This window comes from Legionella erythra, assembly GCF_001467615.1.
Classification (GTDB): domain Bacteria; phylum Pseudomonadota; class Gammaproteobacteria; order Legionellales; family Legionellaceae; genus Legionella_C; species Legionella_C erythra.
In genome coordinates this window covers 367,572-411,807 of the sequence record NZ_LNYA01000023.1, presented here as the reverse complement: position 1 = coordinate 411,807, position 44,236 = coordinate 367,572, and the positions used below count along the sequence as shown (strand labels likewise).

The window sequence follows — 44,236 nt, the reverse complement described above, 5'->3', positions numbered from 1 at the left end:
AAGGCAGAAGCTGGCTTTAGTAGCTGCTTAAACCTCTATTTTTGATGTCAGTTAAATATGGGGGGATTACCAGAGTACTATGCTGTTAGTTTGAAGTGCCCCCGTAAGTGGGAAAGACCCCATTTTGATTCCTCTGTATTATCAAAGACTAATATCTTTCATATATATGTAAACTATAGCAGTTTTGATTATTAATAATAGAGAGGATTTCGTTGTCATTGATTGTTGTTTGTTATTTCTAAGTGCCCCATCAGTGCCCCTCAGAGGTCTTTAATTTTTTCGAACTACTCGTAACTACTTGATTTTATTGGTGGGCCCACTAGGACTTGAACCTAGGACCAACGGATTATGAGTCCGCTGCTCTAACCAACTGAGCTATGGGCCCGGGGAGTTTGAAATTGTAATCGCTTCGGGGAAAATACGCTAGAACAATTTCAATTTTTACGTGTTTTGCCCCCGCGCGGGTTAGGCGCAGGGGCTATTTTCTAGGTGTCATCGCCTTCTAAGAAGCTGCGGAGTTTTTCCGAGCGGGAGGGGTGGCGAAGTTTGCGCAGGGCTTTGGCTTCGATCTGGCGGATACGCTCGCGGGTAACGTCGAATTGTTTGCCGACTTCCTCTAAAGTGTGATCCGTGTTCATTTCGATACCGAAACGCATGCGTAAGACCTTGGCTTCACGCGGGGTTAAGGTTTCCAAAATTTCCAGCGTGGCTTCGCGTAGGCCGTCGGCGGTCGCTTTTTCAAGCGGCGAGACGATGTTGTTGTCTTCAATGAAATCGCCTAAGTGCGAATCTTCATCATCGCCCACTGGCGTTTCCATGGAGATGGGTTCCTTGGCAATTTTAAGAACCTTTCTCACCTTGTCTTCGCTTAAGTCCATTTTTACAGCCAATTCTTCTGGCGTGGCTTCGCGGCCGGTTTCCTGCAGAATCTGGCGGGAAATGCGGTTTAACTTGTTAATGGTCTCAATCATGTGCACCGGGATACGAATGGTGCGGGCCTGATCGGCAATCGAGCGGGTAATCGCCTGACGAATCCACCAGGTGGCATAAGTAGAGAACTTGTAACCGCGGCGGTATTCAAATTTATCCACGGCTTTCATCAAACCAATGTTCCCTTCCTGAATTAAATCGAGGAATTGCAAACCGCGGTTGGTGTATTTTTTGGCAATGGAAATAACCAGACGCAGGTTGGCTTCGACCATTTCTTTCTTGGCGCGGCGAGCTTTGGCTTCGCCAATGGACATCTTCTTGTTAATGTCTTTAATTTCACTGATGCCCAAGCCATATTCTTCTTCAAACGAGGCAAGTTTAGCCTGCAAGCGTTTAATTTCTTCGGCATTTTCCTCAATACGGGTCATATCGAGTTTTTTGCCCTGCTTGCTGATTAAATCATCCAGCCAGTTCATGTCGGTTTCCTGGCCGGGGAAGGTATCAATAAACAGCTTGCGGGGAATGCGCGCTTTCTCAATGCAAAGACGCATAATCGTGCGCTCAAACTCACGGATATGATTGCGCAATTGCCGGAAATGGCGTGTTAATTTGTCGACCTGACGGGACGTCAATTTCAGTTTCAGGAAGGAGTCGGACATGGCTTCCAGGTGCTCAAGCGTTTTGGCATTGGTTCGCCCTTTGCTGCGCAGGCTGGTCATGGCGGTCTCGTAGCAGGCACGCAAGTCATCAAAATAAATCTTCGCCTGTTCCGGATTTGGGCCATCGTCCGCTTCGCCAAGGCCGCCTTCGCCGTCTTCGCTTTCTTCGTCAAGGTCAACATCCACCGCTTCTTCAAGGATGGCTTCTTGCTGGGATTCATCCAGCATAGAGCCGATGCTCGAAGCAGGCGCTTCTTCTTCCAGATCGGCGAAACCGCTGATGATTTCGCTCAAGCGCATTTCTTCTACTTGAACACGATCGTAATCTTCAAGAACCAGTTGCACGGTCTCGGGGTAATGAGCCAGGGATTTAAGAACCTGGTAAATGCCTTCCTCAATGCGTTTGGCAATGCGGATTTCACCTTCACGGGTTAACAGTTCAACGGTTCCCATTTCCCGCATGTACATGCGTACAGGGTCGGTTGTACGGCCCGTTTCCTGGTCGACAGAGGCAAGCACCGCAGCGGCCTCTTCTACGTCCTCCGGCGCTTCTTCGGTATTGCCAAGCAGCGCGAGCTCATCTTCACTGGGAGGCAGTTCAAAGACCTTAATATTCATCCCTTCCAGCATGCTGATGATGACATCAAAGTGCTCGGTATCGACAATGTTGGGTAACAAGTCGTTAATCTGGGCATAGGTCAGATAATTCTGCTCCTTACCCAGGCTGATCACTCTGGTAATTTGCGAGCGCTGTTGTTCTTGATCGTTCATAGGCCTACTTATATCGCTTGATTTAAGATCTGCAAAAAAGGGTTAGATTATAAACCCGCCATCCTAATTAGGCTAGTCAATCATGTGTTATTTTTTATCACGCACTGGCTGATGGCGTTCCTTTAACATGGTTTGCAAGACTAGCTTTTCAGAAACAGTTAAGCCCTCTTTTCGTGATTTTGCAATGTATTGGGCAATTTTATTTTCGAAATTTTGTTTCTGTAAAAATTGTAGTATATCAATAAATTCACGTGAGAGGGCTTCCTGCGGGACCTGATGATCCCATCCCGCCAGCCGATTCAGTGAATCAAAAAAATCCGTTCCCCGCCAAAGCTCGATGAGGGCGGCGGTATTCATTGACGGCGACTGAGCCACCTGGTTTAACAATTGCTGCAGAATGTCCTGTCCCTCCCCATCCAGAACCACAGGGGGCATCTGGGATTTGACCTGCTGATAAATCTCGGGATTTTGCACCAGCAAGGCGATGGCGAGACGGATAGGGGAGCGGCTGATGGTTTTTTGACTAAGCGGCGCCTGCTCTTTCTTGTCTTCAAGCATTTGCATCAGGCGATGGTTTTCAATGTGAGTCAGCCGGGCCAGTTCATCAATGAGGATTTGTTTGTAAGGCCCATCCGTCATGGTCTGCAGATAGGGTTTAACTTTTTGAATTAACTGACTTTTGCCGGCACTGCGCCGCAAATCAATGCCAGCCATCAAGGTATCAAAGAAAAACTGACTCAAAGGCAGGGCTTGCTTAAGCCGCGCCTTGAACTGTTCAGGGCCTTCTTCACGAACCAGGCTGTCTGGATCATGGCCTTCCGGCAGAAAAATAAAGCTCGCATCAAGGCCTGAGTTAAGTTGCGACAAAGTGTTTTCCAGGGCGCGCCATGCAGCCTGGCGGCCGGCGTCATCGCCGTCAAAGCAAAAAACCAGTTGGCGTGCATGCTTGCTCAGTAATTGAATGTGGTAGGTGCTGGTGGCGGTGCCCAAGGCAGCGACGGCATTGTCAATCCCGTGCTGTGCCAGAACAATCACATCCATATATCCCTCGACAATGAGGATGATGTCCGGCGGGGTTTGGTTTTGCAAAATCTGATGCAACCCATAAAGTTCACGATTTTTTTGAAAAATAATGGTTTCAGGCGAATTTAAATATTTCGGTTTCTGCCCCGCTTCAATGGCACGGCCGCCAAAGCCGATGATGCGGCCATTTCGATCATGGATGGGAAACATGATGCGCTGCCGGTAGCGATCATAGGTACTGCCGTCATCTTTTTTGATTAACATCCCGGTTGTAATAAGATCCGCGCGGTGGCTTTTGAATTGGTATTCAAGCGCATGCCAGCCTGCCTGGGCAAACCCAAGCTGGTATTTTTTGGCAACTTCACCGGTTAAGCCTCGCTGGCGCAGGTATTGTATGGCCTCGGCGCTGCCTTTTAAATTGTGCTGATAGTAGTGGCTGACTTGAGAGAGAAGCTGATAAAGGCTTAATGATTGTTGCGTCTTGTCATGGTGATTGTCGCGCGGAACCTGCATGCCGACCCTGGCCGCCAGTGTCTCGACCGCTTCAATGAAATTCTGGTTTAAGTAATTCATGACAAAACTGATGGAATTGCCGCTGGCTCCGCAACCAAAGCAATGATAAAACTGCTTTTTGGCCACGACATTGAAGGAGGGGGTCTTTTCGTTATGGAACGGACAACAGGCAAGGTAGCTATTGCCTCGCTTTTTTAGAGGCACATAGCCATCGATAAGCTCGACAAGATCAGTGCGGCTTAGCAATTCATCAATGAATGGCTGTGGTATTAAGCCAGTCATGTCGAAGGGGCTAGCTTAGTTTCGTCTTGATTAAGGCGCTCACTTTACTCATATCGGCACGACCCTGCAATTGGGGTTTCAAGTGTGCCATAACCTTGCCCATGTCGCTCATCTTTTCGGCGTTAACTTCAGCGATGGCTGCGGAAACCAATTGATTCACTTCGTCTTCCGACAGGGGTTCAGGCAGGTATTGACCGATGAGATCAAGTTCGAACTGCTCTTGGGCGACTAAATCATGACGTCCGGCGGTGTTGAACTGGGCGATGGATTCTTTACGCTGCTTGGCCATTTTATCCAGAATAACCAGCATGCGCTCATCATCCACGATGATACGTTCGTCAACTTCCACCTGCTTGACAGCAGCAGTAATCAGGCGAAGCGCATCCAGTTTCATTTTATCTCTGGCACGCATCGCGTCTTTTAAATCATTACTTATGCGGTCTTTAATGCTCATCATTACTTACGTCTGTGTTTAAGACTGCGACGAGAACTGGTATCACGAGAAATTTTTTTCAGGTGACGTTTTACAGCAGCGGCTTGCTTGCGTTTACGCTCAGCCGTGGGCTTTTCGTAAAATTCACGACGGCGCAATTCGGTTAAAATTCCTGCTTTTTCACAGGAGCGCTTGAAACGACGCAGTGCGTATTCAGGATTTTCGCCTTCTTTCACACGAACGGTAGGCATTAATTAGTCCTCTGGTATAATTAAAAACAATAGGTTGGCAATTCTAGTGCCAGTTGTGGTGTTCGTCAAGTTAATTGAACTTATTTTGTCAAAGTTTAGGTATAATAGTGTTTTTTGGCGTGCAACAGGCTTTTGGGTATACTGCCGGGCCTGATTCACTGATTGTTTTGAGGTTTAAATGCTGGTTTTGGGAATAGAATCATCCTGTGATGAAACAGGCGTGGCCTTGTATGATGCCGACCGCGGTCTGGTTGCCCAGGCCCTGCATTCACAAATTGCCCTTCACCAGCAATACGGCGGGGTTGTGCCCGAATTAGCCTCTCGCGATCATATCAATCATTTAATTCCTCTCACTAACGAAGTGCTGCGCCAGGCCCAGGTTGATGCAGCGGCCATTGATGCAGTGGCTTACACGGCAGGACCCGGTTTGGTTGGCGCGCTGCTAACCGGGGCCTGTTTTGCCAAAAGTTTAGCCTTTAGTTTAAACCGCCCGGCTTTGGCCATTCATCATCTCGAGGCCCACCTGTTGGCGGCAATGCTCGATAGCCCCGAGTTGCAGTTCCCTTTCCTGGCTCTGCTCGTTTCAGGCGGACATACCCAATTGATTGAGGCGCGGGGACTGGGCGACTATTGTTTGTTAGGCGACACGCTGGACGATGCAGTCGGGGAGGCCTTTGATAAAACCGCCAAACTCATGGGGCTGCCTTACCCTGGCGGGGCGCAGTTGGCTAGTCTGGCTGATAAGGCCAATGTAGCCGAACAAACGCTTTTTGCACCGTTTCCCCGCCCGATGACAGACAGGCCGGGGCTTGATTTCAGTTTCAGCGGCCTTAAAACCCATGCCCTGATTTCCTGGCAGAACAGTTTAAAAAATTATGCGGCCCGGCAAGGCATTGCCCATGCCTTTCAGCAGGCGGTGATTGACACGCTGGTCATTAAATGCCGGCGCGCTGTCGAAAAAACGGCCGCGAGCCGGTTGGTCGTGGCCGGAGGCGTTGGGGCAAACAGGGCACTTCGTGCTGCGCTGGGGCATTTGATGCAGGGTGTGCAGGGAACGGTGCATTTTCCAAGACCTGAATATTGCACGGATAACGGGGCGATGGTGGCTTTTGCCGGGTTCCTGCATTGGCAAAAGCAGCACGCAGACAGCAGCCAGTCCATTGCAGTGAAAGCCCGCTGGCCGCTGACAGGGGAATAAGCCGTCTTATTTTTTGGTCTCTTTGTTTGGTTGTTTCTTGGGGGCTTTAGCACTTGTGGTCTTAGCCGTTGTTGCGTTGGCCGGTTTTTTCGCTTTGCTGACCCGGGTTGTTTTTTTAGGGTTACGGGTGTTTTTCTTTTCCGTTCCGTCTTTCGCTTTGGGCAGAGGCTTTTCTTGCTCCTCGATAAGTTCAACCGCTGTGACTTCCCCCTCAATTTCATCTTCACGGATAACGCGGGGTTGAGGGGGAGATAAAATTTCTTCTGTGACTGTCGGGTGTGCCTTGTCTTTAAACCGTATTTTTGGTTCTTCGCCGTCGATAAGGCGGGTGATATTATCGCGGTGCTGGTAAAGAACAAAAATAGTAATAAAAAACAGCGGCGGGATAATCTCGATATTGCCCATGGTCATGGCGGAATACAGCGGTGCCAGAATGATGGAAACAATAGACGCCAGGGAGGAATAGCGGGTGTAATGGGCGATGGCAAGCCAGGTAACGATCACCAGGACTCCGAGGATTAGATTTAAGCTCAGCAGGGCGCCCAAGGCTGTCGCCACGCCCTTGCCGCCACGAAACTGAAAAAAGATGGGATACATATGGCCCATGACGGCGGCAAAGGCGGCAAAGCCCATGGTCACCGGGCCTGCGTCAAGGAGGCGGGCCAGTAAAACGGGCAGTACGCCTTTTAACATATCGCCGACCAGCACAATGACAGCGTATTTTTTACCCGATAATCGCAAGACATTGGTGGCGCCCGGGTTTTTAGACCCTTCCATGCGGGGATCCGGGAGTGAGAACAGACGGCTGACAATCACGGCCGAGCAGAGCGAGCCGCATAAATAGGCGACAATGACAACAAACAGGAATAAAAAGAAACTGAGCATGTAACCTCCTGGCTGAGGAAAGACCTCATTATCAGCCAAAGCCAGGCAATTGTGAAGGGTTGCAAAACAGCGGTGGTGATTAGTCTTCGGGGAGAAACAAGGCTTGCAGGTTATCAGTATAGCGACGTCCCCGTTCAGTCACCTGCCAGTGTTCTGACTGTAAACAGATTAACCCCTTTGCCTCCGCTTGAAGTAATTTGGCTGTCAGGCCGTCGTCAGGCAAACCGGTTCTCTCTTTAAACAAAGTTCGGGGTATGGTTTGCTCAAGGCGGGTGGTATTGAGCATGAATTCAAATAACAGGGAGGCCGCATCGGTTGTTTCGGCGGCTGCCAAAAAAGCGTTGTCGGGATTAAGGTAGTCTTTGGGTTGACGGTACTTTCGGGTACGCACCACCTTGTAATCCGGCGATGTGAGTTTGCCGTGCGCACCGGCGCCAATGCCGAAATAATCGCCAAAAAGCCAGTAATTCAGATTATGGTGCGATGTTTTACCGGGTTGGCTGAACGCCGAAATTTCATAACGCTGAAACCAGTGTTGAGCCAGGAGCTCAAAGCCCTGTTCTTCCAAATCAGCGGTAATCTCCTCGTGGGGGAGAGGCGGCTGTTGTTTGTAAAATACTGTATTGGGTTCCAGGGTGAGTTGATACCAGGATAGGTGCTGCGGCTGATGGCTTAAGGCCGTTCGTAAATCGTCCAGTCCTTCGTTCAGGGTTTGCTCAGGCAGGCTGTGCATGATATCGAGATTAATGTTGTCAAAACCCGCGGCCCGTGCGCTGTCAATGGCGCGATGAGCCTGCGCGTCATCGTGGATGCGGCCCAAGCGTTTCAGGTGATGAGGATTAAAACTCTGAATGCCCAGTGACAACCGGTTAATGCCTGCCTGTCGGTAATCCTTGAAGCGTTGTTGTTCCACCGTGCCTGGATTGGCCTCCAGGGTAATTTCAATGCCGGGGCTAAAGTCGAGTAAATTCTGCACGTTCGTCAACAGGCGGTCGTAGGCTTTGCCGGATAACAGGCTGGGAGTGCCGCCGCCGATAAAAATGCTGTGGATTTGAGTGCGCTGGTGTCTGGCGATGTCGGCCTTTAAATCCGCAATCAGGGCGCTGACGTACTCGTCCTCAGGCAGGGTGGTTGGGCTCTTGTGCGAATTAAAATCACAATAGGGGCATTTGCGGATACACCAGGGAACGTGAATATACAACGACGTCGGTAACATGAACTAAAATCAGGCTGGCTTGTTGGAATGGGCAATAGTATCATGATAACGGTTTTGTCACAAAAAGACGCGGTACTCATTGAGGATAGTCAGGTAGACGGGATGCGAGAAAAACCGGTTTGCAAGAAAAAAACGGTCATTGCCAAATCCAACTTGTTCACGGTTGAGCAATTGCAGTTGCATTTTTCCAATGGTGCCCAACGCGTCTATGAGCGTATCCGCAGCCATGGACATGGTGCAGTGCTGGTGGTTGCATTGACGGCCAGTGAGTCTATACTGCTCGTTCGTGAATACGCAGCCGGTATCGATAGTTACGAACTGGCTTTTCCCAAAGGATTGATTGAACAGGGTGAATCAGTAACCGAGGCTGCAAATCGTGAACTGCAGGAAGAGGTGGGTTTTGCGGCCAGGCAAATCGACTGGATCCGGTCAATGACCTTGGCGCCCGGTTATTTTGGTGCTCGACTTGATTTGGTTTTAGCCAGAGGCTTGTACCCTTCCCGATTAAAAGGGGATGAGCCAGAACCGCTTGATGTCATCGAATGGCCGTTAAGCGCGAGCGACGACCTGTTATTGAGGCCCGATTTTTCTGAAGCACGGAGCATTGCCGCGCTTTTATTGGTTAAAAAATGGTTAAATGAGGAAAAAAATAATGAATAAAGTTACCGTCGCTGTTACAGGCGCTGCCGGCCAGATTGGCTATGCCTTACTGTTTCGCATTGCCTCCGGGCAAATGTTTGGCCCAAACACCAAAGTCAAATTGCATTTGCTCGAGTTAGAGCAGGCCCTGCCTGCATTGGAAGGGGTCGCCATGGAACTGGATGACTGTGCTTTTCCTTTATTGGACAGCATCGTCTGCACCTCCGATTTGAATAAGGCCATGAGCGGGGTGAACTGGGCTTTGTTAGTGGGCTCTGTACCGCGTAAACAGGGCATGGAGCGTTCGGATTTGTTAAAAATTAACGGCGGTATCTTTACGCAGCAAGGTCAGGCCATTAACAATAATGCAGCCGATGATGTCCGGGTCTTTGTCGTGGGTAATCCCTGCAACACCAATTGCCTGATTGCCAAAAACAGCGCCAAAGACATTCCTGCCGACCGATTCTTCGCCATGACGACGCTCGATGAATTGCGTGCCCGTACCCAGTTGGCCAAAAAAGCGGGTGTGGATATTACCGCCGTGACAGAGATGACTATCTGGGGAAATCATTCATCCACGCAGTATCCTGATTTTTACAATGCCAAGATCAATGGTCAATCCGCAGCCAGTGTGATTCACGACGAAACCTGGTTAAAAGAAACATTCGTGAGCACTGTCCAGCAACGCGGCGCAGCGATTTTAAAAGCGCGCGGCCTGTCTTCTGCCGCCTCGGCAGCCAATGCGGTCATTCGCGGGGTTAACAACCTGCTCAATGACACGCCGGCCAATGAATCGTTCTCCATGTGCCTAAGCTCCAATGGCGAATACGGTGTCGATAAGGGCTTGATTTTCTCCTACCCCTGCCGCCGCACCAATGGCCGTCTGGAAGTCATTGAAGGTTTGCCCATGAATGACTTCAGCCAGGGTAAATTCCATGCCACGCTGGACGAGTTGCGTCAGGAACGCGATGCGGTCATCGAGTTGGGTTTACTGGATTAACCGCTATTCATCCAGGGCTGGGCTTACCCAGCCCGCCCTTATTCGACCTGAATGCCAAAGGGCACATACAATTCTCGTCCGTTAATTTTTACCTGGGCGAACAATTTAATAAATCCCGCTTTTTCAGCCTCAAGATGAAACTCAAGCAGCGGCCCGCCACGATCGGTAGGCTTGGTTGGTTCTTTACCCATGGGGTGAATATGAATCACTGTCTTGAAATCATCATCAAAGCCAACGAGATGAGCAAAGGCGCCCATAACCGGCTCAAGGGCAGTGACGGGCTTGCCCTGGCTGTTGGTGATCATGATTTTTCCCATGGCAGCTTCGCCGGCATGCACCGATGTTGGGTTAAAGGATAAGGCAAAATGAAACCCGTCGACGGTGGATTCAGCAAAGGCTTTGCGATGGATAACGGCCGGTTTATCGCTTGTCCTCATGAGCGGGGTGAGCAGGTAGGCATGCTGGTTGTCTTTGTTTAAGGTGATGTCCGCCCACAGGTTGTAATTGCCCGGGTTGTTTTGAGGTTGCCAATGGAACTCATAAACGCCGGGCTCCTGAGTCGGGTGGCTGTGCACATGGCTGTAATCGTTGAGGTTCTGGTCAATGATAAGCAAATGAATGCGGCGGGTATGGACGGTCTTTAATTCATCCAATAAGACAGGTTTTCCCGTTTTCTGGTTAACGAGCTTAAAGAATACGTTTTGATGATTACCCTGGGCTACGGTTTTTACAAGGGTCAATTTGATGTGGTCAGACAAGGTATCCGAGGCTGGTGAGGCGGAAAAGGTGTTGGACCACGTGAGGCAGGCCACGAAAAAGAGCATCAGACGGTTCATTATGCATCCTTGGGTGTAAAGGTGGCTCAATTATAGGGGGTTGCTTCTCAAAAGCCAGGATAATGTATTGCGGGCTATATTTTCTGCCAACGCAGGCGCAAGGCATTGGCGATGACCGACACGGAACTTAATGACATGGCTGCCGCAGCAATCATGAGGTTTAGCAATACCCCGTAAAAGGGGTAAAGAATACCGGCCGCAACAGGCACACCCGCCAGGTTGTAAACAAAAGCAAAAAACAGATTTTGACGGATATTCCTCATGGTCAGGGTGGACAGGCGGCGGGCTTTGACGATGCCTTGCAAATCGCCATGAAGCAGGGTCATGCCCGCGCTTTCAATGGCAATGTCGCTGCCGGTGCCCATGGCGATACCAATGTCAGCCTCCGCCAGGGCCGGGGCGTCATTGATGCCATCGCCGGCCATGGCGACCCGATACCCCTTCGCCTTCAAGGCCATGATATGGCGGTGTTTTTCTTCAGGGAGCACATCGGCGATGATGTCATCAATGCCAAGTTGCTGACCTACATACTGGGCGGTCGCCTGATTATCACCGGTCAGCATGACCACATGGAGTTTTGAGGCCTTTAATTGCTGAATGGCGGCTGCGGTTGTCTCTTTGATTGTATCCTGAATGACGAAAAGGCTTGCCAATTGCTGATCAATGGCCATGAACAGCACCGATGCGCCCTGGCTTTGCCATGCAGTGGCCTGAGACGCCAGTTTTTTCACATCAATAGACAGGTTTTCCATGAGTTTTTGATTGCCAAGCGCAATTAAGTTGTTGTCAATAAGACCGGTGATGCCGCACCCGGGATGGGCCTGAAAATGACTGCCGGATGGCAGGGCCAGATGATGACGCGCCGCAGCCGCGGTAAAGGCTTTGGCCAGTGGGTGTTCGCTGTGGGTTTCAAGCGCCGCAGCATAGCTTAATAATTCTTTATCCGGTCGATTTAAACTGATAACCTGGGTTAAGGATGGTTTCCCTTCGGTTAATGTGCCGGTTTTATCGACGACGAGTGCCGTGATTTTTTCCATGGTTTCGAGCGCTTCGGCGTTTTTAATTAAAATTCCCTGCCCGGCGCCTTGGCCTATCCCCACCATAATCGACATGGGTGTGGCCAAGCCCAGGGCGCAGGGGCAGGCGATAATCAACACGGCAATACCGACTGTCAGGGCATAGCTTAAGCTGGGTTCAGGTCCTAAAAATAACCAGATATCAAAGGACAGGATGGCAATCGTCATGACGATGGGTACAAACCAGGATGACACGCTATCGGCTAAACGCTGCACCGGTGCGCGGCTGCGCTGCGCTTCGGCGACCAGTTTTATCATGCGCGACAGCAAGGTGTTATTCCCTACCTGCCGGGCTTTCATCAGGAAACTACCGGTTTGATTGAGTGTGGCGCCAATGACCTCGTCACCGCTTGCCTTACTCACAGGCAAGGGCTCACCGGTCAGCATGGATTCATCCACGTCGCTTTGGCCTTCAACAATGATTCCGTCGACCGGGATTTTTTCCCCGGGTTTAACGCGCAGCAAATCATCCGCTTCAACCGCGTCCAGGGTAAGATCCTCTTCATGCCCCGAGGCATCAATGCGGTGGGCGATGGTTGGCGATAAGTCCAGAAGCGCTTTGATGGCGCCGCCTGTTTTTTCGCGGGCTTTCAATTCAAGAATCTGACCTAGCAACACCAGCGTGACAATGACTGCCGCTGCTTCAAAATACACCGGAGGAAAGCCTGTAGTGCTTTTAAGCTCGCCTGGAAACAGGCCAGGCAAAAGAGTAGCGATGAGGCTGTAGAACCAGGCGGTACCGGTTCCAATCGCTATCAGCGTGAACATGTTCATATGGCCGGTTCGCAACGATTGCCAACCCCGGTAAAAAAAAGGCCAGCCGCTCCACAGGACTACGGGTGTGCTGAATAGCAGTTGCAGACCGATGGTTATCGGTATGGCAATGAGGTGATAAAAAAAGTGCTCTCCCATGGCCAGCACAAAGACCGGCAGGGTAAGGATGAGTGCCACGATGAATCGGCGGCGCATGTCCAGGTATTCAGGATTTTCCGGAGCCTCGTGGGTGATGACATCCGCTTCCAGGGCCATGCCGCATAAGGGGCAGACGCCGGGAGTCTCCTGCCTGACCTCAGGATGCATGGGGCAAATGTATATGATTTGGCCATGTAAAGGCTGTTTTGAAGCTGTTGCGGCTGGGTGGGCATGATGGCAACAGGATGCCGGGCCCGTTTCTGGCTTGGCTTGGTGTGACGGTTGCTGGTCGTTCTCCATAGGCTTATCCCTTTTGCCAAATCATAGTGCAGGTTCATTCTCAGTTTAGCGATGATTAAGTCATGAAATCAATCAGGAGAATTAACCGTATCAATTCGAAAGGGCATGGATTTTAGCCGCAGCAGCTAACGCCTCGGGTGATTTCTGCGGCAGGAATGCTTCAGATTTGACAATGGCTTGCAGGGATTCAGCATCGACTGCTTCACTGAAATAAAAGCCCTGACCATACTTGCAACCCATGGATTTAAGTATGGTGTAATGCTGCATTGTCTCAATGCCTTCCGCAACCACGTTAAGGTTCAAGGCGCCGGCGAGCTTAATCATGGCATCGACAATGCTGCGTTTTTTGCTGTCTTCATTCAGGCTTAAAATAAAGGATTTGTCTATTTTTACCTCATTGATGGGTAATTCCGTCAGATAAATAAAGGAGGAGTACCCAGTGCCGAAATCATCAATGGATATTTTAATCCCCAGGGCCGCCAGGCGGTTAATCACTTCAATGGCGCGGGTTCGGTCGGTCAGATAAAAACTTTCAATCAATTCCACTTTCAAGAGGTTGGCAGGAAACTCATAAATACTGAGTAGGCTCTCCAGCGTGTAGGGCAGCTCAATATCAATGACGTCAATGGCGGAGAGGTTAATGGATAACTCGATGTCTACGCCGTTTTTGCGCCATTTGCTGGCACTGTCTATGGCTTGTTTTAAAACATAATGACTTAACGATTTAATGAGGCCCGTTCGCTCGGCCACAGGAATAAATTTCTCCGCGTTCATCATGCCAAAGGTGGGGTGCGACCAACGCAGCAGGGCTTCACAGCCTTTAATTTTACCAGTGGCGAGTTCCACTTTCGGTTGGAAATAGATTAATAATTGCTCGCTTTCAATAGCCTTTTTTAATTCACTCATCAAAATCAGCTTATTGGGACATTCCCGCTCCATGAAGGATTCGTAAACCACAAATTCCTTGTTGTTCTGCTTGGCGTGATAAATGGCGATATTGGCGCGTTGCATGAGGGTATCTTCATCCTTGCCGTGATCAGGATAAAAGGTCACGCCGACGGTGGCCGTGACATCGATGGCCACGCTGTCTAAGACAAAATTAATGGCTAAGGCTTTCTGCAATTTCTTAACGATGGCGTAAATGTCTTTTTCGGCTTCAATGTGGGGGTGGAGGATGGCAAATTCGTCGCCGCCCAAGCGCGCCAAGGTCATGGGGTCGTCGGTGGTGCATTTTAGGCGCTGTGAAAATTGTTTAAGTAATCTATCCGCATTATAACTGCCGAAACCGGCATTCAATTCTTTAAAATTATTGATATTAATCAGAATTACCGCAAGCTTGCCCTCACGGCCGCGCATCGCGCTTAACGCTTGATTGAGCCGGTCAACAAAGAGGACGCGGTTTGGTAAGTCGGTCAGGGAGTCGTGGCTTGACTCATGTTGGGCCCTTAACGCCAGTTCGGACGTCTGCATGCGCAGTTCGTTGGTCTGATCCACCACCATTGCCCCGGCGGTGTAGGACATTACCGAGCTTAGGGATTGGCCCCAGAACATAAACACAAGGGGGGTCAAGTCGAGAATAATCAAGGCGATGTTGCTTTTCTGAGCAAGAATGATGCCTTCCAGTGAAATGCCGCCGGTCATTTGATAGGAGACCGCGAGGGTTGCTGAGAAAATAGCGATAACAGAAATGCAAAGCCCCAAAATTGCATACCCGCTCACTTTGCTTTTTAACAGACGAGCATTGTTCTCGAGGCTAAACTTAATGTTATCCATTGAATTGCTCTTGATTCACTTATGTTAATATTTAGTTGATGAATAAGTAAACTGCAATGAAAAGTGTAATAAAATTTACCGTTTTGAACGGTATGTTACCTAAAGTCAGGCGTGATGACTCATCCCTGAGCAAGGAATCTCAAGCGGAAAAAGAGGGGGTGGGGTTATCGGAGTCGTCGAAATGCACATTGAGATAACAGGGATTATCGGGAAAGATTTGCCCGCTGCTGAGCTGTTCTTCCAATGTAGGAAGCGGTAGAAAATGACCTTTTCTATGGCTGGATTCGATTTTCTTAAGCTCTAAAATATCTGCCGTGCGGGTTTCATGGCATTCGTTCATGTAGTTAACAAGGCGGGTTTGCTGCTGTTTATTCAAGTGGTGCCGGCTAAAAACGGCTTTCATTTCAGCGACGAATTGATTAATTAAATTGGCATACTGGGTGAAACAATTTGATAAACCATTGTAAGCTTGAGGAGTATAACCCTGCATCAAATACGATTTGATTTGGATATAGCTCGTGACGATGGTTTCGTTCCAAAATGAGTCAAATGCCGAAATCAATTGTTCAAATTCTTCATCAATCATACAAATTGCCTTTTATAAAAGCAGGCCATTATAACGATAGAAAAAAATAAATCAATTGAGTAATTATTAGAACAGTGCTCTCCCGGCTTTTAGCAGGAGAGCGTCAGAGATTAACTTAAGGTGGCTTTTGTTTCTACTTCATAGCCTTTTAACGCCGTATCAATGGCCAGTCTGACATCGCGGTAATTCTCGTTAATCCAATCGTCACTGGTTGTTTTATTGATGATATCAATCAAATGCTCCAGGCTTTCGATGCACTGAATGATTTGTTCCTGGGGTATTTCGCTGAATTTTTTAATGCTGAATTGCTCGAGTAAAATTTCACCCAGGGCACTATCGGTTTTATTTTCGCCGTGAGGGCCATAAATTTTAATCAACTCGATCATGAGCATGCCGGACAAGGCTTTTTTTAAGTAAGTGACGATTTGTTGATAGTCCACATTGTAGTAGTCATAATCGAGTTTGTAGTAATTGCTTTTATTAGCCTCTACCCAGGAAGCCAGATTTTCAATGAATTCCGCGTCCTGTTCCCTATCCGGGTTTTTGGTTGCCGAGCGAAACATGCTGAAATAACGCTCGCTGTCTTTGCTTTGGCGTCTTTTTTTGTAATCTTCAGCCAAGTTATTGAGTTGCTTCAATAAATCCTTCAGGTGTTTAGGTAATGTAAAGCCCATCTTAATCTCCATTTAATGAGGGTTTTTGCCATATCAATTAATAACAAAAAAAAATGGAGGACGCAGCAAATTTTTTACGACGGATGCTGTTGTTAATGCCTGAAATGACGACTTCCTGTAAAAATCATAGCCAGGTTGGCGGTATTGGCCGCATCAATCACCCCTTGATCACGCAGCGAGCCGCCAGGCTGGATAATGGCGGAAATGCCGGCTTTAGCGGCAATCTCGATGTTGTCGGCAAAGGGAATGAAGGCATCTGACGCCATGACTGCACCTTTTAGGGAAAAACCCGCTTGTTCGGCCTGCCATGCGGCAATGCGCGTACTCATGACCCGGCTGGTTTGACCAGCGCCAATGCCGACGGTGGCTTGTTCTTTGGCAAAAACAATGGCATTGGATTTCACGTATTTAACGGCTCGCCAGGCGAACAGTAAATCCCTGATTTGATCAGGCGCAGGCTGCTTGTGCGTCACCACCTGCAATTCATCCGGGTTAATGATGCGTTGATCACTGTCTTGCACGAGCAAACCGCCGCTGATGCTGCGCAAGCTGAGCTCTGGGGCAGGATGATGGCTAAACAGGCCGGTGGCGAGTACCCTTAAATTGGGTTTCGCAAGCAAGACGCTCTGAGCCTGTTCACTAAAAGCCGGAGCGATAAGGACTTCGGCGAATTGATTGTCAATAACACCGCGAGCCGTTTCCTCATCCACGCATTGATTAAACGCCAAAATACCGCCAAAGCTTGAGGTGGGATCGGTTTCAAACGCGCGTTGATAGGCTTTGATTAAAGTCTCTCTGACCGCAATGCCGCAGGGGTTGCCATGTTTGACTATCACACAGGCGGGGATAGTCACATCCATTGCTTTGACACAGTCCAAAGCCGCATCAGCATCAAGAAGATTATTATAGGACAGCGGCTTGCCCTGCAGAAGCATTGCTTTCGCCAACGAATCGCTGGCGGCTTGCCTGTTGGCATAAAAAGCAGCTTGCTGGTGCGGGTTTTCACCGTAGCGCAAATCATAACATTGCTGAAACTGGGTACTGAAAACCGCAGGGAAGGGCGTGGTCTTTTTCGCATCATCCAGACTGTTCAGATAGTTGCTGACGGCCCCATCATAGGCTGCCGTGTGAGCAAAAGCCTTTTTAGCCAGGGTCAGGCGCCAATCGGCAGGCATTTTTTTAAGGGTTAGATACTGTTCAAGCGCGGTGTAATCCTCAGGCGACACGAGGACTGCGACATGATCATGGTTTTTGGCGGCGGCACGAATCATGGTTGGTCCGCCAATGTCGATATGGGCAATGGCGTCATCAAACGTACAATACGATTGGCTGACTGTCTGTTCAAAGGGATAGAGATTAACGATCACCAAATCAATGGGGGTAATACCCTGGGCATTCAACACGGCCTTATCCTGCTCGCCCCGTGCGAGCAGGGCGGCGTGAATGGCTGGATGCAGGGTTTTGACGCGGCCGTCCATAATTTCCGGAAAACCGGTGCGTTCACTGACTTCGGTGACGGCAAGGCCCGCAGACTTTAAGCCGGCGGCGGTGTTGCCGGTGGCGATGATTTCGATGCCATGTGCGATTAAAAGCTGCCCCAGTTCAATGATGCCCCGCTTGTCAGAAACGCTTAACAAGGCCCGGCGGGGAGAAAAAGTCAATTCAGTCATGGCATCCTCCAGGAAAATCAACGGCGTTTAAAAATCAATAAAGACCACCCATCCAGCGTATGACTGCCGTCGTGTGCAAAGTTATCGTCATAATGTTGCAGTAATTGAGGCACCTGCTCGGTCAGAAGACCGGAAACAACCAATTGCCCCCCCGGCTTTAACAGCGTTTTAAAGCGTTCGTTTAACGCCATTAACGGAGCGAGTAAAATATTGGCAATGAGCAGATCAGCTCCGGGCTTTAAGGCATCCGGAAAACCGACCGACAATCGCTTGCAAGTCATTTGATTGGTGTCGGCATTGTTGCGGGTCGCGATCAGGGCCTGTTCATCAATATCAACCGCCTGAACGGAATCGGCGCCCAATTTGAGAGCCGCTAAAGCCAGAATGCCTGACCCGCAGCCGTAATCAATCACCGACTGCCCGGTTAAATCAGCCGCGTCAAGCCAGCTTAAACAAAGCGAGGTGGTTGGGTGAGTGCCGGTGCCAAAGGCAAGGCCTGGATCAAGAATCAGATTAACGGCATCAGGTTGTGGCGGTTCAATCCAGGAGGGGCAAATCCACAGACGCTCACCAAACCGCTGCGGTTTGAAGTCATCCATCCATACCCGTTCCCAATCTTTTTCCGGCAAGGTGTCAAGGGTAAACCGCAGGTGCGGATAATGAGGAGCAAGGGTTTGGCGGGCTTCGGCAGCAGTTTCTTCTTCGGTATACAAGGCTTGAATCACAATATCCGGCCAGAGCGGGGTGGTCCCGGGTTCGGGTTCGAGGACCGGGCTGTCGTGCTTATCGGTGAATGTAACCGATACGGCGCCTAAGCCCTCCAGCGCGTCACTTAAGGCTTCGGCTTCGTCAGGTCGACAGATTTCAATTTGTAATTGATACCACACAGCCTTATTCCTTCAGCATTTTTTCAAGGTAATGGATATTGGTCCCGCCTTCCATAAAGGCCTTGTCGCGCATAATACGCTGGTGCAATTCAATGTTGGTTTTAATCCCTTCAATGATGATTTCATCGAGGGCATTGCGCATTCTGGCAAAGGCGACTTCGCGAGTCTCACCGTAACTGATCAATTTGCCAATCATGGAATCGTAATTGGGCGGAACGGTATAGCTGCTGTAAAGGTGCGAATCAAAGCGAATGCCGGGACCGCCAGGTTGATGCAGCAGACGGATAGTACCTGGACTGGGCATGAAATTTTTGGGATCTTCGGCATTAATACGGCATTCGATGGCGTGGCCGCGCAATTGAATGTCTTCCTGCTTTAAAGTAAAGGGCAGATCGCTTGCAATTTTGATTTGTTCTTTAATCAAGTCAATGCCGGTGATCATTTCTGTAACCGGATGTTCCACCTGAATACGGGTGTTCATTTCGATGAAATAGAAACAACCGTCCTGGTATAAAAATTCAAAGGTACCCGCACCGCGGTATTCCAAATCGCGGCAAGCCTTGACCACGCACTCACCGATTTCACGGCGTAATTCAGGCGTAATGCCGGGTGCCGGTGCTTCTTCCACGACTTTTTGATGGCGCCGCTGCATGGAACAATCGCGTTCGCCCAAATAAATGGCGTTGCCCTTGCCGTCGCCTAAGACCTGAAACTCCACATGGCGTGGGTTTTCCAGGAATTTTTCCATGTAAACCACCGGGTTATTGAAGGCAGCTTTTGCTTCACTACGGGTTAAGGCAATGGCATTGAGCAGGTTGGATTCGCTGTGAACCACGCGCATGCCACGACCGCCACCGCCTCCGGCGGCTTTAATAATGACGGGGTAGCCAATTTGACGGCCGAGCGCCAGGTTGTGCTCATCGTCATCTCCCAACGGGCCATCGGAACCGGGAACGCAGGGCACGCCGGCTTTTTTCATGGCGGCAATGGCGGACACTTTATCCCCCATCAGGCGGATGGTGTCGCCGCGCGGGCCGATAAAACGAAAGCCGCTTTGCTCGACAATATCGGCAAAATCGGCATTTTCGGAAAGAAAGCCATAGCCTGGGTGGATGGCCACCGCGTCGGTGATTTCTGCGGCGGAAATAATGGCTGGGATATTCAGATAGCTTTTCTGCGAATTGGCAGGGCCGATACAAACGGTTTCATCGGCCAGACGCACATGCAGCAGATCTTTATCGACATCGGAATGCACGGCGACGGTCTGAATCCCCAATTCCTTACAGGCCCGCAAAATGCGAAGCGCAATTTCACCGCGGTTGGCGATTACAATTTTACTGAGCATCACACCCCCCTCATTCAATAACAAACAGGGGTTGATCGTATTCAATCGGATCGCCGTTCCCCGCGAGAATGGCGGTAATAGTACCCGCCTTGTCTGCTTCAATTTCATTAAACATTTTCATGGCCTCGATGATGCACAGCGTATCGCCGGCTTTGACTTTCTGGCCCACTTTTACGAAAGGCTGGGCGTCAGGCGAGGGGGAGGTGTACAGGGTGCCAACCATCGGTGAACGGACCTTGTGACCGTTGACTGTCCCGGCTTCAGGCTCACTTGCAGCCGAAGCTTCGCGCGCTGCCGGTGCGGCAGCAGGGGCCTGCATGGGCACGGGCTGGGGCGCGTAGCGTACGGGCTGTGCGGTTTCCACCACATGGCTGTGTCGGCTTAGGCGAACAGATTCCTCGCCTTCTTTAATCTCAATTTCTGAAATACCGGTTTCGTCGAGTAATTCGATTAATTTCTTGATTTTACGGATATCCATGGATAACTCTCTAAATTAATTAAGACCATTCTTCGATGATTGCTTGAAGCGCCAGGTTATACCCTTTGGTTCCCAGCCCGCTGATGACCCCCCGGGCAATATCCGACAGGTAGGAATGGTGTCGAAACGATTCCCGGGCATAGATATTGCTGATGTGGACTTCGATAAACGGGATGGGCACGGAACTCAAGGCATCGCGAATGGCAATGCTTGTGTGGGTAAAGGCTGCCGCATTGACAATCAAATAATCAATTCCATCCTCGGCGGCTTTATGGATGAGGTCGATAAACTGACCTTCCGCGTTGGTCTGCCTGCAGGTTAAATGAATATTGGCTGCCTGAGCCTGGTCTTCCAGCGACTCATCCAATTCGGACAAGGTGGATACCCCATAAATGGAGGGTTCACGGGAACCAAGCCGATTTAAATTAGGTCCGTGCAGCACAAGAATTTTTTTCATAGTCACCCGGATGGATAAAAAGATCAGGGATTCTGCCTGATCTTTGCAATAATGTCTATATTTAAGATGATATCGGCATGATGTCGGCAAGTTCTCCTCCAGTTTTTTAGTCGATGAAGAAAGAACCCGGGGAATTTCCAGGCCAAACTTCTGTCGGGGTTTTCTCTATGCTATGGTTGATAAAGCGATGTTATAAACGAGGGAATGTTGTATGGCCACCACCCATATTACCGATGTGACGCTGCGTGACGCCCATCAGTGTTTAATTGCTACGCGCCTGCGCACCGAAGACATGCTGCCTGTTTGTAAAAAAATGGATGAGGTCGGTTTTTGGGCCATGGAAGTCTGGGGCGGCGCGACTTTTGATGCCTGTCTGCGTTTTTTAAAGGAAGATCCCTGGCAGCGCCTGCGCCTGTTGCGCAAAGCCTTACCCAATACCCCCTTGTCCATGTTGTTGCGCGGCCAGAATTTATTAGGCTATCGCCATTATGCCGATGACGTGGTGAGCGCGTTCATTGGTCTTGCGGCTAATAACGGCATCGATGTTTTCCGCGTTTTCGATGCCTTAAACGACGTTCGTAATCTTCGCGTGCCGATAGCCTGCGTGAAAATGCATAAAAAACATGCCCAGGGTGCGATTTGTTATACAACCAGTCCGGTGCATACGCTGACCAGTTTTGTGGATATGGGCAAGGCCTTAGCCGATTTAGGTTGTGATAGTCTGGCCATTAAGGACATGGCCGGTTTGTTGACGCCTCAGGCGACCGTTGAATTGTTCACGGCACTTCGTAAAGCCACCGATCTGCCGGTCCATTTGCATACTCATGCTACGTCCGGATTAGCCGCCATTTGCCATTATCAAGCCGTTTTGGCTGGCTGTGAGCACATTGACACGGCGATTTCTTCATTTTCCGGGGGCGCTTCCCATCCGGCGGCTGAACCCCTGGTGGCGGCATTGGCGGGAACGGCATTTGATACAGGTCTGGATTTAAATTTACTATTGGAGATTGGAGATTATTTCCACGACGTTCGCAAAAAATACCAGCAATTTGAAAGCGAGGCGCGGGATATAGACCCCCGTGTTCAGCTGTATCAGGTCCCTGGCGGGATGATTTCCAATCTTTACAGCCAACTTAAGGAGCAACAGGCCTTAGACAGAATGGCCGACGTTCACCAGGAAATTCCACGGGTAAGAAAAGATTTGGGTTACCCGCCGCTGGTGACGCCAACGTCCCAGATTGTCGGTACCCAGGCTGTCCTGAATGTGTTGACTGGGGAACGCTATAAAACCATCACCAACGAAGTAAAATTATACTGTCAGGGCAAATACGGTGCACCTCCCGGCAAAATCAACGCCAAGTTACGTAAAAAGGCCATCGGCCAGACGGAGGTAATCGATGTGCGCCCGGCGGATTTAATTCCCAATGAATTGGCAAGACTTCGCCGTGAAATCGGCGATTTGGCCCTGACTGAGGAAGATGTTTTATCCTTTGCCATGTTCCCTGAAATTGGCCGCCAATTTCTTAAAGAAAGGCAAGACAACGCCCTGACGCCTGAACGTTTGCTTGGTTCGGATGCATCCCAAAACAATGAATTGTCCGAATTCGATATTATTCTCCATGGCGAAAATTACCATGTCAAAGTAGCGGGTTACGGCACACCGGCGCGTGGTCAGCAATCCTGTTTTCTCTGGGTGGATGGTGTCCCTGAAGAGGTGATTATTCAACACGACGACAGGGAAGAAAAAGAGCCGGCCGCTATTAAAAGAGCAGCCGCTCCAGGCGACATCAAAGTGGCGATGCCGGGTACAATTGTCAGTATTCAGGTGGCAGTCGGCGATAAAGTGAAAGCCGGCCAGGCCCTGTTTGTATTGGAAGCGATGAAAATGGAAACCGAAATTCAGGCGCCGTTTGCCGGCACAGTGGCGGCGGTGTGGTGCGCCAAAGGCGACAAGGTGACCCCGGCAGATACGTTAATGGAGCTTCATCAACAGGCTTAACCGGTCTGCTTCGTCCCGGCTTTAAGGGCTCGTTCGCGCACCCCTTGCCAGACAGGGGTGTCCGGTGGAAGTTCCATGACAAGAATGGGTTCATGGGCTTCATCGGCTTGCCGAAGCTGAAAATAAAGCTCATAAGCCAGCACATGCGGGTCGGCAGGCAATTGATAGCCGGTTTGCTCCGAGAACAGGGTATCCTTATGAAACGAAAGGACATACACCTCATCCCTGTGTTCGTTTAAAAATCTGGTCATGATCGATAAATCGTCAAAACAATACAGCGGCTTTTGCGGTTGATAATGATGCGCCAGCCGTCCCGGGGCGCGCAGCGTGCTGTCCTCTTTCAATTCTTTTCCGGGCAGCAGGGCAGCCAGCATGGCTTCATCGACCATGCCGTGGCGTAAAATCTGGTAACCCTGAGGGTGAGTTGCCGCAACAATGGTGGATTCAATGCCCACCGTGCAGCGGCCGCCATCGAGAATGAGTAACGAAGCATCGGGAAAACTTTGCTGCACGTGCTCAGCCGTCGTCGGGCTAATCTTGCCGAATGGATTGGCTGAAGGCGCGACCAGGGGCTCGCCCAAGGCTGTTAATACTTGCTGGATAACCGGATGCCTGGGGCAACGGATGGCGATCGTGGTTTGGCCGCCATTAACCAGTGGATGAACGTTGTGCGGATGGCTGGGTAAAACCAGCGTCAAGGGGCCTGGCCAGAAATGGTCAATCAGAATTTTGGCATAATTCGGGAGACGGGATGTCCAGGTCGACAAATCCCAGTGCTCGGCCACGTGCATGATGAGCGGATGATTGAGCGGACGATTTTTCAAACTAAATATCCGGCGTATAGCCTGTTCATTCTCCGCACTTGCGGCCAGCCCGTAGACGGTTTCAGTTGGAACAGCAACAAGCTCTCCCTGGCGAAGGCGTGTAACAGCTAATTCAATATCGCGAGTAATCGTGCTCATAATCTCATGTTCAATTGGCGTATGCCCAGTTTCCTCTCTGGTAGCCGCATAGTAGCACAATCGAGGCATGGACTCCAAAAAATAATGAAAAACATTCTTACCATTAGTATAAAAAATTGGCGTTTTGTGGCCTGAGCAGGCGGACAAGGCCGGGTAAGTAAGAATTACCTGATCAAAAAATGAAGATTTTAAAAATAAAAAAATTATGGTAGCTTGACCGATACCAATTGGGATTTAATGTCGAGTTTTTAGTAATAGTCGGATTCAAAGAAACAGGCTGCTCAAAAATCGAATATTAAATTTTAAAAGGACCATGCTGGACAACAGGGGATGTGTGTTGTTTGGCGGGATGATCGAGATGGGCGCATGCTGCAACAGGATTGCCTCATATTTATTAATCTTAAAGGAGTTATGATTAATGCATAAATTATACTTAACACCGCTTGCGGCTGCGCTCATTATGAGTGGCTCAGTCCAGGCTTCTCAGGCTGTCAATCTTAATCAAACCTCACTGAAAAGCTTGCAACAACAATTTCACCTGGCTCTGCCTGGCGCAAAACAAGCTTCAGCGGTTTCCAGGGATTCGCTACAGTTTTTAAAAGAACATACCGATAGAAACCATGTTTCTCATATCAGAATGCAACAGCATTATGCCGGGTTCGTGGTGCATGGCGGTTATGCCATCCTGCATAGCAGCAAAGCGGCCAAAGGCTTGTTGGCCAGCCAGGCTGATGTCAACATGAATGGCGTGGTTTATACCAACCTGCAAAGCGAGTTGGGTCAACCAGCGGCTGATTTCGCCAATGGCGGCCAGATGGCTCTGAACCATTTTGCTGAAGCGTATCAGGGCAAAGATGTCAGCGAACAACAAGTCACCCCCATGGTCTTTATCGATGAACAACACAACGCGCATTGGGCCTACAAAGTCAGCGTATTTGTCCGTTACGACGATAAAATCCCCGCGCGTCCTACCGCGATTGTGGATGCGAAAACCTTCAAACCCTTTGTCGAGTGGAACGATGTCAAAACGATCCGCACGGCAGCCAAGGGACGAGGCTTCGGCGGTAATCATAAAATCGGTGAATACGAATTCGGCGCTGGCAGCTATCCTTACCTGGAGGTAACCCGTGATACGGATGTTGGGATGTGCTACATGGAAAACACCGATGTCAAAGTGGTCGACATGGAACACCAGTATTACTCCAATAACAAACCCATGCGCTTCACCTGCACAGGCGACCAGGATACGTTCTGGACGGGTTACAAGGCGGATGGCTACGATCGCGATAACGGGGCTTACTCGCCCACTAACGATGCGTTGTATGCCGGTTATGTCATCAAGCACATGTACCATGACTGGTATGGTGTTGAAGCCCTGGTGAAAAAAGACGGCACACCCATGCAGTTGGTGATGCGCGTCCACTACGGCAGCGGCTATGAGAATGCCTACTGGGATGGTAAGCAAATGACCTTCGGTGACGGTGAGTCCATGATGTATCCTTTGGTCTCCTTAGGCGTTGGCGGTCATGAAATCAGCCATGGTTTTACCGAGCAGCATTCCGACCTGGAATACTATGGTCAATCCGGTGGTATGAACGAAGCCTTCTCTGATATGGCGGCTCAGGCTGCGGAATACTATTCCACGGGCCATAACAGCTGGCAGATTGGTCCTGAAATCATGAAAGAAGACAGCGGTTGGGATGCCTTACGTTACATGGATAAGCCAAGCCGTGACGGCATGTCCATTGACACAGCGGATGAATACCGCAGCGGACTGGATGTGCATTACTCCAGCGGTGTGTACAATCACTTGTATTACTTGCTGGCGAACATGCCGGGCTGGGATGCACGTAAAGCCTTTGACGTCATGGTCAAAGCCAACATGGATTACTGGACGCCCTATGTTAACTTTGAGGAAGGCGGTTGCGGTGTTCTGAATGCAACCATCGATCTGGGTTATTCAGTGGATGATGTCAGGAAATCCCTGTCAGATGTCGCTATTCACACGGATGCCTGCCTGTTGAATACCCATCCCAAAGATTAAGCTGTTTTGAAGAAATCAACCAGATACTGCCCGACAGTATCTGGTTTTTCCATGTGTAAATGATGCCCCCCACCCAAACGGGTGACTTCCAGGTTATTCACTGCCTTAACGCGTCCCTCGATGTCATTTTCGTCAAAATTAAATCCCTGCTCAGCCAGAATAAGGCAGCTTTTAGCGGCTATTTTTTTCAGACAGGAGAGGATCTGCCCCTCGGTCAGGCGCAGGGGAGTCGGAGCAATCAAGCGTCGATCATGGCGCCAGTAATAAGAACCTTCGTGTTTGCGTACGCCGCGTTCACAGAGAATGGCCGCGTGTTCAAACGACAGGTAACCGCGTTTTGCCCGTGCGTGAGCGGCAGCCTCCAAAGAGGGATAAGGTCGCTCGGCTTTGCTGTTGTCGTTTAAATGGCGGGCATAATGAGCTAATTGCTCGCAACAACGCGCCTCGGGGCTGGAAAAAGGTCCAATGGCTTCAATTAAGGCCATCGAACGGATCCGTTCAGGTACCACGCCCGCCATCAGACTGGCAAGGCAAGCGCCCATCGAGTGCCCAAGTAAATGAATGGTGTCGAGATGAAAAGCATTAATCAAATTGACCAGGGTAAAAATACCATCAGAAAAATGATAATGACATCCGGGGGGTAAATGGGACGATAAGCCATGGCCGGGTAAATCAACCGCAATCAAATGAAAGTCGCGAGCAAGGAAGGGCGCCAACAAATTAAAACTGCCGGCATTATCCAACCAGCCATGCAATGCAAGAATGGCTGGATTGTCCGGATTTCCCCACTGTTTATAGGCAATGGTGAAGCCTGGAATCTTGATTTTACCATGAGTTGCTTTCATATCAGGTCAAGGTCGCATGAAATAAACTCTAGTTCATCACGGTTATTCGTGTAACCGCAAGATTTATATTAAAATTAAACAGACAACCGGTTAAGGCAACCTATAAAGAGTGAGTGTTATTTGGGCATACAAGGCTTTTTTTTGGTGATATGCTCTAGGTAGGCGCTCTCTGGAGGTGTATTTTGATGCAGGACAAAAAAGCGACTCTGTCCATTATAACCTACAACATCCATAAAGGATTTGGTGTGGGACGCCTGCGTTTTTTGTTGCCTGAAATGCGGGACGCTTTAGCTGAGCTTAATCCGGATTTTGTCTTTCTTCAGGAAGTGCAGGGTTTGCATTTGCGTCGCGAAAAACGCATCAATGAGTGGCCAGAGGCGCCACAGTTTGAATACATGGCCGAAAAAATATGGCCGCATTACCTTTATGCCAAAAATGCAGTTTATCAAGCAGGCCATCATGGCAACGCCATCATCAGCAAATACCCCTTTACTGCCTTTGAAAACATCAATCTTTCCAGCATGAACCGTGCTTCGCGCAGCATCCTGCACGGGCAAATCCAGCTTGATGGCGAATCGCAAAAGACCGTGCATTTGCTGTGTGTGCACCTTGGCTTGTTTAAAGCGGAGCGGGCATCGCAATGTGACGCCTTGATGCAGCGCATTGCCGATGTCATTCCTGAAAACGAACCCTTGCTGATGGCGGGTGATTTTAATGACTGGCGCCGGCATCTATCCAAACCGTTGGCTGATGAACTGGGTATCCATGAAGCCTTTTACCGTACGGAGGGGAAGCATGCCCGCTCATTTCCGGCCATCAAGCCGGCTTTGTGTATCGACAGAATTTATTTTCGCGGCATGGATGTTTTGGAAGTACAGTGTTTGCAGGGTAAGCCCTGGCGTATGCTATCGGATCATGTGCCCTTGTTTGCCCGATTTGAGATTCGTTAAACACCAAGGTAAAGGTCGGGCCAAAAGGCCCGACCCCTTTGATTATTCCATATCGGGACGGTATTCACCGAAACAGGCGGCGCTGTTTAATCGGGCACGCTTCAGCAGGGCTTCCTGCGCGGCTTCGACATTGTGGGCTTTGCCGCCCCAGATTTTAAGGCAATCTTCCTGCAGGGCTCGGCCGTAAGAGAAACTCAGCGTCCAGGGCTGGTAACCCGTGCTGTTAATGGCATTCAGATTAACCGTGGCTTGTTGGGGCGTTTGGCCGCCAGAAAGGAAATTAATGGTGGGGACCGCCGCGGGAACATTGCTGCGGAACACGTTAATAGTGTAATCCGCCACTTCTTCCGGCGAGCTGAAGGGAACGGCTTCTTTCCCGGAGGTGACCATACTGGGTTTCAATACGATTTGTTCCAAATCCACCTGATGCACGAACAGGGAATGGAACAATTCGTGCAGTACCATTTCATACGCCTCAGCGCAGTGGTCAATGTCGTGGTTGCCATCCATTAATAATTCCGGTTCAACAATCGGCACAATGCCGACAGACTGGCAAACGGCAGCATAACGGGCTAATACTTCAGCGCCGGCTTTAATGGCAGTTAAACTCGGTGTGTATTCGCTGATGGAGTAAACATTGCGCCATTTGGCAAATTTTGCGCCTAACTCTTTGTAGTACACCAACCGGTCTTTCAAGCCGTCTAGGCCCTGGGTAATCTTTTCATTGTCCGTATTGGCTAAATCAACCAGGCCTTTATCCACTTTAATGCCGGGTATAATCCCCTTGTTGGCAAATAATTGAGCAATTGGTGTGCCATGCTGGTCTTTATGCTGGAAGGTTTCTTCAAACAGGATAACACCATTGATGTATTGCTCAAGGCCTGCCGTATTGGCCAGCAACAAGCGATAATCACGACGATTGTCTTCGGTGTTTTCAACACCAATGCTTTCAAAGCGCTTGCCGATGGTGCCATTGCTTTCATCAGCCGCTAAAATACCTTTCCCATCCTGAAGAAGATGGTCCATGATGGCGGATAATTCATCGTAAAACATTGTAGCCTCTCTCCTCGTCATTAAAACGGTTTTATTTTATTGTCATTGCTGCTTTTATGCGAGCAGCGCATGGATTGTTTCGTGGCAATTTTAACGGGAAATGTATTTCTCACGAATAATTTGTTGCATAGCAAACCCTCTTTCTCTGAGATCATTGAAGGCGTCGTCGATCATACCGGGATTTCCGCACAGATAAATCAGGTCTTCCTGCGGGTTGAGATTTAACTCCGGGAAAGCAAGCTGCACATAGCCTTTATGTTCATGAGGCAGGAGATTTTCCTGGTTTTCCCGACTTAAATGTGCCCTGAACGTCACTTGCGGGAACTCCTGCGCCAGCATCAGAAATTCATCGGTATATAATAAATCTTCACGCCGCTGGACACCCTGGAGAATAACAACCTTTAATTCAGGCTGTTGACGCAGACGGGTTTTCAGTTCATTAATCATCGCTCGATAAGGGGTAACACCAGTACTCGTGGCTGCCAAAATCAGCCGCTTGGGCATATCTTCTTTAAGGATAAGACGGCCAAAGGGGCCGTTGATGTGAATTGTATCACCCGGCGCTAAATTAAAAAGAAGCTGCGTACCCGGGCCACCCTCGACATAGCCTGCGGCAAATTCAATGCGGTTGTTTTGCGTAGGAACATTGGCGATACTGTAGCTTCGCTTCAGCATTTTGCCTTCATGCTCAAAATGGATGGTGATAAATTGTCCAGCCAGGTAATCAAATGCAGGAGATAGATTGGCGCGGAAAATAAAATGCTTTACATTGGGAGAAATCATAAAGGCTTCTTCCAATGTAACCGGAAAGGTATTAACTTGCATGATGTTCAACAGTTCGATAAGAAAGACACTAATATAGGGGAAAAATTACGCATTGCAAGTGTCCCCTAATTATTTAGGTATATAATTAACCTATGGATCAGAATGATTTAATTGTCATGATCGGCAATGTCAGCCGGTCACTTTTTCCAGTCCAGCATTTAATATCCGGGTTGGCGTATCTTGTCGGCATCAGTTTTTTTATGGTGGCTATAGCTAAACTTCGCCGCATCGGTGACGCGCGCGCCAGTGGCGGCAGTCATGAAAAAATGTTCATTCCGCTGGCTTATTTTTTAGGCGGCGCCGCCTTGCTTTTTTTGCCGTCAGCGGTACAGACCTTATCCAATACCACCTTTGGCATGGGCGGCAGCTTCAGTTATGCTAAATACAACCCTTATGATATCACCAGTTCCATGACGGTGGTTATTCAGACGGCAGGACTTATCTGGTTTGTTCGCGGTTGTACCCTGTTAGTCAGTGCCAGCGAACCCGGTGTTCAACATGGACCGAAGGGTTTGGCTTTCCTGTGTGCAGGTATTCTGGCGATGAATTTCCAGATGACGCTGGCAACCGCCAACACACTGCTTGAAAAAATGATTAATATTACCTTGAGTTTTAAAGCGTCGCAGGGCTATTAGCGATCGGTTTCTTCTTCATTACAAATGTTAAGATTGTTTTCCCGGGCAAATTCTAAAATGGCATGATAAATCTGGGGACTCGTCTCTTTGAGTTTGGGATCGAGAAGGACGCATTTATAGCCTTCCGTATTGACACTGGGTTGCAGCAAGGGAGAGTACTGGATGCGGCTGTTTTTAAAGCTGGCCATTGCACCGCTCATGCGTTCGGCCCAGTCGCTGGGTCTAAAGGGCTTTCCCTGGGAAGTTATTCCTTCGATAACGATCTTTTTATCGGTGGGTTTGTCAGTCATGTCTCAGGCAATTAAAGAACAGTATGCCTAGTATAGCATCATCAATAACAAACAACGAAGCCATAGCTCTCTGGCCTTGTGTTGTGCTAGCATGGTAAAGTTTTTATTTGGTGAGAGTCCGCGTTGTGAAGCAGAAAGAAAGTCATTCTGGCATTTATTTATTGCCCAATTTGTTTACTACCGCAAGTTTGTTTGCCGCTTTTTATTCCATCGTGGCTTCCTTGAAGGCTCATTATGAACCGGCTGTCATTGCTATATTTATCGGTATGCTCGCTGATGGTCTGGATGGGCGCATTGCCCGCCTGACCAACACGCAAAGTGAATTTGGCGCGCAATACGACAGTTTGTCGGACATGGTCACGTTTGGCGTAGCGCCATCGCTGCTGCTTTATAGCTTCAGTCTGCATGCCCTGGGAAAAATAGGCTGGTTGGTGGCTTTTCTTTATACGGCCGCTGTGGCCCTGCGCCTGGCCCGCTTTAATACGCAGGTTGGTATTGCTGATAAACGTTATTTTCAGGGGTTAGCCTGTCCCCCGGCTGCCGCCATTGTGTCGTCGTTGACCTGGTTTTGCTATCAGAATCAGTTACACAACTTGTTCATTGCCATTATCACTGCGCTGATTGCAGTGTCCACCGCCGTGCTAATGGTTAGCAATATTCGTTATTACAGCTTTAAAGAGGTGGATTTTAAGGGCAAGGTCCCGTTTCTCTATCTTTTATTAATGATCATTCTATTTGTCGCAATTGCCGCGAACCCGTCCGTGGTATTATTCACAGGTTTTGTTCTGTATGCCTTGTCGGGACCGCTGAAGACCGTACTCACTCTGTACCGTATTCGCCAGCGCGGCGACTAGGATTATTCAGGCTCGCCAAAGCGGTTATTAATGAGCGCCAGCAGAGCCTGCTCCATTTGCTCTTCATCAGGACCTTCAATTTGAAGCGTTAACTCCGTGCCCTTGCTGGCGGCAAGCATCATGACGCCCATAATGCTCTTGCCATTGACGGTTTGTGAGCCTTTGGTCAGGTCAATATAACTCTGAAATTTCGATGCAGTGGATACGAATTTTGCAGAGGCCCTGGCGTGAAGGCCCAACTTATTGATAATAGTTACGGTTGTTTTAATCATAGCGCCATCAATGTAACATGCACGCGGGTTTGTCTCAACGTTCCTCTGCATTTATCTTTAAATTAACGCCCAGGGAGTCCTTGTTGCAGCACCTGATAAAGTTCGATTGCCGAGGAGGCGCTGCGGCATTGGTCACGAAAGGTGGCTGAACTGACCTGCTTGACCAGGGTTGAAAGAACATTTAAATGCTTCTCGGGATGATCGTCAGGCCCGAGTAAACCGATGACCAGATCGACTGGTTGTTTATCTTCGGCACCAAAATCCACGGGTCGTTGGAGCCTGATAAAACAGGCGGCAGGGGCATCGATATGAGCGGATCGGATATGAGGAATTAACAGGCCATGGCCGAGCGTGGTACTGCCAAGACTTTCCCGATGCCAGTAAGCTTCAAATAAATCATTGGCGTTCAATTGAGGATAATCTTCGCTGAATAATTGGCTTATTTTAGCCAGAACCGCTGTTTTACTGTGCGAATAGGTATCGATAAGAACACGGTGTTCATTAAGCAATTGAAAAAGCTGCATAAACCAGAATTGTGAGTAAAAGTTGCACTATTTTACCCCTTTTAGATCATGGTTGACAATGCACTGTTTGAATTAACTCCATTGGAGGCTTGGACGTCAAGAAGCGATAAGGTTGGAAACAAGCCATGCGAATGCATGGCTTGTTGCAGGATTACTCGCGGTGATCGCGAATTCGTTCTTTGTGATCAATCAATTGCCTGTCGAGTTTATCGACCAGTTCATCAATGGCGGCATACATGTCTTCGGATTCGGCACGGGCATGCAGCTTGCCCTTGGCAATGAGAACAGAAGCCTCTGCAATTTGACGGAGCTTTTCGACATCAAAAATCACATTAATGGCGGTGATTTTATCGAAATGACGCTCCAGTTTATCAAATTTATCCTGTGTAAAAGCCCTCAAGGCAGGCGTCACTTCAACATGGTGGCCTGTGAAGTTGATTTGCATAACACTCTCCTTCAATTTTATTAACACTAACTACGGATGGTTTTGCGCTCGTTTGAGGGAGCAATACCCATAGCCTCCCGGTATTTTGCCACAGTACGGCGTGCCACGTGAATGCCTTGTTCACCAATTAATTGGGCAATTTTACTGTCGCTCAGCGGCTTTTTACGATTTTCTGCGGCAATCAGTTTTTTAATGACCGCCCGAATGGCGGTGGATGAGCATTCCCCGCCATTGGCCGTAGCCACATGGCTTGAAAAGAAATATTTTAATTCAAAAACCCCGCGGGGTGTGTGCATGAATTTTTGGGTGGTGACCCTTGAAATCGTTGATTCATGCATATCCAAAGCCTGAGCCACATCATTTAAAATCAGAGGTTTCATGGCTTCATCGCCAAGTTCAAAAAAATCCTGTTGGTATTTGACGATGCAACTGGCTACTTTCAACAGGGTTTCCTGTCGGCTTTGAACGCTTTTTAGAAACCAGCGGGCTTCCTGGAGGTTGTTTTTCAAGAATTGATTATCAGCGCTGTTGTCCGCACGCTGGATTAGTGCCGCATAATGGTTATTGATGCTTAGGCGGGGAAGCGTGTTGTTATTTAAAAAGGCTTGCCACACGCCGTCTATTTTCTTAACAGTAATATCCGGAATAATGTACTCGGTTGTGGCCTGGTTGATGAGGCTGCCAGGTTTTGGATTCAGGCGTTGAATAATCTGCAAGACTTTATCCAGCACGAATTCGTTAACCTGATAATTCTTCATCAGTTGCCGATAATTATGCTGACCCAATAATTCAATGTCATGACGTATGATGCGCTTGGCTAAGGCCACCTCATCATCTTCTTCCAGTTGCTGCAACTGAACCAGAAGGGTTTCAGCCAGAGTATTGGCTGCGCAACCAACGGGATCGAAGTGTTGAATACGGTGTTTGACAGCAATGACTTCCTCAATCTCAATCGGGCAATGGTCACTGTGGAGCGTGGCATGAAGCTCCTCAACCGGCACGGTCAGAAAGCCATCATCGTCCATGGCATCAATAATTGCTGTCGCAATCACCCGATCCACATCGCTCATGGGTGTTAAATCAAGCTGCCAGCGCAAGTGATCCTGCAGGTTAGTCGTGGTGCAATATAAATTGTCGTAATTAAAATCAGGTTCGTCGAAGCTGGCCCGCTTATTGGTGTTTGAATAAAGCTGTGACCATTGGAAATCAGCAAATTCATCCTGGGGTTTGCTGTTTTCAGGACTCGGTTCCTCTTTTTCTTCATGCGGGGTTGCTTCAAGCATGGGGTTGGATTCTACGATTTGCTGGATTTCCTGTTGCAAGTCAACCGTAGACAATTGAAGCAAACGGATTGCCTGTTGAAGCTGAGGCGTAAGGGTTAATTGTTGCGAAATACTGAGCTGCAACGATGGTTTCATGCAAATCCTCTTTGTAACATCGCTTTTAGTATAAGTTTAACTGATTCAGAAGGATTATCCAGTAGGGGGGCAGGGTAAATTGCGTATGCTTCGGCGCAATGGCTTGATTAATGCTGCTTTTTTAAAAGGGCTGAGTCTGGTTTGGGCAGGAATCCTGAGCATTTTCCTGAAACAGAGCCGTCGAGGCATTGTATACAATACCCGGATTATAATTATTTTACCAAAAGGAGCATGCATCCCGCCTGCATTCTTGTTATCCTTTTTTCATTTGTCAGCAGGATAAGCATTCATGTTAAAACAGGCCTTGGAAACCCCTTGTCTGGTTATTGAAAAAAGCACGCTGCTTCATAACCTTAAAGAAATGCAGCACCATGCATTATCCTACAACGTTAATGTGCGTCCCCATGTTAAAACGCATAAATGCAGCCAATTAGCCAAATTGCAGGTTGAGTATGGCGCTATTGGCCTTAGTGCGGCAAAGGTTTCAGAAGCGGAGGTGCTCGTCAACCAGGGTTTGACGAATATTCTCATTACCTCACCTGTGGTTACAGCGGGTAAAATAGAGCGTCTTGTGGCTTGCCTTAAGAAGACACCAGATATTCTGGTGGTGGTTGATAATGAGCAGAATCTGAATGATTTAAATGCGGCAGGCGAGAAGATTAACACCAGAATCAACGTGCTGGTGGATATCGACGGCGGCCTTGGCAGAACAGGTGTGAGGCCTGATTATGCGCTTAATTTCGCGTTGAAAATCAGTAAATTCCCCTGGCTCGATCTGTTGGGTATTCAATGTTACGCGGGTCATTTGCAGCATATTTCGTCCTATGACGAACGCAAAACCAAATCCTTGCAGGTCATGCAGAAAGCCAGTGATATCCTGAAAGCCTTCAAGAGCCATGATTTACCTTGCCGTATTTTGACAGGCTCAGGCACGGGAACCTACGATATCGATGTGGAAGCCACCGAGGTGACCGAAATTCAACCGGGTTCTTACGCGGTTATGGATGTTGAATACAGCCTGATAGAATCAAAGGGTCATGCGCCATTCTCCGTTTTTAAGCCGGCAATGACCCTGCTGACGACCGTCATCAGTTCCAATCGCATGGAGCATGTGACCGTGGATGCAGGCACCAAAGCCATCTATGTCGATGCCCGCAACAAGCCTAAAATAATAAGCCATGAAGGATTGCAATACGATTGGGGAGGGTTTGGCGATGAGCAGGGAAAAGTGACCGCGCTTGGCAATACGCCATTACCCGGGAATGGCGAAGTACTGGAACTGGTAGTGCCGCATTGCGACCCGACCATTAACTTGTTTGATCAATTTTACGTTGTTGATAATGGCCGTGTTGTTGACGTGTGGGACATTGATTTAAGGGGCAAGTCGCAATAACGCGGACAGCCGTGATTCAAATTTATGTATTAAAAAGTGCTTTTGAGGATGTGACGTGCTTTCGGGCACAGCACGTCGTCAAGCATGAGGGTAATCATTGGAGGTGCGCAAGGGCTGTGTTTCAGTTAACAAGCGGAAGTGGCATGGCATAATCAATAAATTCCATCCTTTCTGCAGTTGACTGTTGCAGGGACGGCGTAAATTCGGTTTGAAGAGTATCAATAAAGGCGTTCATTTCCTGTAATTGGGAACCACTGCAAAACCGACTCTTCACCGCCATGTCTTCCAACGCGCAGGAAGCCAAAAGTGTGCTGACAAAAAAGACAGCCACGCCCAGAGCCAAGGCGCCAAAGGGCCCTAAGGCCAACCCCGCAAATCCCAGCAGGATGGCAATACCATAGCCTACCCCGATAAACGAAAAGGCAGCTGAGACTGCATCGGCTGCCATGTCGATTTTAGCAAAAAAAGTGTAGGTCTTTTTTGATCCGTCCATGCACTGTTTCAATTTCTCCATCTGCCTGGATAACTCAGAAATGGTCTTTTCACAAGGGTTCAGCAACGCCGTTTTGGCAGTTGCCAGAATGTCTGTCAGATGAATCCGTGCATCGCTGCCTTCATAAACATGATGCAATTCGTCTACTGCGGCCAGAAAAATCCAGCCAGCTTGAATAGCACGCAGTCTTCTCATGCGGTCATTGTCGATTAACACATGATTACTGGCCAATAATTGATTATATTCTGACTCAAGGGTGGATTTTAAAGCCTGTGCACTGTGAAGGTATGCCTCCATTGCTATCTCCTGTTCCTTTTCCATGGATTTAACAGCGGCAAAAAAAAAGGCCTCGCAGAGGCCTAATCCATTATTTAACTTTGGTTTCTTTATAGAGGACGTATTTACGCAATACGGGATCGTATTTTCTTAATTCCAATTTCTCGGGATGGTTACGAGGATTCTTGGTTGTAGTGTAGTAATGACTGCTTTCAGTCGATTTTAATTTAATTTTAATGGTCACAGCGGCCATGATTTAATCCTCTTACACTTTTTCGCCTTGAGCGCGTAATTTGTCCAGAACGGCACGAATACCCAGTTTATCAATAATACGGATACCCTTGGTGCTTACCTTTAAGGTGACGAAGCGGTTTTCACCTTCAACCCAGAAGCGGTGCGCTTGGATGTTGGGCAAAAAGCGTCTTTTGGTTTTGTTGTTAGCATGCGACACATTGTTGCCCGTGGTCGGTCGCTTGCCAGTGACCTGACATACTCTAGACATGTTGTTACTCCAAAAATTTCGGTGCAGTAGAATTAACAGGGTAAGCCATTAATTCCTGGCATTCATTTAAAATTACCGGGTGCGAAATACAAGAGCGGTTTTATACCAAAAAATGAAGCTTCTTGCAAGATTTCTATTAATTTCAGTCAAAATTAAGCAGACATTTTAATCATGGATCGCAAATTGGCAAGTTATGGGTATAATCGCCGGCATTGTGATTGATGCGGCTATTTAAATGAAACGAACCATCAAAAGTTTTGTACTTCGTGCAGGACGCACCAGTAATCGTCAGCAACAGGGGCTGGACCAGTGGCTGCCCGCCTATGAGTTACCCCTTGATGGCAGCCTGTGGGATTGGCGGACCCTCTTTAACCGCGAGGCGGATACGGTGGTTGAAATCGGCTTTGGCATGGGGGCCTCTCTGCTGGCCATGGCGCTTCGCCATCCTGACATTAATTTTGTCGGGATTGAAGTGCATCGGGCGGGCCTTGGCAGTCTTGCGGCTGACTTGCATGAGCAGGGGCTGACCAACGTCCGCCTGGTGGCAATGGACGCGGTCGAAGTCATTAAAACCCGGATTGCCGATGCTTCCTTAGCGGGCATTCAGGTTTTTTTTCCGGATCCATGGCCTAAGAAAAGGCATCACAAGCGTCGCCTGATTCAGCCGGATTTCGTAAGCCTCTTAGCCGCCAAGCTGCAAAAAGGCGGTTTTTTGCATTGCGCCACCGACTGGCAGGATTATGCTGACCACATGCTGGCCGTGCTTGATAAGGAGCCGGCACTGATTAATCAGCAGGCAGGCGGAGGCTTTTCGCCGCGGCCCGAGACGCGCCCTTTGACCAAATTTGAGCAGCGAGGGCAGCGCCTTGGCCATGGCGTGTGGGACTTGATTTATACAAAAAAATAAGGAGAGTAATGATGAACAAGGGACTGTTAAAATCCAGGCTTTTTGGCGTGTTGCTGGTTTTAAATCTGCATAGTCTTCATGCCGTAACCCCGTTGCCTTTGCTGGCAAAATTAACCAACACCCCCGCGGTATCGGGTTATGAAAAGCCAATCCGGGAACTGATTAAGGCCCAATGGAGCGCGGCCTTGCCCCAGCTTGAGGTCGATGGCATGGGCAATCTTATCGGCCATACAGCCAGTCCATCCACACCCAGGCTTTTATTAATGGCGCACATGGACGAAACCGGATTCATGGTGGAATCCATTACCGACGATGGTTTTGTTAAAGTCGTGCCGGTAGGTGGTATTGCGACCGCTGTCATTTATGCGCAGCGATGGCATATTGCAGGCGACAAGCACCCCATTACCGGGTATTCCGGTATGGATTCCCCGCATCTTTTGGGTGATAAAAAAATGCTGGGTTCCCCCGATATCTCTTTCCTGTTCCTGGACGTCGGAGCTGAAAATAAGGACGATGCCGTCAAACGCTTTGGTATCCGTCCCGGTTTGTCGGTCACGCCCGTCAGTGAATTTACCGCGTTGAGCGATACCCGCTTCCTGGCCAAGGCTTTGGATGACCGCATCGGGCTTGCGGCCATCAGTGAAGTGCTTCAAAGCGTTAAAAATAACAAGCCGGCCTATCAATTGTTTGCCGCTGCGACTGTTCAGGAAGAGGTGGGTATGCGGGGGGCTTCCACAGTTTATCAGGCGACAAAACCGGATGTGGTGATTAATGTGGAGGTCGGTATAGCTGATGATTATCCCTCCTTAATCGCCGAGAGAAAAAACACCATTTTCCTCGGTAAAGGGCCTTCCATATTTGTCTATGACCGTTCGATGATTCCCAATCAGGCGCTGGTCAACTGGGTTCGGGATATTGCCGCGAAAAACCATATTCCGGTGCAATTGGAAGTGGAGATGGGTTACGGTGAGGACGGTTCAAAACTACAGATGTCTGGAAAAGGGGTGCCGGCTATCAATATTGGCATCCCGGTCCGTTATGCTCACCAGCATGCCGGCGTTTTTGATAAACGCGATTACAATCAGGCTGTGCGCCTTTTAACCTTGCTGGTTGAAAATTTCAATCAGGATATTGCCAAACAAATTAAAAATGGTTAACACTATGGCAGGAAGTTATACTTTCTGCCCGCGGAGTTGCTTTGGCGTATCAAGGTGAAGTCACAGCAAATTATCAGAAAATTCTAAAGGGATTTAATCTTTCCCAAGTGGACGGTACGATTCCTTTAGGCTTTTATAAGGATGTAGTATGGATTTTAAAGATTTAGACCATGCGCTTTTGCAGGGTTTTGAAGCGTTCACTCAATACATCGAAAAGCAGCTGCAGGACGATGAAGCGCTTTTAAGGAAGACATTCTGGAATCAGGGGAAAATGGTTGATTTCCTGACCTATGTCATTGAGAAGCATGATCCCGACACCAACAACTTAACCGGTCACGTGCAATACCTCCTGGAAAAAGGGGCGAATACGACCCTAAATCAACCGGTCCATCTGGTTCTCAAAGATAAAAAACTGGATTTGCTGCCATGCCTGCTTGAAGCACAAGACAAACTGCAAAATAAACCCAAGCAAGCGCAGAAAGAAAAAGAAGTCGAGCTGATAGTTGACGACAACGCGGATGTGCAGACCCATTCTCATTTTATCAATGGCAGAGACTGTGACGGGCGGACCATTCTGTCAAGGGCGGTTGAAACCGGCAATATCGAGTGCCTGCAACGTATTCTGCGATACAGGCCCCTGATAGACCAGGCCGATAATATTCGGCTTGAGGAAAAAATAGACCGCCAGATGCAGCCGCTGCATCTGGCCGCTTTTCGGGATTTTGGCGAAGGCGTCAAAGCCTTGCTTCAGGCGGGCGCAAACGTGGATAACCCCTTTGGCAGTCGCAAAAGACCGGCACTCTCCATTGCCGCCCGCGAAATCCATGTGAGTGCGTTGGAAGCGCTTCTTGAGTTTGCCCACAAACCCGAGCAATTGAATTATAACGATACCTTGGGTTCCCGGCCTATCGATTTATTATGCGATTCCCTGGCGAAAAATACAAAAACGCATGAAGCGATTCGCGGCATTGCCATGTTATTATGCCGAGGGGCAGACATGCCGCGAAAGGAAAAGGATTGCCAACTGTTGCAGACTCATCGTCAGGAATTGTTGAATGAAATCTTAAGTTATGCTGGAAAAAATCCCGAGTTAAAGCCCGCTATTTTGCGAACCATTCATAATAAAAATCATGCCCTGCATCGCGTGATTTATGATACGCATTCTCTGTCGCGCTCATTTAAAAACTTGGCTGGCGGCTATGATGAATTGGCAGGGCAGATTGAAAGCCTGGCTGAGAATATTCCTGCTGACGCACCGGTTCAGTTGAAAGAAGACGAGAAAAAATTTGCTGAATTCGTCAAACTCTACCTGAAGAACATTAAAGACGCCAGGTTCTTTAATCGCTGGAGCGGCATGCTGACTAAAATTTCTGAGGGGGAAGTGACGTGCTGGCAGCAGTTGCATGATTATGCTTATGCCAATCCCAACAGCCGGACCGCCCTGGTGATTAAACAGATGGAAAACACAAGCCATAGTGTTCATGTGAATCTTGAGTTGGTGAGTTAAAGCGGCTGTGCCCCAGATCCTGTTGACGTTTGGACTGGGGCATATTCTTTGTAATCCAAATTTGATTTTTCTTTGAAAAGCAGCGATGGTCACCGGGTTCATCGAACTTAATCGTCCATTCCCATTTCATTGCTTGCCTTCATAGTCTATAAACCCTAAAATTCTATTTTTATACAAGGCGGAGAGTAACCAATGGGGTGGAATGAGCCGGAAAAAGGCAAGGATCCATGGGGTGGAAAAGACCAGCCCCCTGACCTGGATGAAGCATTGAAGCGTTTTCAGGAACGCCTTAAAAAGGCATTGTTTGGCGGCTCCGGGCAGGATGGTGGTGCTGCGCCCAAGCAGGGCAATGGCGGCCTTCTGGCCGGTATGGTCGTGCTTATTCTGTTTATTCTCTGGGCTTTGTCAGGTATTTTTATTGTTGATCCCGCAGAGCAGGCCGTCATCCTTCGCTTCGGCAAATACGTTGAGACAGTTGGGCCGGGACCGCATTGGATACCCCGCATTATTTCCACAAAAATTGTTCAGAACGTGGAACGGATTTCTCATTATTCCTATTCCGCCCAGATGCTGACTAAAGATGAAAACTTAGTCTCTGTTTCCCTGGTGGTGCAATATCGCATTGGCGATCTTGAGGATTATCTGTTTAATGTGGCCGATCCCCAGGAAAGCCTGCAACAAACCACCTCAAGTGCCTTGCGTCAGGTCGTCGGCAAGACCACCCTGAATCAGATTATTACAGAAGGGCGTGAAGCCTGGGGTACTGATGTTCAGGATGTTCTGGTTAAAACCCTGAAAAAATACAACACGGGCATTGTGATTGTGAATGTGTCGCCTCAGCCTGCCCGTGCGCCGGAAAGCGTGCAAGATGCGTTTGATGATGCCATTAAAGCCCGGGAAGATGAGAAACGCTTCCAGGGACAAGCCCTGGCCTACCAGGCGCGCGTCGTCCCTATCGCAGAAGGGAATGCCAAACGCATCCTGGCGGAAGCGAAGGCGGATGCCGAGCAGGCTGTGTTGCGGGCTAAAGGGGAGGTTGCTGAATTTTTAGCCCTGTTGCCGCAATATACCCAGTCGCCCATCGTCACGTCAGAACGCATGTACCTTGAAACCATGCAGCGCGTTTTGAGCCGAAGCACCAAAGTCATTGTGGATAGCAAAGCAGGCAATCTGCTGTATTTGCCTTTGGATAAACTGGCTTCTGGTGTGACTCCGCAGCCCATTCCGGTGAAAGGCAAGTCCATGACCAACCAGACAGGTGATAATGAAGAAGACAGCCTGGTTGCCGGCCGTCAAACCAAACGCCAGCTTTATCGCCAGGGGAGAAAAGAATAATGAATGCAATGAAAACGACATTGGGGATTCTAGGCTTTTTTATTCTGATTGTCTTTTTAGCCAGTGTATTTACCATTACCCAGGGTGAAAACGGCCTGCTTCTGCGCCTGGGGCGCCTGGTTGAAGAGGGCAAGACAGGTCAGGTTAAAGTATTGGGACCCGGCCTGCATGTGAAAACCCCCTTTATTGAAAGTGTGCGAATTTTTGATACGCGGTTGCAGACGCTCGACATCAAATCGTCCCGGATCGTAACGAAAGAAAAGAAAGACGTGATTGTTGATTACTTCGTCAAATGGCGTATTGATAATCTGGCGCGCTATTACAAATCCACGGGCGGCAATGAATTCAAGGCGGAGACCTTGCTTGAGCAACAGCTCAATACCTTTATCCGCGCCGAATTCGGCAAGCGTTTCATTGCTGATGTCGTCTCAGGCAGCCGGGATGATGTCATGGACGTGTTACGCTCCAAAGCCCAGCAGCAGGCGTCCCAGTTAGGCGTCACGGTGGTTGACGTACGCATTAAGGGCATTGAATTGCCGCCTACTACCAGCAATTCGGTGTACCAATCCATGCGCGCTGACATGCAGAAAATTGCCAATCGTCATCGTGCGGATGGTAATGCGGCAGCGGAAGCCATTAAAGCAGCGGCTGACGCCCAGGTGACGGTATTGCTGGCCAAGGCCCAAAGCGAAGGCCAGGAAATCAGAGCCCGCGGTCAGGCACAGGCTTCGGCTATTTATGCCAAAGCCTTCCAGCAAAACAGTGACTTTTTTGCTTTCTACCGCAGTTTAAAAGCCTATGAAAGCAGTTTTAACAACCGGCGCGATCTGCTGGTTCTCGATCAAAGCAGTGCCTTTTTCACTTACTTTAAGCATCCCATGTCAAAAGGTAATGGAGAAATTAAGAAAAACTGATTATAATGTTAAATTTTGCTGAAATCGGGTTAAGCATGCTTAACCCTTTTTTATTGGAGTCGGTGGTTGTGATCGTCAGTTTTCTCTCCGCATTAGCCTTGATGTTTGTACTGGAAGGTATCATGCCATTTAGCTCGCCTGAGCGGTGGAAACGGTTTATATGCAAAATTGTCGAGAAAGATCATGTCGTGTTGCGTATTGCCGGGTTTATCAGCATGTTGGTGGGAGTCACGCTTCTCACTGTTGTTCATCAATTTGCAGAGTAAGAGTCTATTATGGGTAAGAATGTTGTAGTCGTAGGAACGCAATGGGGTGATGAAGGAAAAGGGAAGATCGTTGACCTGTTGACTCATGATGTGAATGTTGTCGTCCGCTACCAGGGCGGCCACAATGCGGGTCATACACTAAAAATTAACGGTGAAAAAACGGTTTTGCGTCTAATCCCCTCAGGTATGCTGCGCCCGCATGTGCAATGTTATATTGCTAACGGTGTGGTGTTGTCACCTGACGCATTGCTGACTGAAATCAGGGAATTGGAAGGCAAGGGCATCGACGTCCGATCCCGCTTGCACATCAGCCAGGCCTGCCCTTTGATTTTGCCATGCCATATTGCTCTCGATAAAGCGCGTGAAACGCACAAGGGAAGCACCGCCATTGGCACAACCGGCCGCGGTATTGGCCCTGCTTACGAAGACAAGATAGCCCGCCGTGCCATCAAAGTCAGTGATTTGTTCCATCCGCAACGCTTTGAAGCCAAATTGAAGGAATTGCTGCAATACCATAACTTTGTTTTAAAACATTATTATAACCAACCGGAAGTGGCGCTTCAGCCGTTGTTAGACGAAGCAGCCCATTGGGCCAGCGAATTAAAAGGCATGGTGTGTGATGTAACCACCTGCCTGCACGAGCATCGGGAACAGGGCGATTCCATTTTGTTTGAAGGGGCGCAAGGGGTTTATCTGGATATTGATCACGGCACTTATCCCTTTGTGACGTCGTCCAATACCTGTGTGGGTAGTGTGATCAATGGCGCCGGTTTTGGTCCGCGCTACCTGGATTATGTGCTCGGTATCACCAAAGCCTATACTACCCGTGTCGGCGGCGGTCCTTTCCCGACCGAACTGCATGATGACGTGGGTAAGCACTTGGCTTCGCGTGGCAATGAGTTTGGTGCGGTCACTGGCCGTCCTCGCCGTTGTGGCTGGTTTGATGCTGTGTTGCTTCGCCGTTCCATCGAATTAAACAGCATCACCGGTTTATGCTTAACCAAACTGGATGTGCTGGATGGCCTTGACGTCTTGAAGATTGCGGTGGCTTATCGTGATCGGGAAGGAAAGCTATTGACCCGGCCTCCGCAATCGGCGGATGATTTTGTTGGGCTGGAGCCTGTCTATGAGGAATTTCCAGGCTGGCAGGAATCGACTGCGGACGCTACATCCATTGAGCAATTACCGGCTAATGCCATTGCCTACATGAAACGTATTGAATCATTACTCGGCATTCCCATTGCCATGCTGTCCACCGGGCCTGAACGTGATTCTACGATTATTTTTGAAGATCCGTTCTCTCTGGCCTGATCGTTAACGCAGTTAAATGCACTGTGTTAATCAAAATACCTGCGTTCCGCGTTGTTCGCTAAATTTAGAATAACCCGACGTTGCGCGCCTTGTGCGCGCAATCCAGTCAGGTGCTCGATGAAGGAATGAGTTACTGAAAAGGCTCGTCTGGATGCCGCGAACAAGTCGCGGCACGTCGCAGGGGAACCCCTTGGCGATGCTTGATTCTATTTAGGCCATATCCAAGGCACGTTATTAAATGGCCAAGGTTCCGCGCTGTTTGCTA

The 44,236-nt window shown here is 49.0% G+C and carries 44 protein-coding genes and 1 tRNA gene; 16 read left to right on the top strand and 29 right to left on the bottom strand.

Annotated features, from left to right (window positions below):
• Positions 1–308: 308 nt before the first annotated feature.
• From Lery_RS06790 to rpsU, 5 genes are all read right to left on the bottom strand, one after another.
• Positions 309–385, bottom strand: a tRNA-Ile gene (locus Lery_RS06790).
• A gap of 100 nt (positions 386–485) precedes the next feature.
• A complete protein-coding gene (gene rpoD, locus Lery_RS06785) occupies positions 486–2,360 on the bottom strand; it encodes an RNA polymerase sigma factor RpoD (RefSeq protein WP_058526487.1) in 1,875 nt (624 codons plus the stop codon).
• An 87-nt stretch (positions 2,361–2,447) separates the two neighbouring features.
• A complete protein-coding gene (dnaG, locus tag Lery_RS06780) occupies positions 2,448–4,178 on the bottom strand; it encodes a DNA primase (protein WP_058526486.1) in 1,731 nt (576 codons plus the stop codon).
• A gap of 10 nt (positions 4,179–4,188) precedes the next feature.
• Positions 4,189–4,632: a GatB/YqeY domain-containing protein gene (locus Lery_RS06775; RefSeq protein ID WP_058526514.1), complete on the bottom strand. Its 444-nt coding sequence runs from the start codon at positions 4,630–4,632 to the stop codon at positions 4,189–4,191.
• Positions 4,633–4,634: 2 nt separating this feature from the next.
• Positions 4,635–4,862, bottom strand: a complete 228-nt coding sequence (gene rpsU / locus Lery_RS06770; RefSeq protein ID WP_058496738.1) for a 30S ribosomal protein S21 — start codon at positions 4,860–4,862, stop codon at positions 4,635–4,637.
• Between the two features lie 178 nt (positions 4,863–5,040).
• Here rpsU and tsaD point away from each other — a divergent pair, with 178 nt between their 5' ends.
• Complete coding sequence (tsaD, locus tag Lery_RS06765) at positions 5,041–6,060, top strand: tRNA (adenosine(37)-N6)-threonylcarbamoyltransferase complex transferase subunit TsaD (RefSeq protein ID WP_058526485.1); 1,020 nt, start codon at positions 5,041–5,043, stop codon at positions 6,058–6,060.
• A gap of 6 nt (positions 6,061–6,066) precedes the next feature.
• Here tsaD and plsY read toward each other — a convergent pair whose 3' ends face one another.
• On the bottom strand, positions 6,067–6,945 hold the full coding sequence (gene plsY, locus Lery_RS06760) for a glycerol-3-phosphate 1-O-acyltransferase PlsY (protein ID WP_058526484.1): 879 nt from the start codon (positions 6,943–6,945) through the stop codon (positions 6,067–6,069).
• Positions 6,946–7,024: 79 nt separating this feature from the next.
• A complete protein-coding gene (gene hemW / locus Lery_RS06755) occupies positions 7,025–8,161 on the bottom strand; it encodes a radical SAM family heme chaperone HemW (protein WP_058526483.1) in 1,137 nt (378 codons plus the stop codon).
• Positions 8,162–8,188: 27 nt separating this feature from the next.
• On the opposite strand from hemW, the gene nudE reads away from it, so the two are divergent.
• A complete protein-coding gene (gene nudE, locus Lery_RS06750) occupies positions 8,189–8,821 on the top strand; it encodes an ADP compounds hydrolase NudE (protein WP_420324144.1) in 633 nt (210 codons plus the stop codon).
• On the top strand, positions 8,811–9,800 hold the full coding sequence (locus Lery_RS06745; protein ID WP_058526512.1) for a malate dehydrogenase: 990 nt from the start codon (positions 8,811–8,813) through the stop codon (positions 9,798–9,800). Before nudE ends, Lery_RS06745 begins: the two co-directional genes overlap by 11 nt.
• Before the next feature lie 38 nt (positions 9,801–9,838).
• Here Lery_RS06745 and Lery_RS06740 read toward each other — a convergent pair whose 3' ends face one another.
• From Lery_RS06740 to aroQ, 10 genes are all read right to left on the bottom strand, one after another.
• Positions 9,839–10,636, bottom strand: a complete 798-nt coding sequence (locus Lery_RS06740) for a hypothetical protein (protein WP_058526482.1) — start codon at positions 10,634–10,636, stop codon at positions 9,839–9,841.
• A 74-nt stretch (positions 10,637–10,710) separates the two neighbouring features.
• Positions 10,711–12,924: a copper-transporting P-type ATPase gene (locus tag Lery_RS06735; protein ID WP_058526481.1), complete on the bottom strand. Its 2,214-nt coding sequence runs from the start codon at positions 12,922–12,924 to the stop codon at positions 10,711–10,713.
• 90 nt (positions 12,925–13,014) lie between these two features.
• Positions 13,015–14,697 (bottom strand): putative bifunctional diguanylate cyclase/phosphodiesterase, encoded by a 1,683-nt coding sequence (locus Lery_RS06730; protein WP_058526480.1) that lies wholly within the window; start codon positions 14,695–14,697, stop codon positions 13,015–13,017.
• A gap of 139 nt (positions 14,698–14,836) precedes the next feature.
• Complete coding sequence (locus Lery_RS06725) at positions 14,837–15,283, bottom strand: hypothetical protein (RefSeq protein ID WP_058526479.1); 447 nt, start codon at positions 15,281–15,283, stop codon at positions 14,837–14,839.
• 110 nt (positions 15,284–15,393) lie between these two features.
• Positions 15,394–15,957, bottom strand: a complete 564-nt coding sequence (locus tag Lery_RS06720) for a hypothetical protein (protein ID WP_058526478.1) — start codon at positions 15,955–15,957, stop codon at positions 15,394–15,396.
• Between the two features lie 92 nt (positions 15,958–16,049).
• Positions 16,050–17,627 carry a bifunctional phosphoribosylaminoimidazolecarboxamide formyltransferase/IMP cyclohydrolase gene (gene purH, locus Lery_RS06715; protein WP_058526511.1) on the bottom strand — a complete coding sequence of 526 codons (1,578 nt, stop codon included), beginning with the start codon at positions 17,625–17,627 and terminating at the stop codon, positions 16,050–16,052.
• A 17-nt stretch (positions 17,628–17,644) separates the two neighbouring features.
• Positions 17,645–18,514, bottom strand: coding sequence for a 50S ribosomal protein L11 methyltransferase (gene prmA / locus Lery_RS06710; protein ID WP_058526477.1), 870 nt, complete (start codon positions 18,512–18,514; stop codon positions 17,645–17,647).
• A gap of 4 nt (positions 18,515–18,518) precedes the next feature.
• The gene (gene accC, locus Lery_RS06705; RefSeq protein WP_058526476.1) at positions 18,519–19,859 is read right to left on the bottom strand and encodes an acetyl-CoA carboxylase biotin carboxylase subunit; all 1,341 of its coding nucleotides are present in this window, start codon (positions 19,857–19,859) and stop codon (positions 18,519–18,521) included.
• Between the two features lie 10 nt (positions 19,860–19,869).
• Positions 19,870–20,337, bottom strand: a complete 468-nt coding sequence (gene accB / locus Lery_RS06700; RefSeq protein WP_058526475.1) for an acetyl-CoA carboxylase biotin carboxyl carrier protein — start codon at positions 20,335–20,337, stop codon at positions 19,870–19,872.
• A gap of 19 nt (positions 20,338–20,356) precedes the next feature.
• The gene (aroQ, locus tag Lery_RS06695) at positions 20,357–20,794 is read right to left on the bottom strand and encodes a type II 3-dehydroquinate dehydratase (protein WP_058526474.1); all 438 of its coding nucleotides are present in this window, start codon (positions 20,792–20,794) and stop codon (positions 20,357–20,359) included.
• Between the two features lie 211 nt (positions 20,795–21,005).
• Here aroQ and oadA point away from each other — a divergent pair, with 211 nt between their 5' ends.
• Entirely contained in the window at positions 21,006–22,793 is a 1,788-nt protein-coding gene (gene oadA / locus Lery_RS06690; RefSeq protein ID WP_058526473.1) for a sodium-extruding oxaloacetate decarboxylase subunit alpha, read from the top strand.
• On the opposite strand, the gene Lery_RS06685 is transcribed toward oadA, so the two are convergent.
• Positions 22,790–23,755 (bottom strand): L-threonylcarbamoyladenylate synthase, encoded by a 966-nt coding sequence (locus Lery_RS06685; protein ID WP_058526472.1) that lies wholly within the window; start codon positions 23,753–23,755, stop codon positions 22,790–22,792. The two genes, oadA and Lery_RS06685, sit on opposite strands and share 4 nt — an antisense overlap.
• A gap of 418 nt (positions 23,756–24,173) precedes the next feature.
• Here Lery_RS06685 and proA point away from each other — a divergent pair, with 418 nt between their 5' ends.
• Positions 24,174–25,799, top strand: a complete 1,626-nt coding sequence (gene proA / locus Lery_RS06675; protein ID WP_058526470.1) for a zinc metalloprotease ProA — start codon at positions 24,174–24,176, stop codon at positions 25,797–25,799.
• Here the strand turns inward: proA and Lery_RS06670 are convergent.
• Positions 25,796–26,644: an alpha/beta fold hydrolase gene (locus Lery_RS06670; RefSeq protein ID WP_058526469.1), complete on the bottom strand. Its 849-nt coding sequence runs from the start codon at positions 26,642–26,644 to the stop codon at positions 25,796–25,798. The genes proA and Lery_RS06670 overlap by 4 nt on opposite strands.
• A gap of 185 nt (positions 26,645–26,829) precedes the next feature.
• On the opposite strand from Lery_RS06670, the gene Lery_RS06665 reads away from it, so the two are divergent.
• Complete coding sequence (locus Lery_RS06665; protein WP_058526468.1) at positions 26,830–27,594, top strand: endonuclease/exonuclease/phosphatase family protein; 765 nt, start codon at positions 26,830–26,832, stop codon at positions 27,592–27,594.
• Positions 27,595–27,636: 42 nt separating this feature from the next.
• On the opposite strand, the gene Lery_RS06660 is transcribed toward Lery_RS06665, so the two are convergent.
• Both Lery_RS06660 and Lery_RS06655 read right to left on the bottom strand, forming a co-directional pair.
• Positions 27,637–28,647, bottom strand: coding sequence for a class I fructose-bisphosphate aldolase (locus Lery_RS06660; protein ID WP_058526467.1), 1,011 nt, complete (start codon positions 28,645–28,647; stop codon positions 27,637–27,639).
• Positions 28,648–28,737: 90 nt separating this feature from the next.
• Positions 28,738–29,472 (bottom strand): ferredoxin--NADP reductase, encoded by a 735-nt coding sequence (locus Lery_RS06655; RefSeq protein WP_058526466.1) that lies wholly within the window; start codon positions 29,470–29,472, stop codon positions 28,738–28,740.
• Positions 29,473–29,564: 92 nt separating this feature from the next.
• On the opposite strand from Lery_RS06655, the gene Lery_RS06650 reads away from it, so the two are divergent.
• A complete protein-coding gene (locus Lery_RS06650; protein ID WP_058526465.1) occupies positions 29,565–30,107 on the top strand; it encodes a hypothetical protein in 543 nt (180 codons plus the stop codon).
• Here the strand turns inward: Lery_RS06650 and Lery_RS06645 are convergent.
• Complete coding sequence (locus Lery_RS06645; RefSeq protein ID WP_058526464.1) at positions 30,104–30,397, bottom strand: DUF3579 domain-containing protein; 294 nt, start codon at positions 30,395–30,397, stop codon at positions 30,104–30,106. The genes Lery_RS06650 and Lery_RS06645 overlap by 4 nt on opposite strands.
• A 125-nt stretch (positions 30,398–30,522) precedes the next feature.
• Here Lery_RS06645 and pssA point away from each other — a divergent pair, with 125 nt between their 5' ends.
• Positions 30,523–31,251 carry a CDP-diacylglycerol--serine O-phosphatidyltransferase gene (gene pssA, locus Lery_RS06640; protein ID WP_058526463.1) on the top strand — a complete coding sequence of 243 codons (729 nt, stop codon included), beginning with the start codon at positions 30,523–30,525 and terminating at the stop codon, positions 31,249–31,251.
• A 2-nt stretch (positions 31,252–31,253) separates the two neighbouring features.
• Here the strand turns inward: pssA and Lery_RS06635 are convergent, their stop codons facing one another.
• The 4 genes from Lery_RS06635 to Lery_RS06620 form a co-directional block, all read right to left on the bottom strand.
• Positions 31,254–31,523, bottom strand: a complete 270-nt coding sequence (locus tag Lery_RS06635; RefSeq protein ID WP_058526462.1) for an HPr family phosphocarrier protein — start codon at positions 31,521–31,523, stop codon at positions 31,254–31,256.
• Between the two features lie 62 nt (positions 31,524–31,585).
• The gene (locus tag Lery_RS06630) at positions 31,586–32,047 is read right to left on the bottom strand and encodes a PTS sugar transporter subunit IIA (protein WP_058526461.1); all 462 of its coding nucleotides are present in this window, start codon (positions 32,045–32,047) and stop codon (positions 31,586–31,588) included.
• A 151-nt stretch (positions 32,048–32,198) separates the two neighbouring features.
• On the bottom strand, positions 32,199–32,492 hold the full coding sequence (gene hpf / locus Lery_RS06625; RefSeq protein WP_058526460.1) for a ribosome hibernation-promoting factor, HPF/YfiA family: 294 nt from the start codon (positions 32,490–32,492) through the stop codon (positions 32,199–32,201).
• 26 nt (positions 32,493–32,518) lie between these two features.
• A complete protein-coding gene (locus Lery_RS06620) occupies positions 32,519–33,910 on the bottom strand; it encodes an RNA polymerase factor sigma-54 (protein WP_058526459.1) in 1,392 nt (463 codons plus the stop codon).
• 289 nt (positions 33,911–34,199) lie between these two features.
• On the opposite strand from Lery_RS06620, the gene Lery_RS06610 reads away from it, so the two are divergent.
• Positions 34,200–35,303 (top strand): DSD1 family PLP-dependent enzyme, encoded by a 1,104-nt coding sequence (locus Lery_RS06610; protein WP_058526457.1) that lies wholly within the window; start codon positions 34,200–34,202, stop codon positions 35,301–35,303.
• A gap of 121 nt (positions 35,304–35,424) precedes the next feature.
• Here the strand turns inward: Lery_RS06610 and Lery_RS06605 are convergent, their stop codons facing one another.
• The 3 genes from Lery_RS06605 to rpmB form a co-directional block, all read right to left on the bottom strand.
• Positions 35,425–36,093 carry a hypothetical protein gene (locus tag Lery_RS06605; RefSeq protein WP_058526456.1) on the bottom strand — a complete coding sequence of 223 codons (669 nt, stop codon included), beginning with the start codon at positions 36,091–36,093 and terminating at the stop codon, positions 35,425–35,427.
• A gap of 70 nt (positions 36,094–36,163) precedes the next feature.
• Positions 36,164–36,325: a 50S ribosomal protein L33 gene (rpmG, locus tag Lery_RS06600; protein WP_058526455.1), complete on the bottom strand. Its 162-nt coding sequence runs from the start codon at positions 36,323–36,325 to the stop codon at positions 36,164–36,166.
• A gap of 12 nt (positions 36,326–36,337) precedes the next feature.
• The gene (rpmB, locus tag Lery_RS06595; protein ID WP_058526454.1) at positions 36,338–36,574 is read right to left on the bottom strand and encodes a 50S ribosomal protein L28; all 237 of its coding nucleotides are present in this window, start codon (positions 36,572–36,574) and stop codon (positions 36,338–36,340) included.
• Positions 36,575–36,809: 235 nt separating this feature from the next.
• Between rpmB and trmB the strand changes: the two genes are divergently transcribed.
• The 7 genes from trmB to Lery_RS06560 all read left to right on the top strand — a co-directional run bounded on the left by trmB (position 36,810) and on the right by Lery_RS06560 (position 43,971).
• A complete protein-coding gene (gene trmB, locus Lery_RS06590; protein ID WP_058526453.1) occupies positions 36,810–37,481 on the top strand; it encodes a tRNA (guanosine(46)-N7)-methyltransferase TrmB in 672 nt (223 codons plus the stop codon).
• A gap of 8 nt (positions 37,482–37,489) precedes the next feature.
• Positions 37,490–38,638 (top strand): M42 family metallopeptidase, encoded by a 1,149-nt coding sequence (locus Lery_RS06585; protein ID WP_237759164.1) that lies wholly within the window; start codon positions 37,490–37,492, stop codon positions 38,636–38,638.
• Between the two features lie 148 nt (positions 38,639–38,786).
• Positions 38,787–40,145 (top strand): ankyrin repeat domain-containing protein, encoded by a 1,359-nt coding sequence (locus tag Lery_RS06580; RefSeq protein ID WP_058526451.1) that lies wholly within the window; start codon positions 38,787–38,789, stop codon positions 40,143–40,145.
• A gap of 192 nt (positions 40,146–40,337) precedes the next feature.
• The gene (gene hflK / locus Lery_RS06575; RefSeq protein ID WP_058526450.1) at positions 40,338–41,480 is read left to right on the top strand and encodes an FtsH protease activity modulator HflK; all 1,143 of its coding nucleotides are present in this window, start codon (positions 40,338–40,340) and stop codon (positions 41,478–41,480) included.
• Entirely contained in the window at positions 41,480–42,394 is a 915-nt protein-coding gene (hflC, locus tag Lery_RS06570; RefSeq protein WP_131751110.1) for a protease modulator HflC, read from the top strand. The genes hflK and hflC overlap by 1 nt, the downstream gene beginning before the upstream one ends.
• A gap of 5 nt (positions 42,395–42,399) precedes the next feature.
• Positions 42,400–42,660, top strand: a complete 261-nt coding sequence (locus Lery_RS06565) for a DUF2065 domain-containing protein (RefSeq protein WP_065230257.1) — start codon at positions 42,400–42,402, stop codon at positions 42,658–42,660.
• Between the two features lie 9 nt (positions 42,661–42,669).
• The gene (locus tag Lery_RS06560) at positions 42,670–43,971 is read left to right on the top strand and encodes an adenylosuccinate synthase (protein WP_058526449.1); all 1,302 of its coding nucleotides are present in this window, start codon (positions 42,670–42,672) and stop codon (positions 43,969–43,971) included.
• Positions 43,972–44,236: the final 265 nt, after the last annotated feature.

Coding starts and splice junctions, on each gene's coding strand:
- rpoD (WP_058526487.1), bottom strand. CDS start 2,360: ATGAACGATCAAGAACAACAGCGCTCGCAAATTACCAGAGTGATCAGC.
- dnaG (WP_058526486.1), bottom strand. CDS start 4,178: ATGACTGGCTTAATACCACAGCCATTCATTGATGAATTGCTAAGCCGC.
- Lery_RS06775 (WP_058526514.1), bottom strand. CDS start 4,632: ATGAGCATTAAAGACCGCATAAGTAATGATTTAAAAGACGCGATGCGT.
- rpsU (WP_058496738.1), bottom strand. CDS start 4,862: ATGCCTACCGTTCGTGTGAAAGAAGGCGAAAATCCTGAATACGCACTG.
- tsaD (WP_058526485.1), top strand. CDS start 5,041: ATGCTGGTTTTGGGAATAGAATCATCCTGTGATGAAACAGGCGTGGCC.
- plsY (WP_058526484.1), bottom strand. CDS start 6,945: ATGCTCAGTTTCTTTTTATTCCTGTTTGTTGTCATTGTCGCCTATTTA.
- hemW (WP_058526483.1), bottom strand. CDS start 8,161: ATGTTACCGACGTCGTTGTATATTCACGTTCCCTGGTGTATCCGCAAA.
- nudE (WP_420324144.1), top strand. CDS start 8,189: ATGGGCAATAGTATCATGATAACGGTTTTGTCACAAAAAGACGCGGTA.
- Lery_RS06740 (WP_058526482.1), bottom strand. CDS start 10,636: ATGAACCGTCTGATGCTCTTTTTCGTGGCCTGCCTCACGTGGTCCAAC.
- Lery_RS06735 (WP_058526481.1), bottom strand. CDS start 12,924: ATGGAGAACGACCAGCAACCGTCACACCAAGCCAAGCCAGAAACGGGC.
- Lery_RS06730 (WP_058526480.1), bottom strand. CDS start 14,697: ATGGATAACATTAAGTTTAGCCTCGAGAACAATGCTCGTCTGTTAAAA.
- Lery_RS06725 (WP_058526479.1), bottom strand. CDS start 15,283: ATGATTGATGAAGAATTTGAACAATTGATTTCGGCATTTGACTCATTT.
- Lery_RS06720 (WP_058526478.1), bottom strand. CDS start 15,957: ATGGGCTTTACATTACCTAAACACCTGAAGGATTTATTGAAGCAACTC.
- purH (WP_058526511.1), bottom strand. CDS start 17,627: ATGACTGAATTGACTTTTTCTCCCCGCCGGGCCTTGTTAAGCGTTTCT.
- accC (WP_058526476.1), bottom strand. CDS start 19,859: ATGCTCAGTAAAATTGTAATCGCCAACCGCGGTGAAATTGCGCTTCGC.
- accB (WP_058526475.1), bottom strand. CDS start 20,337: ATGGATATCCGTAAAATCAAGAAATTAATCGAATTACTCGACGAAACC.
- aroQ (WP_058526474.1), bottom strand. CDS start 20,794: ATGAAAAAAATTCTTGTGCTGCACGGACCTAATTTAAATCGGCTTGGT.
- oadA (WP_058526473.1), top strand. CDS start 21,006: ATGGCCACCACCCATATTACCGATGTGACGCTGCGTGACGCCCATCAG.
- Lery_RS06685 (WP_058526472.1), bottom strand. CDS start 23,755: ATGAGCACGATTACTCGCGATATTGAATTAGCTGTTACACGCCTTCGC.
- proA (WP_058526470.1), top strand. CDS start 24,174: ATGCATAAATTATACTTAACACCGCTTGCGGCTGCGCTCATTATGAGT.
- Lery_RS06670 (WP_058526469.1), bottom strand. CDS start 26,644: ATGAAAGCAACTCATGGTAAAATCAAGATTCCAGGCTTCACCATTGCC.
- Lery_RS06665 (WP_058526468.1), top strand. CDS start 26,830: ATGCAGGACAAAAAAGCGACTCTGTCCATTATAACCTACAACATCCAT.
- Lery_RS06660 (WP_058526467.1), bottom strand. CDS start 28,647: ATGTTTTACGATGAATTATCCGCCATCATGGACCATCTTCTTCAGGAT.
- Lery_RS06655 (WP_058526466.1), bottom strand. CDS start 29,472: ATGCAAGTTAATACCTTTCCGGTTACATTGGAAGAAGCCTTTATGATT.
- Lery_RS06650 (WP_058526465.1), top strand. CDS start 29,565: ATGGATCAGAATGATTTAATTGTCATGATCGGCAATGTCAGCCGGTCA.
- Lery_RS06645 (WP_058526464.1), bottom strand. CDS start 30,397: ATGACTGACAAACCCACCGATAAAAAGATCGTTATCGAAGGAATAACT.
- Lery_RS06635 (WP_058526462.1), bottom strand. CDS start 31,523: ATGATTAAAACAACCGTAACTATTATCAATAAGTTGGGCCTTCACGCC.
- Lery_RS06630 (WP_058526461.1), bottom strand. CDS start 32,047: ATGCAGCTTTTTCAATTGCTTAATGAACACCGTGTTCTTATCGATACC.
- hpf (WP_058526460.1), bottom strand. CDS start 32,492: ATGCAAATCAACTTCACAGGCCACCATGTTGAAGTGACGCCTGCCTTG.
- Lery_RS06620 (WP_058526459.1), bottom strand. CDS start 33,910: ATGAAACCATCGTTGCAGCTCAGTATTTCGCAACAATTAACCCTTACG.
- Lery_RS06610 (WP_058526457.1), top strand. CDS start 34,200: ATGTTAAAACAGGCCTTGGAAACCCCTTGTCTGGTTATTGAAAAAAGC.
- Lery_RS06605 (WP_058526456.1), bottom strand. CDS start 36,093: ATGGAGGCATACCTTCACAGTGCACAGGCTTTAAAATCCACCCTTGAG.
- rpmG (WP_058526455.1), bottom strand. CDS start 36,325: ATGGCCGCTGTGACCATTAAAATTAAATTAAAATCGACTGAAAGCAGT.
- rpmB (WP_058526454.1), bottom strand. CDS start 36,574: ATGTCTAGAGTATGTCAGGTCACTGGCAAGCGACCGACCACGGGCAAC.
- trmB (WP_058526453.1), top strand. CDS start 36,810: ATGAAACGAACCATCAAAAGTTTTGTACTTCGTGCAGGACGCACCAGT.
- Lery_RS06585 (WP_237759164.1), top strand. CDS start 37,490: ATGATGAACAAGGGACTGTTAAAATCCAGGCTTTTTGGCGTGTTGCTG.
- Lery_RS06580 (WP_058526451.1), top strand. CDS start 38,787: ATGGATTTTAAAGATTTAGACCATGCGCTTTTGCAGGGTTTTGAAGCG.
- hflK (WP_058526450.1), top strand. CDS start 40,338: ATGGGGTGGAATGAGCCGGAAAAAGGCAAGGATCCATGGGGTGGAAAA.
- hflC (WP_131751110.1), top strand. CDS start 41,480: ATGAATGCAATGAAAACGACATTGGGGATTCTAGGCTTTTTTATTCTG.
- Lery_RS06565 (WP_065230257.1), top strand. CDS start 42,400: ATGTTAAATTTTGCTGAAATCGGGTTAAGCATGCTTAACCCTTTTTTA.
- Lery_RS06560 (WP_058526449.1), top strand. CDS start 42,670: ATGGGTAAGAATGTTGTAGTCGTAGGAACGCAATGGGGTGATGAAGGA.